Source organism: Pontibacillus yanchengensis Y32 (genome assembly GCF_000770635.1).
Lineage (GTDB): Bacteria > Bacillota > Bacilli > Bacillales > BH030062 > Pontibacillus > Pontibacillus yanchengensis.
The window spans coordinates 57,672-115,342 of record NZ_AVBF01000004.1; the positions used below are offsets into that span (position 1 = coordinate 57,672).

The 57,671-nt window shown below is 39.5% G+C and carries 49 protein-coding genes (1 of these 49 only partly in view); 16 read left to right on the top strand and 33 right to left on the bottom strand.

Annotated features, from left to right (window positions below):
* A protein-coding gene (locus tag N782_RS02660) for a LysR family transcriptional regulator (RefSeq protein WP_036815809.1) crosses the window boundary here: on the bottom strand, window positions 1-624 show its 5' portion. The gene continues 216 nt to the left of window position 1, outside the view; the window shows 624 of its 840 coding nt (coding positions 1-624); it begins with the start codon at window positions 622-624; its stop codon lies off the left edge, out of view.
* Between the two features lie 44 nt (window positions 625-668).
* On the opposite strand from N782_RS02660, the gene N782_RS02665 reads away from it, so the two are divergent.
* From N782_RS02665 to N782_RS02680, 3 genes are all read left to right on the top strand, one after another.
* On the top strand, window positions 669-1,289 hold the full coding sequence (locus tag N782_RS02665; RefSeq protein WP_036815903.1) for a YczE/YyaS/YitT family protein: 621 nt from the start codon (window positions 669-671) through the stop codon (window positions 1,287-1,289).
* A gap of 300 nt (window positions 1,290-1,589) precedes the next feature.
* On the top strand, window positions 1,590-2,351 hold the full coding sequence (locus N782_RS02675) for a YwaF family protein (protein WP_052111126.1): 762 nt from the start codon (window positions 1,590-1,592) through the stop codon (window positions 2,349-2,351).
* 221 nt (window positions 2,352-2,572) lie between these two features.
* Window positions 2,573-2,824, top strand: coding sequence for a hypothetical protein (locus N782_RS02680; protein ID WP_036815812.1), 252 nt, complete (start codon window positions 2,573-2,575; stop codon window positions 2,822-2,824).
* Window positions 2,825-3,109: 285 nt separating this feature from the next.
* Here N782_RS02680 and N782_RS02685 read toward each other — a convergent pair whose 3' ends face one another.
* A complete protein-coding gene (locus N782_RS02685) occupies window positions 3,110-4,546 on the bottom strand; it encodes a Na+/H+ antiporter NhaC family protein (RefSeq protein ID WP_036815911.1) in 1,437 nt (478 codons plus the stop codon).
* 251 nt (window positions 4,547-4,797) lie between these two features.
* Here N782_RS02685 and N782_RS22055 point away from each other — a divergent pair, with 251 nt between their 5' ends.
* Complete coding sequence (locus tag N782_RS22055; RefSeq protein ID WP_272913636.1) at window positions 4,798-4,920, top strand: hypothetical protein; 123 nt, start codon at window positions 4,798-4,800, stop codon at window positions 4,918-4,920.
* A 713-nt stretch (window positions 4,921-5,633) separates the two neighbouring features.
* Window positions 5,634-6,122, top strand: coding sequence for a hypothetical protein (locus N782_RS02690; protein WP_036815813.1), 489 nt, complete (start codon window positions 5,634-5,636; stop codon window positions 6,120-6,122).
* A 118-nt stretch (window positions 6,123-6,240) separates the two neighbouring features.
* On the opposite strand, the gene N782_RS02695 is transcribed toward N782_RS02690, so the two are convergent.
* The 4 genes from N782_RS02695 to coxB all read right to left on the bottom strand — a co-directional run bounded on the left by N782_RS02695 (window position 6,241) and on the right by coxB (window position 9,828).
* The gene (locus tag N782_RS02695) at window positions 6,241-6,441 is read right to left on the bottom strand and encodes a hypothetical protein (protein ID WP_036815814.1); all 201 of its coding nucleotides are present in this window, start codon (window positions 6,439-6,441) and stop codon (window positions 6,241-6,243) included.
* A gap of 185 nt (window positions 6,442-6,626) precedes the next feature.
* On the bottom strand, window positions 6,627-7,196 hold the full coding sequence (locus tag N782_RS02700) for a cytochrome c oxidase subunit 3 (protein ID WP_036815820.1): 570 nt from the start codon (window positions 7,194-7,196) through the stop codon (window positions 6,627-6,629).
* Entirely contained in the window at window positions 7,183-9,111 is a 1,929-nt protein-coding gene (gene ctaD / locus N782_RS02705; RefSeq protein WP_084102956.1) for a cytochrome c oxidase subunit I, read from the bottom strand. Before ctaD ends, N782_RS02700 begins: the two co-directional genes overlap by 14 nt.
* A 12-nt stretch (window positions 9,112-9,123) precedes the next feature.
* Window positions 9,124-9,828 (bottom strand): cytochrome c oxidase subunit II, encoded by a 705-nt coding sequence (coxB, locus tag N782_RS02710; RefSeq protein WP_052111127.1) that lies wholly within the window; start codon window positions 9,826-9,828, stop codon window positions 9,124-9,126.
* Between the two features lie 481 nt (window positions 9,829-10,309).
* On the opposite strand from coxB, the gene N782_RS02715 reads away from it, so the two are divergent.
* The gene (locus N782_RS02715; protein WP_036815822.1) at window positions 10,310-11,158 is read left to right on the top strand and encodes an STAS domain-containing protein; all 849 of its coding nucleotides are present in this window, start codon (window positions 10,310-10,312) and stop codon (window positions 11,156-11,158) included.
* Window positions 11,159-11,243: 85 nt separating this feature from the next.
* On the opposite strand, the gene N782_RS02720 is transcribed toward N782_RS02715, so the two are convergent.
* On the bottom strand, window positions 11,244-11,546 hold the full coding sequence (locus N782_RS02720; RefSeq protein ID WP_036815833.1) for a phasin family protein: 303 nt from the start codon (window positions 11,544-11,546) through the stop codon (window positions 11,244-11,246).
* On the bottom strand, window positions 11,539-13,152 hold the full coding sequence (locus N782_RS02725; RefSeq protein WP_237582493.1) for an ABC1 kinase family protein: 1,614 nt from the start codon (window positions 13,150-13,152) through the stop codon (window positions 11,539-11,541). The genes N782_RS02720 and N782_RS02725 overlap by 8 nt, the downstream gene beginning before the upstream one ends.
* Window positions 13,153-13,409: 257 nt before the next feature.
* Between N782_RS02725 and N782_RS02730 the strand changes: the two genes are divergently transcribed.
* Window positions 13,410-14,285 (top strand): GNAT family N-acetyltransferase, encoded by an 876-nt coding sequence (locus N782_RS02730; protein ID WP_036815835.1) that lies wholly within the window; start codon window positions 13,410-13,412, stop codon window positions 14,283-14,285.
* 468 nt (window positions 14,286-14,753) lie between these two features.
* Here the strand turns inward: N782_RS02730 and N782_RS02740 are convergent, their stop codons facing one another.
* The 4 genes from N782_RS02740 to N782_RS02755 all read right to left on the bottom strand — a co-directional run bounded on the left by N782_RS02740 (window position 14,754) and on the right by N782_RS02755 (window position 20,600).
* Window positions 14,754-17,048, bottom strand: a complete 2,295-nt coding sequence (locus N782_RS02740; RefSeq protein ID WP_036815838.1) for a glycoside hydrolase family 65 protein — start codon at window positions 17,046-17,048, stop codon at window positions 14,754-14,756.
* A gap of 48 nt (window positions 17,049-17,096) precedes the next feature.
* Window positions 17,097-17,945, bottom strand: coding sequence for a carbohydrate ABC transporter permease (locus N782_RS02745; RefSeq protein ID WP_052111129.1), 849 nt, complete (start codon window positions 17,943-17,945; stop codon window positions 17,097-17,099).
* A 13-nt stretch (window positions 17,946-17,958) separates the two neighbouring features.
* Window positions 17,959-19,167: a carbohydrate ABC transporter permease gene (locus tag N782_RS02750; protein WP_036815842.1), complete on the bottom strand. Its 1,209-nt coding sequence runs from the start codon at window positions 19,165-19,167 to the stop codon at window positions 17,959-17,961.
* 125 nt (window positions 19,168-19,292) lie between these two features.
* Entirely contained in the window at window positions 19,293-20,600 is a 1,308-nt protein-coding gene (locus tag N782_RS02755) for an extracellular solute-binding protein (RefSeq protein WP_036815844.1), read from the bottom strand.
* 121 nt (window positions 20,601-20,721) lie between these two features.
* On the opposite strand from N782_RS02755, the gene N782_RS02760 reads away from it, so the two are divergent.
* The 3 genes from N782_RS02760 to N782_RS02770 all read left to right on the top strand — a co-directional run bounded on the left by N782_RS02760 (window position 20,722) and on the right by N782_RS02770 (window position 23,907).
* Window positions 20,722-21,471, top strand: a complete 750-nt coding sequence (locus tag N782_RS02760; RefSeq protein WP_036815847.1) for an AraC family transcriptional regulator — start codon at window positions 20,722-20,724, stop codon at window positions 21,469-21,471.
* 100 nt (window positions 21,472-21,571) lie between these two features.
* The gene (locus N782_RS02765; RefSeq protein WP_036815849.1) at window positions 21,572-22,444 is read left to right on the top strand and encodes a fructosamine kinase family protein; all 873 of its coding nucleotides are present in this window, start codon (window positions 21,572-21,574) and stop codon (window positions 22,442-22,444) included.
* 266 nt (window positions 22,445-22,710) lie between these two features.
* Complete coding sequence (locus N782_RS02770; protein WP_036815850.1) at window positions 22,711-23,907, top strand: S8 family peptidase; 1,197 nt, start codon at window positions 22,711-22,713, stop codon at window positions 23,905-23,907.
* Between the two features lie 39 nt (window positions 23,908-23,946).
* Here N782_RS02770 and N782_RS02775 read toward each other — a convergent pair whose 3' ends face one another.
* The 3 genes from N782_RS02775 to N782_RS02785 all read right to left on the bottom strand — a co-directional run bounded on the left by N782_RS02775 (window position 23,947) and on the right by N782_RS02785 (window position 28,221).
* Window positions 23,947-25,434 carry a methyl-accepting chemotaxis protein gene (locus N782_RS02775; RefSeq protein WP_036815852.1) on the bottom strand — a complete coding sequence of 496 codons (1,488 nt, stop codon included), beginning with the start codon at window positions 25,432-25,434 and terminating at the stop codon, window positions 23,947-23,949.
* Between the two features lie 183 nt (window positions 25,435-25,617).
* The gene (locus tag N782_RS02780; protein WP_036815854.1) at window positions 25,618-26,811 is read right to left on the bottom strand and encodes an MFS transporter; all 1,194 of its coding nucleotides are present in this window, start codon (window positions 26,809-26,811) and stop codon (window positions 25,618-25,620) included.
* 438 nt (window positions 26,812-27,249) lie between these two features.
* The gene (locus N782_RS02785) at window positions 27,250-28,221 is read right to left on the bottom strand and encodes a YbgA family protein (RefSeq protein WP_036815857.1); all 972 of its coding nucleotides are present in this window, start codon (window positions 28,219-28,221) and stop codon (window positions 27,250-27,252) included.
* A gap of 166 nt (window positions 28,222-28,387) precedes the next feature.
* Here N782_RS02785 and N782_RS02790 point away from each other — a divergent pair, with 166 nt between their 5' ends.
* Both N782_RS02790 and N782_RS02795 read left to right on the top strand, forming a co-directional pair.
* Window positions 28,388-29,986, top strand: a complete 1,599-nt coding sequence (locus N782_RS02790; protein ID WP_052111130.1) for an HsdM family class I SAM-dependent methyltransferase — start codon at window positions 28,388-28,390, stop codon at window positions 29,984-29,986.
* A 148-nt stretch (window positions 29,987-30,134) separates the two neighbouring features.
* Window positions 30,135-31,505: a YjiH family protein gene (locus N782_RS02795; RefSeq protein ID WP_036815858.1), complete on the top strand. Its 1,371-nt coding sequence runs from the start codon at window positions 30,135-30,137 to the stop codon at window positions 31,503-31,505.
* Between the two features lie 126 nt (window positions 31,506-31,631).
* Here the strand turns inward: N782_RS02795 and N782_RS02800 are convergent, their stop codons facing one another.
* The 4 genes from N782_RS02800 to N782_RS02815 all read right to left on the bottom strand — a co-directional run bounded on the left by N782_RS02800 (window position 31,632) and on the right by N782_RS02815 (window position 33,235).
* Window positions 31,632-31,904, bottom strand: coding sequence for a hypothetical protein (locus N782_RS02800; protein WP_036815859.1), 273 nt, complete (start codon window positions 31,902-31,904; stop codon window positions 31,632-31,634).
* 84 nt (window positions 31,905-31,988) lie between these two features.
* Window positions 31,989-32,174, bottom strand: a complete 186-nt coding sequence (locus tag N782_RS02805) for a hypothetical protein (protein ID WP_036815860.1) — start codon at window positions 32,172-32,174, stop codon at window positions 31,989-31,991.
* Between the two features lie 196 nt (window positions 32,175-32,370).
* Window positions 32,371-32,961: an ATPase gene (locus tag N782_RS02810; protein WP_036815863.1), complete on the bottom strand. Its 591-nt coding sequence runs from the start codon at window positions 32,959-32,961 to the stop codon at window positions 32,371-32,373.
* Window positions 32,951-33,235, bottom strand: coding sequence for a hypothetical protein (locus N782_RS02815; protein WP_237582501.1), 285 nt, complete (start codon window positions 33,233-33,235; stop codon window positions 32,951-32,953). The genes N782_RS02810 and N782_RS02815 overlap by 11 nt, the downstream gene beginning before the upstream one ends.
* Before the next feature lie 283 nt (window positions 33,236-33,518).
* Between N782_RS02815 and N782_RS02820 the strand changes: the two genes are divergently transcribed.
* Window positions 33,519-34,085: a Uma2 family endonuclease gene (locus N782_RS02820; protein WP_036815865.1), complete on the top strand. Its 567-nt coding sequence runs from the start codon at window positions 33,519-33,521 to the stop codon at window positions 34,083-34,085.
* Between the two features lie 171 nt (window positions 34,086-34,256).
* On the opposite strand, the gene N782_RS02825 is transcribed toward N782_RS02820, so the two are convergent.
* The 9 genes from N782_RS02825 to N782_RS02865 form a co-directional block, all read right to left on the bottom strand.
* The gene (locus N782_RS02825; RefSeq protein WP_036815867.1) at window positions 34,257-35,180 is read right to left on the bottom strand and encodes a hypothetical protein; all 924 of its coding nucleotides are present in this window, start codon (window positions 35,178-35,180) and stop codon (window positions 34,257-34,259) included.
* A 41-nt stretch (window positions 35,181-35,221) separates the two neighbouring features.
* Window positions 35,222-36,205, bottom strand: coding sequence for a bifunctional UDP-N-acetylglucosamine diphosphorylase/glucosamine-1-phosphate N-acetyltransferase GlmU (gene glmU / locus N782_RS02830; protein ID WP_052111131.1), 984 nt, complete (start codon window positions 36,203-36,205; stop codon window positions 35,222-35,224).
* 66 nt (window positions 36,206-36,271) lie between these two features.
* Window positions 36,272-36,445, bottom strand: a complete 174-nt coding sequence (locus tag N782_RS21430) for a hypothetical protein (RefSeq protein ID WP_161783067.1) — start codon at window positions 36,443-36,445, stop codon at window positions 36,272-36,274.
* Between the two features lie 37 nt (window positions 36,446-36,482).
* Window positions 36,483-38,315 carry a glutamine--fructose-6-phosphate transaminase (isomerizing) gene (gene glmS / locus N782_RS02840; protein WP_036815870.1) on the bottom strand — a complete coding sequence of 611 codons (1,833 nt, stop codon included), beginning with the start codon at window positions 38,313-38,315 and terminating at the stop codon, window positions 36,483-36,485.
* An 82-nt stretch (window positions 38,316-38,397) separates the two neighbouring features.
* Window positions 38,398-39,753 carry a nucleotide sugar dehydrogenase gene (locus N782_RS02845; RefSeq protein WP_036815871.1) on the bottom strand — a complete coding sequence of 452 codons (1,356 nt, stop codon included), beginning with the start codon at window positions 39,751-39,753 and terminating at the stop codon, window positions 38,398-38,400.
* An 80-nt stretch (window positions 39,754-39,833) separates the two neighbouring features.
* Complete coding sequence (locus tag N782_RS02850; RefSeq protein WP_052111132.1) at window positions 39,834-40,643, bottom strand: response regulator transcription factor; 810 nt, start codon at window positions 40,641-40,643, stop codon at window positions 39,834-39,836.
* Window positions 40,644-40,859: 216 nt separating this feature from the next.
* Window positions 40,860-42,281, bottom strand: coding sequence for a glycosyltransferase family 2 protein (locus N782_RS02855; RefSeq protein ID WP_036815873.1), 1,422 nt, complete (start codon window positions 42,279-42,281; stop codon window positions 40,860-40,862).
* A 17-nt stretch (window positions 42,282-42,298) separates the two neighbouring features.
* The gene (locus N782_RS02860) at window positions 42,299-43,465 is read right to left on the bottom strand and encodes a HEAT repeat domain-containing protein (RefSeq protein ID WP_036815874.1); all 1,167 of its coding nucleotides are present in this window, start codon (window positions 43,463-43,465) and stop codon (window positions 42,299-42,301) included.
* 12 nt (window positions 43,466-43,477) lie between these two features.
* Window positions 43,478-45,637, bottom strand: a complete 2,160-nt coding sequence (locus N782_RS02865) for a hypothetical protein (RefSeq protein ID WP_237582496.1) — start codon at window positions 45,635-45,637, stop codon at window positions 43,478-43,480.
* 636 nt (window positions 45,638-46,273) lie between these two features.
* On the opposite strand from N782_RS02865, the gene N782_RS02870 reads away from it, so the two are divergent.
* Together N782_RS02870 and N782_RS20590 are read left to right on the top strand one after the other, a co-directional pair.
* Window positions 46,274-48,010, top strand: a complete 1,737-nt coding sequence (locus tag N782_RS02870; protein ID WP_036815877.1) for a hypothetical protein — start codon at window positions 46,274-46,276, stop codon at window positions 48,008-48,010.
* A 211-nt stretch (window positions 48,011-48,221) separates the two neighbouring features.
* Window positions 48,222-49,688, top strand: a complete 1,467-nt coding sequence (locus N782_RS20590) for an S-layer homology domain-containing protein (RefSeq protein ID WP_052111133.1) — start codon at window positions 48,222-48,224, stop codon at window positions 49,686-49,688.
* Between the two features lie 885 nt (window positions 49,689-50,573).
* On the opposite strand, the gene N782_RS02880 is transcribed toward N782_RS20590, so the two are convergent.
* The 4 genes from N782_RS02880 to N782_RS02895 all read right to left on the bottom strand — a co-directional run bounded on the left by N782_RS02880 (window position 50,574) and on the right by N782_RS02895 (window position 55,219).
* Complete coding sequence (locus tag N782_RS02880) at window positions 50,574-51,260, bottom strand: response regulator transcription factor (RefSeq protein WP_036815884.1); 687 nt, start codon at window positions 51,258-51,260, stop codon at window positions 50,574-50,576.
* A 231-nt stretch (window positions 51,261-51,491) separates the two neighbouring features.
* On the bottom strand, window positions 51,492-53,834 hold the full coding sequence (locus N782_RS02885) for a sensor histidine kinase (protein ID WP_052111134.1): 2,343 nt from the start codon (window positions 53,832-53,834) through the stop codon (window positions 51,492-51,494).
* A gap of 185 nt (window positions 53,835-54,019) precedes the next feature.
* On the bottom strand, window positions 54,020-54,190 hold the full coding sequence (gene comX, locus N782_RS21230; protein WP_152600700.1) for a competence pheromone ComX: 171 nt from the start codon (window positions 54,188-54,190) through the stop codon (window positions 54,020-54,022).
* Window positions 54,191-54,280: 90 nt separating this feature from the next.
* On the bottom strand, window positions 54,281-55,219 hold the full coding sequence (locus tag N782_RS02895; RefSeq protein WP_036815954.1) for a polyprenyl synthetase family protein: 939 nt from the start codon (window positions 55,217-55,219) through the stop codon (window positions 54,281-54,283).
* A gap of 765 nt (window positions 55,220-55,984) precedes the next feature.
* Here N782_RS02895 and N782_RS02900 point away from each other — a divergent pair.
* Window positions 55,985-56,719 carry a C40 family peptidase gene (locus N782_RS02900; RefSeq protein ID WP_052111136.1) on the top strand — a complete coding sequence of 245 codons (735 nt, stop codon included), beginning with the start codon at window positions 55,985-55,987 and terminating at the stop codon, window positions 56,717-56,719.
* Window positions 56,720-56,956: 237 nt separating this feature from the next.
* Here the strand turns inward: N782_RS02900 and N782_RS02905 are convergent, their stop codons facing one another.
* Window positions 56,957-57,619, bottom strand: coding sequence for a type 1 glutamine amidotransferase domain-containing protein (locus N782_RS02905; protein ID WP_036815885.1), 663 nt, complete (start codon window positions 57,617-57,619; stop codon window positions 56,957-56,959).
* Window positions 57,620-57,671 lie beyond the last annotated feature (52 nt).

Below are 57,671 nucleotides of genomic sequence, written 5' to 3' on the forward strand. Positions count from 1 at the left end.
TGGGGATTGGTCAGCTTGTTTCATCAGCTGGAAAACTTGTTGATACAGAAGTGTTGAGGATGGTGTGAGTAGCTGAGGGTATTGAAAACATTCCTCCATCGTAATGCTTTCCTTTTCCGCTAATGGATGAGAAGTAGATACGGCCACATAAATCTCATCATGAAATAGGAAACGGGAATAGAGACCGTCTACTTCAGGTGGATCAGGCAAGATAGCTGCATCGATTTTCTGCTTCTGAAGCAGTGGCAACAAGTCTTTGCTGTAATCCTTTACGATGGTCACTTCTACAGATAACTTCTTTAATCGATCTAAGTATTTGGGCAACAAATACGTACTAATAGAGGGGATGGATCCAAATCGTATCTGTTGATCTAGATTATTTTGTTCCACCTTGTGAGCAATGGCCGTGAAATGAGGCTCCAGATCCTCATACAGCTTTTGACCCTTTTCGGTTAATTCAATCCCTTTATGTGTACGATGAAATAAAGCAAAACCAAGTTGCTCCTCCAGTAACTTCATTTGCTTACTCAAAGCTGTCTGGGAGATAAATAGAGCTTCAGCTGCCTTGGTCAGACTATTTTGTTTACACACTTCGATGAAGTAATTTAATGATTCTAAGTTCAATTATGCTCATCCTCAAAAATCTTTTTATTATGGTTGGTGAAACAATGTTTTATGTTAAATCGATTGCTTATTTACTCGGAATGAATATTTGTTTTATTGGTGCAGCGCTCATGGTCAAAGCCAACTTAGGCACCGGAACATGGACAGCTTTCTTTGCGGGACTTGAACATCAATTCGGTCTTACGATTGGATTCTGGTATGGATTTATCCAATTTATCTTAATCTTTGTAAATGCGTGGCTATTTAAACGTAAGCCGTCCTTATCCCCTGTACTTCCTTTAGTATTAGAAGCACTCCTGTTTGATTTTTGGTTAGAGATTGTGTTCCAATCCTTCACAATGGGAGGTCACTTGTTTATCGAAAAAGTTGCTGTGTTCGTACTCGGCCTTGCCTTAACGAGCCTTGGTGTTGCCATCTATATGACAGTAGGGTTCCCAAATGCACCACGAGATGACTTGTTCTTGGCCATCAGTCAGCGATTTCATAAAAGTATCCGTTTCGCACAAACTTCGATATCTTTTGTAGCCACAAGCTCTGCTTTATTACTTGGAGGACCTGTGTTTATCGGAACGTTTATTTCGTTATGTTTTTATGGCCAACTGATTCAATTTTGGACACTTCTCTCTTCTAAGACTTGGCGAAAACTCAGCCATACCCTTGCATAAACACCTATCTTTTCACATCAAATGTAGAAAGGCTAGTAGGTTTTTGAGAAGTTGGTTTCTTTTTTGATTCAAAATGAAAGCAAGGAGATCCTGAGACCTTCAACACATAGGCTGATGGGATTTCCTTGGTTTTAAATCCGTATGCTTTACACCCTCTTGGAAATTCGGGATTCCACGTTGTGTAAAAATGTTTACATTGAAAGCAGTTTCTTTTTGTCATGCTGCCCTCCTCCAAAATCGTTCTCTAGGATAGTGCGTTGTGCTACAATGAATGGAATATTACTTAAAAGGACTGGTCGTATGAAGCACTGGTTCGCACCTGAGGTAACGAATCCTTTTCATATATTTTCTGCAAGCCATTTTTCAATGATTAGCCTTTACTTCATCGTACTTCTCTTCTTTTTCATAGCCTATAAACCTTTGCGGCAACAAAAAAGGCTTTACACATTTACAAAATGGACACTATTTACACTTTTGCTCGTATGTGAAGTTGGTTACACCACCTGGGCGTTATCCACAAACACGTGGAATATGCGAGAACACGCTCCGCTCCATTTATGCGGTATAGCAGGTATTATTGGGATGATTGCCATCCTATCCAACAGCAAAAAGCTAATGCAAATCCTGTATTTTATTGGTATTATACCAGCTTTTATAGCAATCCTAACACCAGAATTAATTTATGGATTCCCGCATTTTCGATTTTGGAAGTTTTTCGTCCATCACATGACGATATCGTTAACAGGAGTATTTCTTATTCTCACATCCCAAGTTAGCATCACCTTCCGCTCTATGGTCGAGACGTATGCCTACTTGAACGTATATGCCGTATTTGCGTTTTTCTTGAACATGACAATTGGAGCCAACTATTTGTACCTCTCTGACACCCCAACGGTTAACTCACCACTTGATTTACTAGGAAGTGGTGTCTGGTATTATATCAACCTGGAATTGCTATGTATTGGCGTGTTTCTAGGTATGTATCTCTTGTATAAGATGGTGGAGCGCTTATTCAGTAGTAATTCGCCAACCTATTCTCATGGTAAAAAGACCAGCTCGTGATGTGTAATTCGGTTCAGAGCATAAACTTATTTGCAATAATTTTTCTGTTTAAAATAAAGATTGATAGAGCACCAAAAGCAGTACGATTTATTAGGACCTAAAACTTTATCTTTTTTCAAGGTATAGTGGAATTTAATGGTAAAATAGTGGTGAAGTGATTGGTCTGTTTATTCAACATGTGATTTAGTTGAATAAGAAAATATCATTGGAGGTGCCACCTTTTGGAACAAAAATATGGCAAGCTCTCTGTTACATTATTATTAGTGACCGCTATATTCTATCCATTAATGGTAATGACTCAAATTGGCACAGCTGGACTTGTTAATGGATTACTAGTTGTGGGTGTTATTGGTGCTTTCATAACAGCACTCATTAGCAAAAAAGGAACATGGAAGACAATTGGTTTAGTGGTTTCTTCTTTAATCATCGCCATTTATTTAGCGTTGATAGTTATGTATTGGTTTGCTTTTTAACAGGTTAGGTATGCTGGTTATAATAGATAATACAGTTCCAAAGTATGTGATATGCTTTACTAGGTTTTGCAAATTTGGAAAACACAACTAGTTCACATCATATTATACTAACTGATAAAAACGCAGAAGATACTCAACCTCTGCGTTTTTGTGTGTTATTTTGTTATCTGACTTTTAGCGATTTATTATTTTTCTTCTCAAAACCGAACAAATAACGTGATGGGTGTTGTTTTTTCTAGGTAAGAAAGACGTCTTCTTTACTTCCGTCAAATCACCCCTAGTTCCTCACGAAAGAAAAAACGGAAGAACTAAATACAGAACGGCTGCCACTCCTGCTGAAATAAGCGCGGGCTTCAGTTTGAACTTGGCATAGCGCACAGCATTAAGGTTCAGAATACCTGCTGTTGTGTTGTTATTGTCGCTTAGTGGGGATGAAAATGCGCCAAATGTTCCACTGGCAAACACCGCACCTATTACAATTGGTAACGAACTACCGGAAACACTTGCGATCGATACGCCTACTGGCATTAATATCCCCCATGTCCCCCATGAGGATCCGATGAAATAGGAGAGACTGCAACCAATGATAAATACTAGCACTGCTACAAAGGAAGCCGGAATCCACTTTAGGGATTCCGAAATCGTATCTGCGAAATTCAGTGCCTCTGATCCTTTACTTAATCCCCAAACCATCGCCAGCAGTAAAATAACGCTCATCATTTCGTTTCCACCTGTTACGAGTTCATTCATTTGCTTACGCAATGGATGAGACGTAATTTTCAGGTACACCACAAACCAAACAATTGATAAAACAACGGCTATAACCATTGCATCCAGCACACGTGAATTAATGAGTGCTTGCCATCCTTCTTTTCCTTCTTTAATGCCAAATACGTACATCAATACAAACGTTAGTAAAATCACACTAGCCAACGGCAAAATAAGATTCCACGGTTTTGACGGAAGATCTTTCGCTACAGATGGATGACAGTCCTCCCATTGATCATCGTCATCATCTTCTTGCTCCTTTTTCGCATCTTCTTCAGGAGTATTTTCCGCTTCAACAGCTTGTTTCTTGGAACTATGAAAAAAGCTAAGATAAAAGCCAATTAAGAGCATGGCAATCGCAAAAAAATTAAACGGAATACTCTGCAAGAAAAGCGTATAACCATCCCCTTCTAATTTTGTTTGATCAAGGGATAGCTCAATCACAGAGGACATGTACCCAACGAATGCTGTGGCAATAGGAATCAGGACAATAAACGGAGCAGCAGTCGTTTCAATGACAAAGCCTAATTCCTGCTTACTCATCGGTATTTTTTTAATCATTGCTTTCATGACAGGCGCAATCGTAACAATACGGAAACTAGGAGCACTAAAGGTACCTAAAGCAGAAATCCACGTTAATGTAAACGCACCCTTTTTCCCCTCAATCCGTTCGGTCGCAGCCTGCACAAACCCTTTGATGCCTCCAGATATTCGAATAAGTCCAATTAACGCAGCAAACGCATATAAAAAGATAATAATTTTCAGGTTAGCCTCATCGGTGAGTCCTCCAATCACGAACTCCAACGCCTTCGTCATCCCACCCAACACTTCCGGCTGAACTAGGTAACCAGCAACAACCACCCCCAAAAATAAACTAGGAATCACTTGTTTTGTTGAAATGGCAGCTATAACGACAATAATAAATGGAATTACCGATAACCAATTCATGTACATTTTCCTCATTTCTGAAATACTCTTGTTAGCTTGTGATAAATGAGTGGATTTATGCTTGAATGGATAGGGAGATATAATTTGTAAGTGCGATCATGTAAAATGAGAAAAAAACATTGTTATAATCTACAAATTGGCGAAATTCTTCACTCTTACAGAAGAATTTAATTAGCAAAACAAAATGATATATAGGTTATTTTTCCATAGTAGACTATACTGAAAGAGGGTTATTATTTATTGCGGAGGTGGATGAAATGGGGTTAGTTTATATTGGGATCTTTTTTGCTGGTCTAGGTGTCTTCTTCGTTGGACTCGCTGCATTATGGGGAGTTACGGTGTACAATAAGAAAGAAGAAAGTTCCTCGGAAAATAAATAATATGCTACGCGATCCATCCTTCCAGTTGGGAGCCAGCAAACTCCCCATAAGAAAATGCTAAGATATAATCTTAGCATTTTCTTCTTTTATGTACTTAGGTGAAGCTAACTGGGAGCTAGTAGTCATTTAGGTGTTTAAGATAGATCCAGCGAGCGAATTTCCATTCAGATTCTGTTAGTTTTCGAAACAGCTTCATTTCAAATTGCCTAACAAATTCCTCAAAGCTTATGTACATCCTTTAGAACCTCTTTCCTGAGCTAGCTCTTTTTGTTCCAATTAAGACAATATGACTATATTATTGCTTTAATTTTATAAAAAGTCAATTTCACTACGAAAACGTTAACAATTTTTACAAGAGCTACATATGTACCTAATACTTCTTTATAAAGCACCATATGAAAAAGCTGGTTCAACAATGTAAGTATCTTATCTTCTAAAAATTCTTGTTCCTTTGAATGAGAATATGTCCTCTTTTTCTCATCTTATATTATTATGCACTCCTCCTAAAAAATTTATTCACTATGCTATAAACCTATTTTATTATACGATCTCAACACTATACGCGAGAAGAATATCGTCTATTATTCTATGTTATAGTCCAAAAGAATTATTTTTAATACAAAAAATAACAAAAATGACTATTATATCCATCTATACACGATAGATTTACGAGAATATAGTAATAGTACATCAAGAAGAAGGGAGGGAATTTTATGGCGAACAATTGCATTAACCCTTGTACTTGTTCTGATGGAAATGGTCCAATTCCTTTTGAAGTGTCAACACAGGTAAACAACTGTGTTAGCGGAATTAGAGAAGAAGGTATTATCGTTAATCCTTGTTTACTAAATAATTGTAAAGCTGGCTACTGTATTAAAGAAGACGTACCAGTTGAAATCTGCCCTGATGAAACGCTGAGATGTAATCTGAAATTCTATACTCTTACGTTTAGTGGCGATGGTGAAGTGACGTTCTCAGTCCCTGTTACAAATGGCGAAACTTGTGAAGTGCCTGAGGCTTATACACTTTACGATCGCTTCGATATTGGTCAGCACGTTTTCCACTACTGCAGTGAAGTATGCTGTCCGGAAAATGGCTGTGATTTAATTGAAGTAGAGATTACAGAAGCAATACTTGATCAGGAGACAATGCAAATTATTCTTAGAGGATTCTATCGTTTTAATAGACCTAATCTAGGATAATAACTCCACCCCCTTTTGGAGAGAACAAGAAATCCTTCTCCCCTAGGGGGTTACATAATGGCTTATAATAAAAATAAATGGAAGAGACTTGAGCACTTTACTCAGTCTCTTCCTTCTTCTATTTCTCCAACCGAAAGAATTCTACTATCTTTTTTATATATCTGGAAATAAACGATTTTTTTGGATGAGGTACTTTTTTGGTAGGCTGGTCATTGTTAATACTTGTTACTGTTACATAGTTTGTGTTTTCTGTATCCATTACTTTCACTTTATTTCCACAACCACATCCACTTTTAGTTACTACCTTTTTCTTTTCCATGAAAAAACCTCCTTTTCTATTATCATATTTCAAAAATTTGGATATGTATGGTTGATGAACTAGAATGGTTAATTTTGCTAAATATGCGGAAAGAGCAACAGGAGGGGATGTTTTAGTTACTGATATAAAAAATAGACTCCCACCTGAGTGGAGAGTCTATTTTTTATACTTATAGTCATTCCGCGTTAAACTAAATAAGGAGCATACACAAACACAATAATAAAGATCCAAATCACATCGACAAAGTGCCAATAGTAGCTAAATATCTTTTGCTTATCTCCATAGATAGAGGATGGAATTCGATTAAGCTGAATGGCTAAGAGAAGCATCCAGCCGATTCCGAAAAGTACGTGCGCGGCATGTAGGCCTACTAAAATATAAAACGATGACAAAAAGATATTCTGCGTGAGGGTGAATCCTTCATGATAATAGGTTCTAAACTCATGAATCTCCACTCCCATAAACGCAAGTGCAAGTAACACGGTGGCAGCTAACCAAATAGCAATGCCTTTTGTATTCTGTTTTTCTGCTGCTTTTTCTGCAAAGTGAATTGTTCCACTGCTAGATAATAGAAAGACAGAAGAAATAATCAACGTACGTGCTTTAAATACTTCTGTTGGTGTTGGATTGACTGCGTCTTGCACAAAGATGAAATACGTAGCAAAAAGCGTAGCAAACATGACCAGCTCACCAACTAAGTACAAAACAAAACCCAGCTTTTTGTCTCCTGTTAAATCGCTATTATACGTTGTCATGAGCCTGGTCCTCCTTTGCTTTTTTCGTATGTTCATCAGTTAGTGCACGCAGAACGAAGAAGCCAAGGATAGCAATACCTAATAGAACTTGTAACCACGTCACATGGTAGATAAAGGCTAGCGAGAAGAATAGCATGAAGCTTCCCAACATGACCGGCTGCCATGATACGACGTCAATTGGTGCAGTTCTTGTTTTACTAGCTTTTGGCAATACTCCAGCGCGATGTAGCTTGGCCTCCCACACTGGATCGTGCGAAACTACTTGAGGTGTCGTTTCAAATGGATGCTCTGGAGCTGGTGATGGAACGCTCCATTCTAATGTGCGTCCATTCCAAGGATCATCTCCTGCTTTTTGTGGTTTTTTAAAGCTTTTATAAAGATTCCATACAAACACAGCCGTTCCAATTCCCATCAGGAAGGCACCCAATGTACTGACAAAGTTAAAAACAAACACATTGTCTTCTGCCGTGTACGTGTACACCCTTCTCGGCATACCGTTTAATCCAGCGAAGTGCTGCGGGAAGAATGTGATATGAAATCCTATTAGGAACAACCAAAAGTGCAGCTTCCCTAATGTTTCATCCAACGTAATGCCAAACATTTTCGGGAACCAATAGTAAATACCTGCAAATGCTCCTAATATCGTTCCGCCGATAATAACGTAGTGAAAGTGTGCCACAACAAAGTACGTATCATGATACTGCAGGTCGGCTGCAGCTGCTGATAACATAACCCCTGTCACGCCACCCATTACGAAAGTTGGAATGAACCCAGCCGCAAATAGCATCGGTGTGGAGAAACGGATGACACCTTTTCGCATCGTAAACAACCAGTTAAAGATTTTAATACCTGTTGGCACTGCAATAAGCATGGTGGTGACGGCAAAGAAGGTATTCACAAGAGCGCCTAATCCAACCGTAAACATATGGTGCACCCAGACCATGAAGCCGAGCAACCCAATAATCGCAAGAGCTACTACCATAGAGCCGTAGCCAAATACACGCTTTTTCGAGAAGGTTGAAATGATATCAGAAAAGATACCAAACGCCGGTAATATGATGATATACACCTCTGGGTGACCAAATATCCAGAACAAGTGCTGCCAATAGATTGGATCTCCTTCTGGTCCTGAGAAAAAGGATGTTCCAAAGAAACGGTCAAACATTAAAATGTACAGCGCAATCGTTAGTACGGGAAAAGCAATCAAGATTAAGAACGATGTAATCAAGGTAGACCATGGAAATAATGGCATTTTCATTAAGGTCATGCCAGGTGCGCGATGACGAACAATCGTCACAATCATATTAATTGCAGCTAGAATCGTCCCTATTCCTGACACCTGAATACCGAATATATAATAATCATTTCCAGCTGAAGGAGTATATGTATCTGTCGATAAAGGAGCATATAACGTCCAGCCTGCATTTGGTGAGGCTGTCATAAAGAAGCTCATGTTAACGAGTAATGCCCCAGCTAAAAACAACCAGAAGCTTACCGCGTTCAAATAAGGAAACGCCATATCCTGTGCCCCAATTTGTAACGGCACAGCTACGTTCATTAATCCAATAAGCAACGGCATGGCCACAAAAAAGATCATAATGGTGCCATGGGTCGTGAACGCCTCATTAAACTTCTCGCCTTGAAAAACCCAGAAATTATTATCTGGAAACGCCAACTGTACTCGAATGATTAACGCCTCAATACCAGCCCTCATAAAAAATAAGGTAGCAGATAGTAAATAAAGTACACCAATTTTACGATGATGGGTTGTCGTCGCATACTCTCGAATAATTGGCCATTTCTTAGCTCGAGTGATGAGAATAATACCCAAAATGGCCGATAGAATGAGCATCACCCAAGCACCGATGGTATCTGATGCCATATAAAACTTCCGTCCAAATAAATCAGCTATCATGAAAATCCCCCTCTACTCCAAATTCTCCTTTTCGTTGTTTAACCATTGCTGATAGGCCTCTTGTGTTTTAACTTCTGTCGTAAATCGCATTTTTGCATGATCGACTCCACAGAATTCAGCACATTTTCCTTGATAGGTGCCTGTTTTTTCGGGAGTTAAGATGAGACGTCGATCCTCTCCAGGAACTACATCTCGTTTCCCTCCCAATCTCGGAATCCAAAAGGAATGAATGACATCCTTCGAGTTCAAGTGAAAGACTACAGGACGGTCTTTAGGAAGAACGAGATTATCAACGGTTTGAACCTCTCCCTCGTATGTAAACGTCCAACTAAATTGTTGAGCAGTTACTTCAACATGTACGGCATTAGCAGGATTTGACTTAACTTCAGCTGACATGTCATATGTCATTCGTACAGTTGGAACCGCCAACACGATAAGTAAGATAATCGGTAATACGGTCCACGTTATCTCAAATGCCTTATTTCCTTTCTCATCTTCCGGAATGGTATGTTTGTTTTCTTCTGTTTCCCTGTACTTCCACATGAATCTAGCAAACATAACGAAAACAACTACAAGGACTATCATCATGAGAAAAAAGCTAAATAGGATTAAAAACGACTGATCTCGAGCCGTTTCACTTATAGGGTTAAAAACACGCATGCTACACCCAGACAGGAACAGCACCATACTTGAAAATAGAAACGACAACTTTTTCATTGATTCCCCTCATTTCTACTTAATTCGTTTTCACATATGTTGGTCTATTACCTCTTAATTTCCAAGCTGAAACATATGCAAAATTATAGGACAAAAGTACAGGCGGCCGTTTAGCGACGTACAAACTGTTTTGGGGGAAATGGAAGTTCTGGACCGGGGAGGTTTGATTAAGACCGCTGCATCGTGCAGCAACATCGAACTGACCTACCTCCTGTAGGCCCGCATCATGCAGCAACATTGAACCAACCTGCGTCATGTAGCCCGAAAGAAAACCCGAGGTGCTCAAGCGTTCAGTGTTGACTTATCGTAAGGAGGTACTGGAAATTTACTAGTCGCTGGGCTATAGAGCTAGATGTGTGAGTGCAAAAATGAAAACTTTTTACTCTTATATAAATCAAGTAAAAATTGTATTTTACTTTAGAATTGATAATTAATATAATAATTGATAGATTTATTCCCTAAACCGAGGTGTGTAGTTTTTATGGTGCAATTAAGTCATTTTCACTACTATCAAAAGCAAATCCAAACCAATTCTAAGCAAGTTTCGAGTGAAATGTATCAGCTTCTGCAGGAACGGTTTTCCAACTATCTAAAGCCTCAGTCCGATCAGGAAGAACATGATACCATCCGATTCCTCGACAACCTTGTTCAATCCATTGTGGATCATCTTTTTGCAACATCGGAGGATCTTCAAGAAGTGAGTGATTGGGGAGAAAAAGTTGGGGAAGAAGCAACGAAGTATAGTTATCATCAGAGTTTATCTGATTACTTAACCAAATTCAGCGTATATAAAGAAGCGTTGTGGACCTTCATCGAAAAGCAAACCTCAGGTACGCATGCTTCTTTTCAAAACATTATTCAAGTAATTACGCAAATCGACACGATTTTCAACCATTTCATTCATGGGTTTAGCCAAGCCTATACGAAAGCGGAGAAACAACGTATTGAGAATTATGAAGAAAAATACTTAAAGCTATCTACCCCAATCGTCCCTATTATGGATCATGTAGCCATTCTCCCTGTTATTGGAGAGATCGATGAAAAACGCGCAAACGTACTTATTGATGAGACGCTCCGAGAGGCGAATAATTTAGATATTGAGTATCTAGTCATTGATTTATCAGGCGTCTATAATGTTGATGAGTTATTTATGAATCACTTGCAACGCCTGCTAGATTCATTGAAAATCTTAGGTCTACACCCTATATTAACGGGCATGCGACCTGATTTAAGTATGCGCGCCGTTCAATCAGGACTGAATTCAGGGCAGAATAATGATGTCCTAACAAAATCAAGCCTGAAGCAAGCCGTTCAAATGTTGAGTGAGTAGAGAGAAAACACTGCCAGGCTTAAGCTTGCAAGTTTTAAACATTAAACGTAAAAGGCATGTGATACTGAAATCACATGCCTTTTTGCTATTCTTCACCCTTATGAAGTTCTTCAAGCTTTTTCACTCGTAATTCAAGCTGTTCATATTCTTCTTTCGTGACGAATCCTAATTCCTTAATCGTATCACGGAAATAGTCTTGTGATTTAGAGTTCCATTGTTTGTTTTGTTCCTCGCCTTTTTCTTTAAAGGAATTGAGCATATCTCTCGCTTCACCCGGAGAAATCTGTCCTTTCTCAATCAATTCATCCAGCATCTTGCTCGCCTTCTCTTTGCCATTCACTGCTGCACCTAGCCCAATAAAGAATCCTTTTTTCAATAAGTCACTCACTTTTATTCCTCCTATCTTTTGTTATGGTTTGAATGGTTCGAAAATGAATAATCGCAAATAAAATCATCCCTAAAAAGCCTACGCCACTAACACTAAAGCCCATATATACTGTTACATCTGGTAAATCAGGATAGTTTACTAAGAGATATCCACCACCACTTGCAAAAATCACAAATGATAGAAACGCATAAAACAAATAGTACTGATGAAAGAGCCGATGCTGTTGCTGGCGTTCTTCAAAGGCTCGCTGATGTTCGCCATCGGTTAAGTATTGATGGAGGGCCTTTGGTAAAGATAGTAATGGTTTGGCTGAGTCCTTCAACACCTCTTTATAGATAGATGCGTCTGAGTCATTGCCTGATACCCATTCTTTAATGACAGGTTTTCCCCACTTCATTAAATCAATGGATGGATGAATAGAAGTTAATACGCCTATTACAATTGATGCCGCTCTTCCTAAGAAGGCGTAGTCAGCTGGTAGTTGAATTGGTTGGTCTTTCACAAATTTTTGTAGATCATCTAGAATTTGATTCAGCACATCTTGGTCGAACTTTTCAAAGTTCCCTTGGAAGTACATGTCGGACATCTCTCGTAAAAGCCGCTTCACTTTTTGTTTATTGGCGTGAGGAAGCAAGAAGTTCATATCCTCAAGCGCATGTATGACCTTATCGTAATCGTCTAAGATAAAGCCTTGTATCATCATGCGAATATAGCTTGCATCTTCCTTGTTAATCTCCCCGACCATGCCGTAATCAATCATGACAATTGTTCCATCTGAACGAAGCATCAAATTACCAGAGTGGGGATCAGCATGAAACATTCCATCAGAGACGAGCTGTTCTACAAATAGATCAAACACTTTTTTGGCAATATGTTCTCGATTTAGTTGATGCTCTTGGATGAAGGCCTCATCGGTCACTTTTACCCCTTCGATCCATTCCATGACTAATACTCTTCTTGTTGACAGATAATCATAGTAGTTAGGAATATATACACCTTCAAAGTCTTTAAAACGTTCCTTGAAATAAAGGGAATGCTTCAACTCCTTTTTAAAATCAAGTTCTTTACTGACAACTTGCACCAGCTCTCTATAAAGTTCACCTAAGTCAGCCTTTTTTCCAATGGATGACACACGAGAAAGGATCCAAAACACAATCCGCATCGCTTTAAAATCGGTATGAAAAATCTGACCAACCCGGTAACGCTGAATTTTGATTGCTACTGTTTTCCCATCTTTCAAGGTTGCCTTATAGACTTCCCCAATCGATGCAGAAGCTACAGGCTCTTCGTCGATCTCCTCTATGTATTCATATAAATCGTCTCCCCAATCCTCTTCCACAATTTCTCTCGATTTATCAAAAGGGACAGGCTCAACACGATCGACCAGACCTTCTAATTCTTTAAGAAATACGGGTGGAAGAAGGTCGGCACGTGTACTTAAAAATTGCCCAACTTTGATGAGTAAGCCTTCGAGCTGCAACGCTTTTTGGCGATACTCTTTTGCTTGCTTTACGAGTAGGGACTCCCATTTCTGCCTCGTTTTCTCGTCCCATATTCGATTTGTTTTTTGAAACCAGAAAATTTGCCATAAAAATTTTACAGCCATGGATACTATAATAGTTATGCGATAAAGTGCTGTATATTTCAAAAGTTGAGCTTCCCCCCTCTTCATTGCTATATGTTATTTGTACCCGAATTTTCGCCTCGCAATCCTATCGATTTACGTCGTCACTTTTTTGTAACGATTTGTTCCTGTATGCTTGTGTATAACTATTAAAAAATGAAGGGGCCGCGTCCAGCTCCAGCGACTAGAGCTTTTGTTATGTTACAGTTAGCTCAGTACATTAAGTGAGGAGATAGAAGATGGAGATTAAACCATTAACACGAGAAGAGCTTACCGATGTTAGTTATTGGTTAGCTTCTTTAAACCAAACCGATCATCATTTCATAGCTTGGCTCGAATCTGAACAAGCTGCTATAGAAGAACAGCTTTCGCAACTCCTAAGCATTGATATTCCTCTTGCCTGGGTATCGAAACAAGATGGAGAGATTAACGGGTTTATCGGTGTGCTACCTTTTATGGATCAATGTCTAGCTCGATTGCTAGGACCATTCACTACTTGCTCTGATGCAGAACAATGCTTAGAAGCGCTGTGGGAAGCCTGCCTTCCAACGATTAAGTCTCATGTATCTGCTGTAAAAGTTGCTTTTTACAAGAAAAACGAGAAGCTTACTCACTTCGCAGAAGCACATAATTTCCATTGCTATAATATAGAGAAAACACTACTGCTACATAAGGACAATTGGGAAATTGGAGAGGCATCTACTTCTGGTGTTGAACCTTTTAATGCTGGAGATTATCGGGAGGTACATGCACTTCACCCTTCTGCAGCCTTCTACACATTGGATGAAATGATCTATCTTCATCAGCACGACTCACATTTTCACCTTTGGGTTTATAAAGATGAGCAACGTGTCAGTGGCTATGTGTTTTTGGAAGAGATTGAAGGAACCGTTGAGGCTGAGATTTGTTTTATGAATGTAGCCAAGCAGGAGCAAAGCCAAGGAATTGGTTTCAACCTGCTAACCTATGCTTGTGAACATGCCTTTACGAACAGTAACGTCGAACTGGTTACCATCTCCGTCCGAAACGAAAACTCCGGGGCCGAACGATTATATAAATCATATGGATTTGAAGAAGGTCCGACGATTTATGCTTATGAGAAGGTTTTTTCGTAGGTAGATTGCTTGATGTGTGGGGGGGCATGCGATATGCGTGGGTCGCCTCTCGATATGGGTGACTCTCTTCTCGGTATGCGCGGGTTTCCTCCCGATATGCGTGGCTTTCCTCTCGATATGCGTGGGTTTCCTTCCGATATGCGTGACTTTCCTCTCGATATGCGTGGGTTTCCTCTCGATATGCGTGACTCTCCTCCCGATATGCGTGACTTCCTCCACGTTATGCGTGACTTCCTCCACGTTATGCGTGACTCTCCTCCCGATATGCGTGACTCTCCTCCCGATATGCGTGACTCTCCTCCCGATATGCGTGACTCTCCTCCCAATATGCGTGGCTTTCCTCCCGATATGCGTGACTTCCTCCACGTTATGCGTGACTTTTCCCTCATTATCCGCTCCAACTCCGCCCCCTAATCCATAAAAATAAAAAAATCGCATGGGCTCTCCCATGCGATTCACATCCGCCTATCACTTACTCATCCCAACTTCTACCGCCTTCTCCACAGAAAGCGTGTACCCTTCCTCATTCACATAAATCGGTACATCTTCCCCTTCTTGCAATGTTAGCTTTACCTTGTCATTTTGTACTTCTACAAAGATAGGTTGCTTTCGATATTGAATATGGAAGGCGTAGCGATTCCAGTCTGATGGCATTTTTGGATTGAGATGGAGGCCGTCTTCTTTGATGCGTAAGCCTGCAAAGCCAAAGACAATCGACATCCACGTTCCACCCATATTGGCCATATGTAAGCCATCTTTTGTGTTGCCGTGGGTGTTATCCAAGTCAAGGCGTGCTGTTTCGATAAAGTAGTTATATGCTTTGTCCATTTCTCCTAGCTTAGCTGCCATAATACTGAAAATACACGTTGATAAGGAAGAATCATGAGTGGTGATTCCTTCATAGTATTTGTATGACTGTCTGATTGTCTCCAAGGATTGGTCGTCCTCTAATAAAAAGTGAGCCAGGACGGTATCTGCTTGTTTACATACTTGATAGCGATATAACGTCAATGGATGATAATTCAACAACAATGGGAAGTTTTCCTTCGGTGTGCTCTCAAGATCCCAGACTTCCTTTTGAAGAAAGGAGTCGTCCTGAGGGTTGATGCCTAACGCTTCATCATATGGTAACAATACTGCCTCAGCAGCTTGTTCCCATTGCTGTATTTCCTCATCCTTCAGTCCAATTTTCTTGGCTAGCTGCTGGTACACTCGTTGATCGTCATCTTGTAGACGATGCGCTAGTTTAGCAACCCACGCTAAGTTATGCTTCACCATCGCATTGGTGTAGTAATTATTATTGATGACACATGTGTACTCATCAGGTCCTGTCACATTGTTGATCAGAAACTGGCCATCCTTCGTGAAATGGCCCATGTCCATCCATAGACGTGCTGTTTCTACTAGTACTTCGAGTCCATATTCTTTTACAAAGTGCATGTCCTCTGTTGCATGAACATATTGAATGTAGCTATACGCGATGTCAGCGCTAATATGATACTGTGCGGTACCTGCTGGGAAAAAGGATGAACATTCATCACCGCTAATCGTTCTCCATGGGAATAGTGCTCCTTGTTTATGGCCCATTTCACGCGCTCTTGCTTTTGCATTATCTAAAATGGAGTAGCGGTAGATCAGCAGTTGTTTGGCAAGCTCTGGATTGGTCATTAAAAACACAGGGAACATATAAATTTCCGTATCCCAAAAATAATGGCCTTCGTAGCCTTCCCCGGATAATCCTTTTGCCGAGATATTGCTATGTTTGTCTCTCCCTACGGATTGCAGGAGATGGAATAGGTTAAAACGGATGCCTTCTTGTAAATAGGTATCCCCATCAATCTCGACGTCACTTTTACGCCAAAAGGTATCCATGTAGTTTTTCTGAGATTGCTGTAACTCTTCAAATGTAATGGACCTAAATCGTTCCCGTAATGTGGTTGCTTCTCCTACTAAGGACTCCCCATGTCTGAGTGTATCCACATATATATTCCATTTTGAAAAGGTAAGAGGCTCCCCAGCTTTTCCTTCAAAATGATGTATATACTCGATGCAGCTTCCCTTTTCATTTACGGTGGTGTTCGAGGATTGGTCAGCTTGATGATAGCTTAAGCAAGCGGTTTTAAGCTTAGACGTTTCCGCTTCGTTGATGACATATCCATAATCCTCATTTGCAGACGACTCGACTGTGTGGAGGCGCTTGCCCTCTCCCCCAGCTACACGTGGGTCATTGGCGTCTGAGAAGTTTGTCACGTCTCCATCAATCGTTGATACAATCGTAATCGAGTCCGTAAAATTGACTGGTTCCACTATTACGCGCGTAGCGAATAGCTCCCGATGAACAAACGAGACCACTCGTTCAAAACGAAGCTTCACCTCTCTTCCTCGAGGAGATTTCCAGTGAACCACTCGTTCAGATGTGCCTTTGTCCATATGGAGATGTCGTTCATAGCTTAGAAGTTCTCCCTCTGTAATGGTGAACTTTTCTTGATCTTCTCCTACTAACACGACGATTGTTTGACTATCTATAACATTTAACATTTTTTGTTGTGTGGAAGGAAACCCATACAATTTTTCTCCATATGGGATGTCGATTATATCGTGAAAGGCATTCAAGTACGTGCCTCGTATGGTAGGATAGGATGGCCCATATGATTCCTCAAAATTTCCTCGAACGCCTATATAGCCATTACCGACGAAGAATAAGCTTTCCTCATTCAGTAAGTCGGTATCTTTTACAGATTGACTGCTTACTTTCCAAGACACGTATGATCTCTCCTTTTTCATGCTATTACATTGCTTTTGCATTCGCTATTATTCCTTTACTCCTCCGCTCGTTAAACCAGACACAATTTGACGCTGGAAGAAGAGTACGATGAGTAACGTCGGGATGGTAACAATGACGGTTGCAGCTGCAACTTCACCCCATAGAATTTCAAATTGTGTTCGTAAAAAGGATATCGCTACCGGAACGGTGTGATATTCAGACTGTGAGTTGATGGTGATGGTCAGTACGAATTCGTTCCAGGCGATAATGAAGACAATAATCGCTGTAGTAAATACCCCTGGTGCTGCTAGTGGAAACACAATTCTAAATAACGTTTGAAATGGTGTTGCCCCATCCATGCGCGCTGATTCCTCTAATGCTAATGGAATTTGATTAAAGTGTGTTACCAAGATCCATACTGCCATTGGTAAGGTGATAGAGGAATACGGTAATACAATCCAGTAACTGTTTGCCCATCCTAAATCAATAAACAAATTGTAAATCGGACCAATGACGATCATTTGCGGGAACATTGATACAGCTAGGACGAGGCCTAGAAGTACGCTTTTCCCTTTGAATTCAAAGCGGGATATCGCATAAGCCGCAAATGTGGCAACTAAGATAATGTAGACCGTTGTTGTAAAAGATACGATCAAGCTGTTCCAAACAGCTCTTAAGATTCCTTTATCTAATATGACGCTCGCATAGTGTTCAAGCGTCGGGTTTTCAGGTACGACACCAAACGCATTATCGCCAAATATTTCTCCTGAACTTTTAAAGGAGGTAACTAATATCCAAAAGAACGGGAAGACCACAACGACTAAGTAAAACGTCAGCAGGAGTAAAAAAGGCCATTTGCTTTTCGGTGCATCTGGATGATTAGGTTGTTGAGCCATGATAAAACCTCCTTTAATTTTTCTCCATTAAGTTTGTGCCTAGGACACGGACAAATATGATGGCTATAATCGCTACACAAACAAACATAATCATAACGATGACGGATCCATATCCGAAATTGGTCTGTCCAAACATAGCCTTATAGGAGTAAATGGACAACGTCTCGGTTGATCCACCTGGTCCTCCGTTCGTTAATACATAAATCAAGTCGAAAACTCGGAAGGCATCCAACGTACGGAACAATAGTGCCACCAGAATAGATGGTTTCAGTAACGGAAGTGTGATACGGAAGAACTGCTGAAATTTACTTGCCCCGTCAATGGAACCTGCTTCATATAATGATTTCGGAATCGTTTGTAATCCTGCTAATAAAAGGATTGCCATATAAGGTGTTGTCTTCCAAATATCCGCTAAAATTGCAGCTGACATGGCACCTGTTGCGGTTTGCATGAGGTCATTGGCTTCTGCAATCAAGCCTATATCGGCGAATATTTTGGCGACAATACCATAGCCTCCATCATATAGGTAACTCCACATTAATGCTCCAACGGCTGTTGGGAGAGCCCATGGTATTAACGACGCCGTTCGGATGAATCCTTGGCCCCTCATCCCTTTATTCATAATTAACGCCATACCTAAGCCAAGTACGAGCTCAAATGCGACAGATACAATGGTAAATACAAACGTATTGATAAATGCTGTATGAACCCTATCGTCGTTAAAGGCTTTAATGTAGCCTTGGAATCCTATAAAATTAGACTCTATTAAACTATTATCAAGGTCTTTTACAAGCGCAGGTAGCTCTTGCTCTCGTTGTAATTCGTATTTTTCGGATAACGTTTCAATTGCTTTGCTGGTTGTGGTGTAGCTTTCCTGTATATCAGTTTTAAGTTCGTTATCAATTTCAATAACGCCTTCTTTTCCTTCTAACTGGGACGTTACGTTATTCAGCTTTTCCACAACCTGCTCAACGGTTTGCTTATCCTCTTCTGCTGTAATGTCACTTCTATCTAAAAATCGTTCTACGTAAAATGCCGTCTCATTGTACACGTCTACATTAAAGCGTTCATTTAAATAAAGGCCGGATTTCGTTTGATCATTCAACTGATAATCAAAAAACGTGTACGTAAAGGATTGAACAACGGGCCAAAGGGAAAAGACGCCAATTAACAGGAGAATCGGAAGGATAAAGAGAAACTCCCTTAGTCCCATTTTCTTCATGGCAATGCCTCCTTTTTTAATGAGTAAGGTATCGATTTCATAATGTATGAGTTGACTAGAACACCCTAAAATAAAAGGGCTCTACTATGAATAGAGCCCTACTGTTTCTTTGTCACGGTGTACGCTTATTCTTCTACAGCGCCATCAATTTTGTTCACGGCATCCTCTAATCCTTCACCAGAGCTCAAGTATTTGTGCGTGGATACTTGGATGGTATCCGATACTTTTGCGTAATCCGGAGAAACAGGACGAGAAATAGTTGATTTTAATGCTTTTTGGAAAGGATCCAGTGTTAATAGTTCGTTGGAATTCAATACATCTTCATCTTCTAGAAGCGGGTTATACCCTGGAAGATATCCACCCTCTGTGGACATAATTTTCTGTCCTTTAGGTCCAGCCATAAACTGAATGAATTCCCATGCGCCCTCTTTCTTTTCAGAGTTAGCATTGATACCTAGTAACCAACCACCAACAGAACCTCCGTTTGGAAGTGGTGCAATGCCTACATTCTCCATCTTCACTTTCGCGCCGCTATCCTCAGGGTTCTTCAGACGGCCGAACATATAAGGCCAGTTACGAGCGAATACCGCATTTCCGTTTTCGAAAGCAGTATGTGTTTCCCCTTCTGTGTAGTTCAAGATATCGTCTGGAGTCCAAGAAGCTTCTGTAAATTCGTACATTTTTTCAAGGCCTTGCTTGGTATTTTCAAATTGATTTGTAAATTCCGTTACATTTACCGTCAAACCTTCGTATTGCTTGGATTGATACACAAATCCAGTTTTTGTTTCATTTTTACCAGCATATTGCTCTGCCATTTTCGCAAGATCATCGTAGCTATAATCGCCGGATTGAAGTGTCTTCGCATCTTCTTCTGAAACGATGTCCTTACGGAAGAACATAAGCCCTAAGTCTGGGAAGAAAGGTAATGTATATTGTTTCGCTTTATAGTTTCCTGCTGTCATAGAACCAGAGTTGAAGTTATCGTATTCAAGCCCCGCTTCATCCATTTTCATGTCGATTGTTTCCAGGTAGCCAGCACCTGCGAATTCACCAGCCCATACAACGTCCATAGAAAGAACATCGTATTCACCTGAACCACTAGATAAAGAGGTTAATAGTTGATCGTGCATTTGTTGAGAGTCGTTCGTCATTTGCACCCATTCAACTTTGTACTTATCCTGACTGTTATTAAATTCTTCAATTGCCATCTTCGTTGCAGGAGTATTATCATTTTGCGCTGCGAATTTAATCGTTGTTGTCTCTCCAGAAGAATCGTTAGCGCTTTCATCATTGCCTTCACTAGTGTTATCTGTTTCCTCTTCTGTACCTTCATCTGTCGATTGACCGGAATCTTCTGCGCCATCGCCACCACAAGCTACTAGAATACTAGCCGCAAAAGAAAGCGTTAACAAAAACATGAACCATTTTTTCATGCCATTGACCTCCTTGATAAGAATTTTTTATCTTGATTGACTTGATTTTATTGCGAAATCGCTTACAATTATACTAAAATCTTTTAATAATTAGTAAAAATTTATGTTTGTGGGTGACTTTATGAGTACGAGTATTAAACAATCGATGATTGATCAATTTATGCAAACACGCATAAATAATCGCGAAAATAACTATCTCCACCCTTCTTATTTGCTTGAAAAGCAATTACTAGGTTCCATCTCTCAAGGGGATGACGAGAAAGCATTAAAAATTTTAACTAGCATTAATCATGACCAACGACCAAAATTAGCCGATATTCCCATAAGATCTTTGAAAAACTCGCTAATTTGTTCCTGCACACTTTTTACTAGAGCCATTATTCAAGGTGGGGTTCAACCAGAAACCGCGTTTACGTTAAGTGATGCTTACATTCGTGAAATTGAAAACGTACATGACCAATCACAATTAGAAAAAATGGAATACGACATGCTCAAGCATTTTATTATTGTCCTTAATGAGGAAGAAACACTACCTTACAGTAAAATTGTCAATCAAGCTATTACGTTTATTCATGACAACATACTAGAGGACCTAACATTAGACATGATTGCGGAGAATAGTTATGTGAGTCCTAGTTATTTATCTCATCTATTCAAAAAAGAAGTCGGTATTTCTATTGTGCAATTCATTAACAAAAAACGAATTGAAGAATCCAAATACTTTCTCCTACATACCTCTACTTCCATCTCAGATATCGCTTCTTTGTTTTGTTTTTGCAACCAAAGCTACTACACATCCTTGTTCAAAAAATACATCGATTTAACTCCGAAAGAATTTCGTGAACAGCATATGCAGCCCGTTATGGGTTAAGAAAATCTTCCTGCTATTCAAGATTGGTAGCAGGTTTTTTTATGGTGATAGAATGGAAATAGATAACTAGACAAATAGAAATGTTAAGTGAGGTGCCAAAATGAAGAAACACATTCAACACGCATTGGAACACATAGGAGACACGTCCAATATCGATACCATCAAACAAGTGGGTGGTGGCGATATCAACCAAGCCTACTACGTCCGTACGAAGCAACAGGAATATTTTATAAAAGGCAATCAAGGTATTCCCCCTCACTTCTTTCGTGTCGAAGCAAAGGGCCTTCAGCTTATGAAGGATACACAGACCGTTCGAGTACCTGAAGTGTATTACTATGATGAGCCTGCCTCTAAACAAGAACAAGGTGTGTTAGCTCTTGAGTGGATTGAAGGAAATAAAGAGCGGGATACAGAAGAACTTCTTGGCCGGCAGTTAGCTAACATGCACAAACACTTTGGTAAGGCGCATGGATTTGAGGAAGATACGTTTATCGGTTCATTGCCTCAACCAAATGGCTGGTATGATAACTGGGTGGATTACTACCACGATAGTAGATTAGTATCGCAATATAACATCGCAGCGGAAAAAGGAGTCCTACACGGAGGACGGAAGCAGCGGTTACAGAAAGTCATGGAGCGTCTCCCGCAATGGGTCGATACACAAGCCAAACCTTCCCTGCTCCACGGAGACCTTTGGGGTGGCAATTGGATGACAGGCCCAGAAGGAGAACCAGTACTAATAGACCCTTCTATCTTTTACGGGGACCATGCATTTGAGATTGCATTTACAGAGTTATTCGGCGGCTACTCTGATACCTTTTATCGAGCATACAAGGAACAGTTTCCACTTCCCGCTCACTACGAAGACAGCAAGGATCTCTATCAGCTCTACTACCTTCTCGTTCACTTGAATCTATTCGGAGAGATGTACGGTGGATCAGTAGATCGGATATTAAAGCGTTATGTAGATTAATAGAAGCAGTGGGTGTCCGTCTTTTTGGGACACCCTTTTTCATGCTCCCCTCCTTCACCTTACATTTTAACCAGGAAAATCCAATCTGAATTGTAGAAAAATATTCCATGTATGAATCTTCCTAACTAGTGAACGTTTGTGTTCACGCAGGCATTATGATTTATATTTATACACTTCTATTAATTCTTCCTTATTTGTTACGAAAAAAGGGTTAAGAAGAGGCACTACTCTTCAAATAATTTAACCCTTTAAAGGAGGAATGTATGATGAACGTAAAAAAGATTACTAGTTTTGCTTTAGCTGCAAGCATTGCGATTTCCCCCGTCTCTTTTGTCGATGCTGCTTCCAATGATCAAATAGTGGATTTGAAAAAGGTAAGGGAACAGAACACGGAAAAAGAGGATTTCGTAAAAGGGGAAGTCATTGTAAAGTTTAAAGACAATGCAAAAGATAGCTCTGCGAATCAATTAAATGTAAATGGGAAAATCAAAGAAGATACGGATGAGGTGGATTCGAACTTTCGCGTTTTAGATGTAGAAAACGTTGAAGCGGTCGTGAAGGCTTTAAATAAAAATCCAAATGTGGCATATGCGGAGCCAAACTACAAGTTCCAATCTACATTTACTCCTAACGACTCCTTATACCAACAATACCAATACGAACCTCAAAGTACATACACAGATGATGCTTGGAACGTTGCCAAAGGGACAAGTTCTCAAGAAATTGCAGTCATTGATTCCGGTGTTGATTACAATCATCCAGATTTGGACGGAAAAACGATTAAAGGGTATGATTTTGTAGATAACGATAATAATCCAATGGACGAGAGTAATCATGGGACTCACGTAGCAGGAACTGCAGCTGCTGAGACCGATAATGCAACTGGCATTGCTGGCATGGCTCCTAATACCTCCATCCTAGCTGTACGTGCATTGGATGCTCAAGGTAATGGCTCGCTTGCTGATATTGCAGACGCTATTGTGTACGCTGCTGATCAGGGAGCTGAGGTAATCAACCTATCACTTGGCTGTAATTGTGATACGACTACATTAGAAAACGCTGTAAACTATGCTTGGGATAAAGGGTCTGTTGTTGTAGCTGCTGCCGGTAATGATGGTGTTTCGACGACGTTTGAACCAGCATCTTACGATAATGTTATCGCAGTAGGTGCTATTGACCAGAACAATCAAAAAGCCTCCTTCTCTAACTATGGGACTTGGGTTGATGTAGTCGCTCCTGGCGTAAGCATCGCCGCAACCGTTCCTAACAATGGCTACGCGTATATGTCTGGTACTTCCATGGCTGCCCCGCACGTTTCCGGGCTGGCTGGAATTCTAGCAAGTCAGGGACGTAGCAATACTGAAATCAGACAAGCCATTGAACAAACGACCGATCAATTATCTGGTACTGGTGTTTATTCTAAATATGGGAAAATTGACTCGCTAGAAGCTGTGAATTACTAAGAAAAGCCCAGCACCTACATTCGGTGCTGGGCTTTCAATTTATTCCTTGTCCTGACTAGTAGCCAGATTATCAGCGCTTGCCGCAATCTCATTCATATAGTTACTGATTTTTTGATTATCTTCATTTAAATTTTCGATAGTAGCACTTACCTCTTCCATGCTTGCTGTAGATTGTTCAATGATCGAGGCTAATTCATTCGTAGAAGCTTCCACATCTTCTGAGTGAGATTTCACATCAACGAAAACCGTTTGAAAGCCCTCAATACGTTCCTTGAGTTGTTGAAGCACTTGTCCAACTTCCACAAATGTCTCTACTACTTCACTCGTTGAGGTAACACTGGTATCAATTTTTTCAATACTATTTGTTAATTTGTTAGAAGCTTCCTGACTACGCGCATTCAAACTATGAAGATTATCTGTAATTTTTACGGTTGCATTGGCTGTAACGTCAGCTAGTTTACGTATTTCATCTGCCACAACCGCAAATCCTTTACCAGCTTCACCAGCTCTGGCCGCTTCGATGGAAGCATTTAATGACAGTAGGTTCGTTTGTTCGGTAATATCTTTTATATCTTCTGTCAGGGAATTAGTGTCTGCTAATTTATTGGTCAGTTCTTCGTAAGTAGATTGAAGTTCATGTACGAATGTTTTTAAATCCTTCATTTCTTTCTCTAACGTTTGAAGCTTATGTTGGCCTTGGTCAGATGATGCTGAAATGGCATTGATTTCATCCTGTAGTTGACCCAAGGTTTGACTCATTTCGTTAATGGCTTCCATCGTACCGTTTGCATTAGATGAAATTGATGTAATTTGCTCACTTTGACTTTGACTACCTGCAGCCATTTCTTGAACCGCTGTTTTCATCTCCGTTTGCGATCCTAGATTCTGTTGAACTTGTTCGTTAATCTCTTGAATTCTTGATGAAATAACATTTAGGTCCTTCTCCATTGCTTGATTCTGAGCTTCTTTTTGTTCGCTCTCTTCTTTTGCTAGATTGATGTATTGCTTCACCACGGCAAATTGTTTGTTATACATAAAAATAAGTACGGATAATAAAACCCCGACAAGTAAGTACACTAGCAGGTACGAACTAGCCATCTGTTCTAGCAATTGCGCTTCCTGCCCAGTAGCAGTTCGGATGCTCGCAATGGTTAGAAGTAACCCTAGCGTATAGCCCAGTGCAAATGTTTTCCCTTTTAAAGGGACCGCAGAATAAACAGCTAAAAAGAAGAAAATCATTAATGCACCTACACTACCGCCCTGCGTGAAAATGGCAACGGCACCTGCTAAGTATGGTAGTGGAATGGCAAGGTATTGGAATAAGGTCTCTTTTTTCCATAAATAATGAAACACAATAAAGAGAACCGTTATGATGATCGCTTGTCCTCCATTGATAGCGACCTGGAACATGTCACCTGTTTGTAGGTAATAAGCTACCCCTACAACCATCGCTATCAAAAATGTAATCAGCATTAGCTTATTTTTCGCTACGCTATCCGCTCTTTTCATATCCTCGATCGATTTCAAGTCAAACTCCCCTCTCTATGAAGCTATACCATCTAGCATTTATATCGACTACACATACAATCGAGTTTATGTTTGAGTAAGAAAATAATATATTTTTTACAATTGAAATGGAGGTCATGCAATTATCCTTCGCAGCCCTAGGCAAAAGAAAAAGCACATGAACGCTGTCCATGTGCTACATATTTACGAGGAAACCCCATGTGTTTCTTCTACTTGTTGATTTGATTTTTTTGAATTCATAAAGAACGACGTAATCAACATTAGAGCTAAGAAGATAATGACGACACTAAAGCCACCAACTTTACCAAATATTTCAGAGGCAAGTCCGACAATATAACCTGCAATACCGCCGCCAATACCTGCGGCAATGTATATTAGGCCCAGTGCAGAGCCACCTGTTTTTGATAATTTCGTTCCAAAGGCTGTAGCTGTTGGGAAAAGGGTAGAGAAGAAGAAGCCTGCACCTGCAAATAGATAAGGGAAGCTATTTGCAACGAGGAAACTTAGTCCTACCATTAATAAAGAACCTGCAGAAAAGATAATCAGGATCTTCCGTTCATTCACCCATCTTGTTAGATAAGCAACTCCTAACCGACCAGCCATAAAGAAGATAGAGAATACAGACAGAATCGTCGCAACCATGTCCTCTTTATTTGCCGTAGAGATGCCACCTAAATCAAGAGATTTCAAATAGGTTGGGAAAAAGTTCATGAAAGACACTTCAGCTGAAACTTCAAACATTAAGAAAAACAGTAGAAACACAAACTGCGCATCCTTCAACATCGGAATAAATGATTTCAAATTAATCTTCTCAACCTTCCCACTTGGAAACGCTACAGATGTAATATAGATGATAACCGCCACAAGAGATGCAGCAATTCCTATATAAAAATAACGCCAAGACGCAAATTGGAACATAAAGTTAAGGAATTGTGGAAAGATTACCATTCCTAAACCATATACCCCCATCGCGAAATTAAACATTTGATTTTGTTTCTCAGGATAAGCTGCTGGAACAATCGCATTCGAGGCGACCCCAAGCGATCCTAATCCAAAACCTACAATCATATAGAATCCTAGGAAGAAGAGAATGTTCGGTGCCAACCCTGTACCTAAGAAGCCAAGCCCCATAATAATCGAGCCAATAATCGTCATCAGACGTAAACCTTTTTTATCAGTATAATATCCGATCAGTACACTTGCTAACGTGAAACCTAGCTGGAATATAAAAACGACAAGCCCAAATTGGCTCATATCAAGACCAAGGTCCTTCTCCACCTGGTCTAAAACGATTCCTTTTGTATTTGTAACGCCACCTGATATGAACTGCGTGAACATCAGGATGATTAAGGCATGAATACTCTTTCCTCTCGACATAATTAATTCCTCCAAAAATTTTAATACTATTCAACGATGATATGTGTCATTTGAAGGGATTCCCAGCTATTATTTTACTAAAACGATAAAATCCAATGTAAGCGTTATTTTATTAATATAATATTGAAAATGAGTGGTTATGCCTATACCTGGCTGGAGTCTCGTCTTCCACTGCCACCTCCTGCGATGTTGGGAGGGCCGGAAACATAGTCAAGAAAGAGAATTGGGGCTGGTCGCTCCTATTTTGGAAAAGTTGCTCGGAAAATGAACGAAGTCGCTCCAAAAATGAGAAAGTTGCTCCTATATTCAGAAAGTCGCTCCTGATTTCGAAAACTCGCTCGCAAAGGCCCACCAGTGAATTCGAGCACACGTGCGACAAAGCCAAACATAAAAAAAGAACCTACCACAGGCAGGCTCTCTTCTCTCATGTTAATCTTATTACGCGTAAGCGCGTCCTTTTCCTGAGTCGCTAATTTCTATCAGGTCTTCCGGGTAAGGCTCAAAGTACGTTTGTTGCATTAAGTAGTCATTTTGGAAGCGTATCACCCATGACTTTAATATGCTCAACACAGCGCTCAATGGTATTTTTTCATCATAGAATTTATTGAGTTCCTCCATAAAATAATCTTTCTCCCCTTTTGTCAGATCGTTTTTAAAGTACCCCATAATATGCTGACAAACGTTTACGTTCGATTTCCTACTCGGGAGCTGACGGAACATCCATTGCAGGTGCTCTTCGTATTCTGTAAACACTTCTTCTACTGGCTTCTTATCCGCATTGGCTGTAACTCTTCCCATCGCCTTTAACGTTTTTTGATTATAGGCCATGAAGAGGTATTTGTTTTTGGAATGGAACTCGACAAGAGTTTTCATGGAAGGTTCTTGCTTTCGCTCTCGAAATTCAGCTAACGTGAACAGTTTCGTAAAGAAATGCTCTCGTATTCGATAGTTTTTCAATCTTCCTTCTTCTTCGATAGCGAGCCCTGGGAAGTACTCATATACATTTTGGGCAAATAATCCTTTTGTCTTTCCAACTACCGGAGATTTCTCTAGTTTATCGTACACCTTCACATCTTGCGTTCCACATGTTGGCGAACGATTTTTTAGTAAGAACCCATCTACATCAGACAGTGCTTCCAGGAATCCTTTTGAGAAAGCGTTCATGTCTTCCGTAAGGTCTTTCTCTGTTGAAGGCTGGACGAGTCTCTCTTCATCCCCTTGTCTAACAATACGAATGATATCTCTTGGCACTCCTAATCCTATCTCCATTTCCGGACACACAGGCATGAACGTGACGTGAGGTTTCAAACGCTGCACGACTTTATCTGGAATTAACTCCCCGTTGTACCGAACATGATCAAATTCTAAGCATTTACTAACGACTACCTTTGGTGTTGCAAACGAACGCATACAATAATCCCTCATTTATAAACAAGTTTCTTTCATTGTAGAACCTTTTCCCTATTCCTTCTAATTTCAATAGTCTCAGCTTTCCCAATTATGTTTTTTTTAATGAGATTGCTTAATTGATTCGTTACAATAGATATAAGCGAATAACCTGAGGAGAGCGTTTACAATGGCGGCAATGACACCCGAACAACACTATAGGAAACAAACGAGCACCACGCATCGAAAAAAATGGGGACAATACTTCACACCACCGAATATTGCTAGTCTCATGATCAGTTGGATTGCTGGGTGTAATCCTTCATCTGTGCTGGATCCTGCTGTAGGATTGGGGATTTTCCCTAGCATGTATCATTCTGTAGATGAGGTGGCACATACAAGTTGGGACGTCTACGATATTGATGAGGCTATGGTGCAGTGTACAAAAGATAGACTAGATTCATCTGAAACCATCCACTTTCATCAGGCAGATTTTTTAGAAGAAGATTGGGAGCAAATGTATGATGCGGTTATCGCCAATCCTCCTTATTTAAAAATGTCCACTCACCAACATAAACAAGCTATTCTAAGCAACTTTGAAGAGCAACTTGGACTTCGCTTGCCCGGAAATACGAATATGTATAATCTGTTTTTATTAAAAGGGCTTCATCAATTAGAAAAAGGAGGGCGAGCTGCATTCATCGTTCCATCCGAATTTTTGAATGCGGATTATGGAAAGAAAATAAAGCAGTATCTACTCGATCAAAAATTACTAAAGTATGTCGTGATTACGGATTTCCAGCAAAATTGGTTCGAAGATGCTATCACAACATCGGTTATTTTATTATGTGAACGGAACTCCTCAAATGACCCGGTGGAGTTTATTAGTATGTACTCACAAGAAGATTTACCCAACGTTCATACATACATAGCTGCTCAAATGGACACTACTCAGCCTTTAGGAAAGCGTTATTCCTTGGATACATTAGATGCTACGAAGAAGTGGCGGAGCTATTATCAGCCTTCCATCCTTCGTGGTCTGCAACATGTAAAACCATTCACTGAATTCGGTTATGCAACCAGGGGCATTGCAACAGGAGCGAATGATTTCTTTTGCTTGAGAAAGAGTGATATTCAAGGTCGACATCTTTCTTCTTCCTATTGGATACCGTGTATCACAAAGGCCCAACAAGTAAAAACACCCTTTTTCACGAATGAACATTGGCAGGGATTGTTTGAACAACATGCACCTGTCACGTTGCTCAATCTTCAGCCTGATAAGATGCTTGATGATTCCATTATTAACTATATTCAGTACGGAGAAACACATCAGTTTCATCTGCGATACTTAACGAAGCACCGCTCTCCATGGTATAAAGCTGAAGTTCGGGATCCAGCTCCAATTTGGTTTCGGACGTTCAATCGAACGAAATTACAGTTTGTCCGTAATGAGGCAGGAATTGTCCATCTAACCCCTTTTCATAGTATTTATATCCATGAAAAGTACCAACAAGACATACCGATTATCATGGCCTACTTCCTCACAGATATTGCGGAAGAAATTCTAAAAGAAAGTCGTCGCGAATACGGACAAGGCTTAGTGAAATTCGAACCGAATGACCTTAATCAATCCTATGTATTTGATTTCGATATCCTAACGAAACGTGAAAAAAACGATATTCGTCATCTTTATGACCAACTAAGAGAATGCCCATACCTTTCAGAAGAATGGGAAATCTATCAATCTAAATTGAACGACTATTTCAAGCATCTCTTAGCTACAGAATGAGACGGAGGGACTGGGATGGGGGGACAGGTCCCTCATCCCATGTATAACTATTCATTACCATAAATTTTTATTAGATTTTTGTGCGTGTGTGTATTAAAATGAATAGCGTTGCATACTTATGATGCCCTTATTTAGGAGGTACTTCAACATGAATCAAAAGAGCAAATTCCCGTTTAAAACGACTGATCATATTAAATTTATTGTTCCTTCTTTACTTGGAATTCTACTATTTATGGTGCCATTTCAAGTAGAAATAGAAGGAGAAGAAAGCTTTACGATACCTGTTGCGTATTTTGCTGAGTTACTTCAGGTACGTTTAGCGGACGAGCTTTCTGCTATTATGACAATTATTATCACGATTACAGCGATAGCCACCATCGTTGTCAAAGCAATGGGCGGGGATCGCTTAGCGAAGTTTCCATTTTTCCAAGGCTTATTCGATGTGTCTGCCATATGGACATTGGTCCGTATTTTAGGTGCTATCTTTGCTATTCTTACCTTATTTAAAACCGGTCCTGAGTTTATTTATTCAGGTGCTACTGGTGGTTTGTTATTAGATAGTTTATTACACGTGTTATTTACTGTATTTCTATTTGCAGGATTATTCTTACCGTTATTACTAAATTTCGGTTTACTAGAGTTTTTTGGCACGATGTTAACCGTGATTATGAGACCGGTTTTCAAGCTACCTGGAAGGTCCTCTATTGACTCCCTGGCATCCTGGCTAGGCGATGGAACGATTGGTGTTCTTTTAACAAGCAAGCAATATCAGGGAGGACATTATACGAAAAGAGAAGCAGCGATTATAGGTACAACCTTCTCCGTCGTGTCGATTACGTTTACGCTTGTAGTGATTGATGAGGTTGATCTCTCCCATATGTTCCCTGCCTTTTATGGAACGGTATTATTATCCGGGGTGATTGCTGCGATTATTATGCCGCGTATCCCGCCGCTTTCCAAAAAGGAAAACACGTATATTACAGGCGAACAAGGCGAGCCAGAACCGAAATCCCCACAGGGCTATAACGTCCTCACCTGGGGTTATTATAAAGCACTAGAAAGATCGAAAACCCAAACAAGTGTGAAGGATTTCTTCAAAAACGGCGCGCAAAATATTTTAGATATGTGGATGGGTGTCGCTCCAATTGTCATGGCATTAGGGACTATAGCCCTTGTGATTGCAGAATATACACCTGTTTTCAGCTGGCTAGGCATGCCATTTATTCCATTGCTTGAACTGATGCAAATTCCAGAAGCAAGCGCCGCTTCGGAAACCATTCTAGTAGGCTTTGCAGATATGTTCCTACCAGCACTGATTGGCTCTTCTATTGAAAGCGAGATGACCCGCTTTATTATCGCAGCCCTATCTGTAACGCAGTTGATCTATATGTCAGAAGTCGGTGGCCTATTGCTAGGTTCAAACATTCCAATCAATTTAAGAGAATTATTTATCATTTTCCTAGAACGTACGATTATTACGCTACCGATTATCACGCTCATTGCGCATATGATTTTTTAGTAGATTATATTATAAAAAGCTCAGAGAATATTCTCTGAGCTTTTTATTTATCTCGCCGTTTTGTATAAAACATTGCATATTTTATGGCCTTTTATTTTACTGTTTATTTTAGATTCGTGCTCTTTATTAGAAGAATGGAGTGTAAATGCTTAATAAATAGAATATTAAAATCAGTAACAAAACAATCAAAGAAACTTTCAGAGACTCAATATATCTTTTTTCTTTTCTCCTTGATTCAACTAAGAAATCGAGAGCTACTTTAAGTATTAAAACACCTAGTGCTAAAGGCAACATGTACATTTTTGTTTCTGTAGCCACAGTAACTACTCCAATACAAATAAGTATTATTCCCACAATGTTATCTTCGGTTTTTGTCGACAAACTTTTCGTTTTATTCATGTAAATCATTTCCTATTTTATATTTATATGTTATGTTTGATCTTATTCTTCAACCTACAACGCATTCTATAGTCGAAGAAATAATTAGTTGTTGTCATTTTCAAGTTCATAAACTCTCTTTTTAAGGTTTGTAATTTCAGCATTTAAATCATCTGTTGGATTTTTGCTTCTTTGTGTTACTCTTTTAATAATCAATATTCCTAGGCCAATAAATACTGCGAGTATTAAAAGTGCCAATATTAATCCCGGAATTCCGATACTGGTAATCATAAAATGCCCCCCATATTTAACACATTTTCAGATTAACATAAATATCCATTCTATTTTAGTATTATTTTTCTACTTTAGTTCTTAAATAAAAGAGCGCAACCTCTGTTATTACAGATTTGCGCCCCTAATCATGAATCTTTGATTTCAAGATATTATAAAACTGCCTTATTATGAGACAGTTTTATGAAGTTCAATACTAACCTCTCAATTTTTCCTTAATTGGAAGAACCCATTCAGGTAGCTCATTGCTTTCATATGCAATGAAGTTATCATAAGCCTCTAAGACAATTTCACCGTTAAAATTACTATTGTCCATCACTACTAGATTATCTATTAAAGGCAAGTTTTTAATTAGGTTTTCTTTTGACTTCACATGTCTATTAAGGATGTCTTCCGTGGGAATATGATGTCCTCCATTTTGAACTCGCAAAGCAACTCGTTTAATATTCTGTTGAACATCTTCTAATCCAAGATAAAACATCGTTATTTCGAAACCATTTTCTCGAGCCATCTTGATTCTTTGTAAAAATGTTTTTCCTGAAAGTGTCGTTTCTACAGAGAAACTCCTCTTATTTTTGATACAATCTTTGGCTAATTTGATGGCTGACCGACCAGCTTCTGCCCTCTTCGACTCAGGGTTAGATTGATCTAAATGTCTCGCAATTCCGTCTGGATCTATATTCGTCTCAATACCAATCTTGTCTATAATTAGATTTCGTATTGTGCTTTTCCCGCTTCCGTTGTTCCCTGCAAAAACATACATTATGGGTTTGTCACTAGAGCTCATTTGATTCTTCCTGTCCCTCTCCTGTATATGGCTTCACTTCACCATTAGGGAATTCTTTGACTAAACCATCTTTTGTAGCATAAACAATGTAGGTATTGTTTACTTTAGCATCTATTTTAGCTCTTTCTCCCGTCATTTTAGCCCATTGATCAACCCAACCATACTTTCTTTTACTTGAATTTTCGTTGTGTACAAGCATAATTAATTCACCACCTAAAACATCGTTATTCTTAATTTTAATTATATCATATGATAAAAACCATGCCATTTTCATACAATTATCTCAAATTCAAGTCTTCCAGATTATGGCCCTTATCTGGAATAAAGCCTCTTAATAAAAACGAATAAATATACCTTCTCATTCATTTACTCTCGTATATACTCTAATCCAAGTCATAAATGGGACTGATAAGAAACCTTTTAAATCTTTTGTATGATTTCCATTAAATAGTTACAACTAAATCTTAAATAAAAACCCCAATTTGAGGTCTGTGATAGTTCATCGTATAATAAAATCAACCATGAATTTCAAGTTTCAAAAAAGGGGGTACCTTGATATGAGTTTAGCAAATGACGATGTAGTTACAAAAAAGGAGTTCTTTCAGATGAGAGAACAAACAGAAGAATTGTTAGAATATATACATGGACTTGTATTTATGAGTCCATCTCCTTCAACCATTCATCAACGAATTTCAAGTCGTTTACATGCAACATTATTCAATGCTTTGGATGGCTCAGAGTGCGAAGTGTTTCCTGCTCCTTTTGATATTGAATTAAAGAATGATGAAAAAGACACTTCTCAGATCATCATCCCTGATTTATCAGTAATTTGTGATAAAACGGGACTTAATGAACAACGTTTTGTAGGTGTTCCTGATGTCATTATCGAAATTATTAGCCCCTCAAATCAATCACATGACTTAGTAATAAAGCTAAACTTATATATGGATTATGGAGTAAAAGAATATTGGATTGTAAACCCCCTATTGAACACAATACAACTCTATATACTGGACGAAGAGGGAAATTATCAGCAACAAAATGTGGTTAAAGATTACGGAGTGGTTCAATCAGAGGTCATTAAGAATTTCAATGTCCAAGCTGAAGAACTGTTTTCATACTAAGAAGTAGCCTTGAACGGAAATCATTTGGGCGTTTTGCTCCTTATTTATAAGGAAAAACATTTTATCAAATTTCATAAGCATACCCCAATAACAAAAAACCACCCTTCCAGTATGAACTATCCATACCTTCAGGGTGGTTTTTATTTATAAAAGGGGGAGGGAGAAAAAAGATTAATGTACATTGGTCTTCCAATGTTTATAATCATGGATGGCTATTCCAGCGTAGCCACCATGGTCGTTAAACTGGTTTTCCAGCTTGTCTAGCTCGGTTGCCATTTGACCTGGTTCGTTTCCATGGAAGGTCGTATGGCTTCCTTCTGACGTATCGATCACGTTCACTCCAACAATGACGGATTTGTTGTGTTGGTGAGCTTGATCGACTAATGGTGTGACGATGCTTTTAATTCCGTTGGTTCCTTCTGTATAATCGCGATAAGCCATAATCGTGATTGAGTCTAATTTATTCAACATCCATTCACTGACTTTCTGCGAGCTACCAGGAACGTTCAACTTATGAACCCAAAATGGAAAATCACCACTTACCGCTAACTCTGTGTTAGCCTTTGCTTGGTCCACTACAGATGCGGTATTCATCAGCCATTGTTCGATGACTTCATTCTGATCTTTTTTCCATTCAGGAAGAAGGTACGGTTCTACATCTAAATGAATACCTTCAAACTTCTGTTCTTCCGGAACAACACGGTTGTAGTTTTTTACTTGGGATACAAACTTGTCCAAGCTATCTTGATTCTTTGTTAATGCCCAAGTAGGATCTCCTCCGAGGGCATAAACGTTGATGTCTTGTTTACTAGCTTCTTTAATAAACGAACGATACAGCTTAGGTGAAAACTCGTTAATGCTTACATGAACGTAAATAAGGTTCACATTTTGCTGTTTCGCAAACGAAATTGTTTTTTCGGGGTTTTCCTGTATTTGTTCTACATCCCATATCCATGTCGCTTTCACTTCTTCTTTTCCACCACCCATAAATGTAGTTGTGGTAAGAATACCTAGACTAATGAGTAGTACCATGATGATGGTTATTTTCCTTCGATGTTGAAGGGTGTTTAGGAGTGCTTGTTTTCGATCGTTCATAGAAAAGCCCTCTCCTTTGAACGGGAAGTATAGCTACTGCATCATTCATTCCCAATCGGCATTTTGCATAAGTCATTGGTCATAGAGAAATTAGAAATCTTTGTTTTGTCTTCCGCTTCAAAGTCAATTAGATCTACGTCTGGACCAATAACACAGCTAGAGCCAATTTTCGTTTTACCACGAAGGTGGACTCTTGGTTCGATTGTCGTATCTTGCCCAATGGTCACATCGGCTTCGATATAAGCAGTAGTTGGGTCTGTAATGGTTACTCCGTTTTTCATATGAAAATCTAGAATTCGATTACGAAGGATTTGCTCAGCATTGGATAACTGTAGGCGATCATTCACGCCTAGTCCTTCCTCTACATCATCTGTACTACTAGCCGAGATAATATTTCCTTCATTTTTCAAGATTTCAATTACATCTGGTAGGTAGTACTCACTTTGATTATTGTTCGTACTCACCTTCTGCAAGGAAGTGAATAACTGCTTGTTATCAAAACAGAAGATACCAGAATTGACTTCTTTGATAGCTAGTTCTTCCTCTGAAGCATCTTTTTGCTCAACAATACGTTCCACTTGGCCTTGCTCGTTGCGAATAATACGTCCGTATCCAGATGGATCTTCTGTATTCATCGTCAAAATAGTAGCTGATGCATTGGTTTCTTGGTGATGCTTCAGGAGTTCCTCTAGTGTTTCTTCCGTCACTAGAGGTGTATCTCCTGTAATAATTAAGGTTGTTCCTTCTTTTTCTGCTAGTTGTCTTTCTGCCATCTTTACAGCATGAGCTGTTCCTAGCTGTTCATTTTGCATGGCATAGCTAACCGTGTCACCTAGTTGCTTCTTGACCATGTCACTTTTATGACCTACAACCGTTACGATTTGGTTGAAGTTTAGATTCGTTAATTTATCTGTGATATGCTGCACCATTGGTTTGCCACATACAGGATGCAACACCTTTGGCAGGTCTGATTTCATACGAGAACCTTTTCCTGCAGCTAACACGACGGCAAATGTTTGTGTCATCGTATCCCCCCGATAGGTTTGTCATTCTGTTCTACACTAAATCTATACTGATTGCCTTCATAGCCTCTACTGATTTGAGCGGCCGTATAAGGGCTTTAGTGAATCAATTACTTCATCGATAAGCTGTGCATCCTGGACGATTTCTTGATTTTCGACTTTTTGGTTAATTCCTTGCATGATTCCTAGTAATAAACCTTCATCTAACATCTCTTCGCGTCTTCTTTCCAACGTCTTCGTCATGCCATGCACTCGCTTTCTATCCTAGTATTGGGGTTGATTATTCTACCGTTACACTCTTAGCAAGGTTTCTTGGCTTATCAATATCCTTACCAAGTGCTAGAGCTGTGTAATAAGAGATGATCTGCAATGGAACTACGGATAGTAGCGGTGTTAATAGAGATAACGTTGCTGGAATATAGCACGTTTCATCTACATATTGATAAATCTTCATGTTGCCTTCTGTTGCTACACCCATAACCTGTGCACCACGTGCTTTTACTTCTTCAATGTTACCTAGCATTTTCTCGTACACTTCGTCTTGCGTTGCAAGAGCGATTACTGGAGTTCCTTCCTCAATAAGCGCTAACGTTCCGTGCTTAAGTTCGCCTGCAGCATACGCTTCAGAGTGGATATAAGAGATTTCTTTTAGCTTTAAGGAACCTTCTAAAGCTACAGCATGATCTAATCCACGACCTAAGAAGAATACGCTCTTGGAATCTTTAATAGATTCTGCATACCATTGAAGTCCTTTTGTATGCTCAAGTCCTTCTTCGATTTGAGATGGAATCGCCTGAATTCCTTTTACAAGTTGTTCACGATACTCATCAGAAATCATTTCTTTCATTTGTGCAACATAAGCACCTAGTAGATAGAAAGATAGAACCTGAGTTGTATATGCTTTCGTAGAAGCTACCGCAATTTCTGGTCCAGCCATAGTTAGGATGACGTTATCCGCTTCACGGGCAATGGAGCTTCCTACAACGTTTGTAATACCAAGTACTTCTGCGCCTACTTTTTGACTTTGACGAAGAGCAGCTAATGTGTCAGCTGTCTCACCAGATTGGCTCACAACGATTACTAGTGTGTTCTCATCAATGATTGGACGACGGTAACGGAATTCCGAAGCAATCTCTACAGATACTGGAATGCGCGTTAATTCTTCAATCGCGTTTTGACCGATTAGTCCCGCATGATAAGCTGTACCGCAAGCTACAATATAGATTTTGTTCCAATTGTTTACTTTGTCAGCTGTCCAATCAAGCTCTTGGAAGTCTACTTTATTGCTTTCTTCATCAAAACGACCAGTCATTGTTTTTTGAAGCGCGTTTGGTTGTTCAAAGATTTCTTTCAGCATGAAGTGATCGAAGCCATTCTTCTCCGCTTGCTCCATGTCCCAATCCACTTTGAATACGTCACGCTCAATTGGATTAGCTGTTTCTAAGTCTAATAGAGAAACGCCTTCTCTTTTTAGAACCGCAATCTCGCCATCTTCAAGGATTAGCATATCGCGTGTATGCTCAAGAAGTGCTGGAATGTCAGAGCTAATGAAGTTCTCGTCTTCCCCAACACCTACGATTAGCGGGCTTGCTTGGCGTACAGCATAAAGTGTGTCTGGATCATTTTTTGTAACAACGCCTAGGGCATAAGCACCTTTTAGCTTTTGAACGACTTTTTGGATAGTAGAAATCATTTCACCGTCGTATAGTTTAGAGAATAAGTGAGCGATAACTTCAGAATCTGTTTCCGATGTGAATGTTACGCCATCTGCGATTAGCTCTTCTTTTACATCTAGATAATTTTCAATGATGCCGTTGTGAACGACTGCGAATTCTGTTTCTTCATCCGTATGAGGATGAGAGTTTTCGTTAGATGGACGACCGTGTGTTGCCCATCTGGTATGACCAATACCTAGTGAACCTTGCTTCGGAGATTCAATCAGTTTTTCTTGTAAATTATCTAGACGTCCAACTGTTTTTTCCGTTTGGATGCACTCTCCATCACATACTGCGATTCCAGCAGAATCATAACCTCTATATTCAAGTTTACCTAATCCGTTTGCTAGTATATTCTGTGATTCTCTTGCTCCAATGTAACCAATGATTCCGCACATAATGATTCATCCTTCCTTGTTTTATAAAATAGTAGTTTTGGTTAACCCTCTTTTTTCACAATGCTTCTATAAAACTATTATCTTACAGCGCTACTGAATCCTGACGATCAAATACCTTTGAAGACGTACCAAGTTTATGAATATGCTGTTGATCATAGTCTTTAAAGGCATTACGAGTGTCCACAATTGGTACACCTAGATTCGCTAGCTGATCATAATCGAAATCACCATGATTTGTTACAAGTACCATGCAATCATATTGCTTCAGTTGATCTTCGATATACGGTACGGAATGAACAACATCTCCACTATCATCAATGAAGCTTTGAGCGTGAGGATCTAAATACTGCACATTCGCTCCATTTTCTTTGTACAATTCGTATAGATATAGACCTGGAGATTCACGTAAATCTGCCACATTTGGTTTATAAGCCATACCAAGAATTAAGATGTTCGCACGGTTGATGGATTTGCCATCAAGGTTTAACACCTGAGATGTCTTGCTTACGACAACATCTGGCATGTTATTGTTGATCGATTGTGCTAGATCGATAAACTTACTATAGAAACGGTATCCTTTTGCCTTCCAAGATAGATACATAGGATCTAACGGGATGCAATGACCGCCGATTCCTGGTCCTGGCTGGAACTTCATGAATCCGAATGGCTTCGTTGCTGCTGCATCGATTACTTCCCAAACGTCGATATCCATACGTTCACACATCATTGCAATTTCGTTCACGAAAGCAATGTTGATACTACGGAAGGTGTTTTCTAGTAACTTAGACATCTCGGCTACTTTTGGAGAAGAAACAGGTACTACGTTGCCAACATAATGGCTATATAGTTTAACGCCTAACTCCGTACATTTTTCTGTTGTTCCACCGATGACTTTAGGCATGTTCTGCGTATTATACTTTTCGTTACCTGGGTCTACACGCTCAGGAGAGTAGCATAGGAAGAAGTCTTTCCCAGCTTCGTAACCCATTTTCGTAAATTCGTTTAGAATTAATTCTTCTGTTGTGCCAGGATACGTTGTGCTCTCAAGTGTAATCAGCGTACCTTTTTTCATGTGTGGCTTAATGCTGTTGATGACACCAGTGATATAGGAAGTATCTGGATCTTGGTTTTCGCTTAGTGGTGTTGGCACACAGATACTAATTGCGTCTAATTCTTTAACTGCCTCATAGTCTGTTGTAGGAAGAAAGCGATTGGAAGAAATCACTTCTTCCATTTCTTCATGGGAAACGTCCTGAATGTAAGAATGACCTTTCTTTAATTGGTTAATCTTATCTTCAGAAAGATCAATCCCGCATACTGTGAATCCTGATTTCACCATTTCCACTGCTAGCGGCAGGCCTACATAACCCATCCCTACTACTCCAATATTTGCTTTCTTCTCATCGATTTTTTGAATTAATTGACTATAAAAATTCATTCTAAATCCCTCTCTTTACTATGAATTATAGTTAACAGAATCAAACGAACGGTACATATTGCTAAAGAACCAAACTAGCTTTACATAGAATGTTCTAATAATTTTTTCATACGAGTTTCAATTTCGATTAAGGAAAATGGCTTCGTCATATACTCGGAAACGCCAAATTCAAATGTTCGCTTCATGTCTTCTTCTAAATGCTTATTCGTTAATACCATAATCTGCGTGGCAGCTTCGGAATCGCGAACCTGATTGATAAATTGATATCCGCCTAAAGCAGATAGGTTAATTTCGGTGATGACTAGTTCAGGTACGATTTTTTCGAATTGATTTAATCCCTCTTTTCCATCCTGAGCAGTGTGCACATCATATCCTTTCCCTCGTAAAAAGGAGGATAGAATTTCAAGTACACTTTCATCACTATCTACCAGTAGGATGGAACGGTTGCATTGCTTGCTGGGACGGTCATATTGAAATAGTTCAATCGTGTGTTGATCTTGAGGCTTGTCCATCATTTCCCAAATCATACTGAACAGCATCTGCTCCGCGTGATCACTACTTTCTGGGAAACTCCCTACTAGAAGGGAGCCCTTTAGACAACCTTGTTGCTCTAGATAATCTTTAATGAATAGGGAATAAAAATGCGTGTAGCCAATGTTGCAATCATCTAAAAGAATCCCAAGTAGACCTTCTGATTGATCATAACTAAACTGAGCTCCTACTTTTGGTTCCTCTTGCTCCATATAGCTTTGAAGATTTTCTAATTCCTTTTCATTCAAATCAGCGCGAACGATAATAACACCACAAGCTAATTTGCTTTCTTGATAATAATGAAGAAAATGGTTAAATGTTTTTACGATACGTGAACCGACATGTTGACTTTGTGCCATGATTACAAACTCCTCCTCATTTTTCTTATAAAGAAAAGCGTAAGCGCCTTGGTTACCTCCGACAGGCTTAAGGCAAGCCTCGAAGTGGCGTTTTTTGCCACAGCGAGGATTGACTTAAGACCCCGAGGAGGTAGGCGCTGGAGCTAGACAAATAAGCGCCAAAAACTTCTACTCTCATCCTCTAAAAGCTGTACAAAGTGTGTTAGCTACAATCCATTACGCTGATTTGTTATCCTCTGCGTTCCAGCTCGTTCTTGTCATCGTGCCCCAGGTGTTATTCTTACGGAAGTAATCAATTTGACCAAGGAATCTCCATAGGATACCTAGTTGGCGATATCCGAAGAACATTAACACGGTGTATCCAAGCATCTTGAAGAAATCTCTTACCTTAGGGAAACGCTGGAAGGCAATCTCTTCTATTAATAGAGAGCCTAATCCTAACAATGTTCCGTAGGCGATGTTGACTAAGCTAAATGCTAAGAGAATCTTCCAACCTGTCATGTCCATCATCGTGTACCCGATTAAAGCCAATAATCCTGTTATGCGGAAATACGGACTTAGCGTTTCAAATATAATGTTGTATGGAATCGTTAATAGTCCCATAATCTTGTATCTTGGTCGCATGAACATGTGGCGTCCTTCATCAATCATATTCTTTAAGTTACCGCGTCCCCATCTTTTACGTTGACTACCGAGGATCTTGAAGCTATCTGGAGCTTGTGTCCAGCACACGGCGTCAGGGACAAATTCGACTTTGTAAGGAAGCTTGTTGTCTAGCATGTGGCGGTGAAGCTTGATAATGATGTTCATATCTTCGCCAGGATAACCCCCGCGATAGCCTCCTACTTCCACAACGTAATCTTTTCGGAATACTCCGAATGCACCGGAAACGATGATTAAGCCATTCACTTTACTCCAGCCAATACGGCCACCAAGGAATGCTTTCATATACTCCACGGTTTGAAGCATCGGAAGTAGTTTCTTCGGCAAGTTCACGTCTTTTACAACGCCATTTTCGATTTTGCAACCATTAGCTATGCGGACATTTCCGCCAATAGCCACGTTTTGTTCTGGGTTTTCCATATACTTTCTAGCCATACGAATTAGAGCATCTTTTTCTAGTAGAGAGTCTGCGTCGATTGATGCAATGAGTGGGTAGTTTGATAAGTTAATTCCAGCATTTAAGGAATCTGCCTTACCTCCATTTTCCTTATCCACTACATATAAATTTGGGTAGTTTGGATTGTAATAAATGCCTCTTACTTCAGCGGTTTCTACTTTCTTCTCGATGGAAGACGGAGCGAAGTATTTCAAGTTAAATTCCTTTGTTATTACTTCGACTGTTTTATCACTTGAACCGTCGTTCACAACGATGACTTCATATTTTGGATAGTGTAATGCAAGTAGTGATCTGACGTTTTCTATAATGGTTAATTCTTCATTAAATGCTGGGACTAGTACGGAAATTGGTGGTACGTTTTTTGATCCTGATAAGGATTGATATTTTGAATAAAGGGTTCCCTTTAAGATGGAGGAAACTTTATTAAAGGAAAATAGAATGATTGTTAAATAAATTGTGTTAATGGCGATTACGTAATACATTGCGAATATCCCGTAACCAAATAGTATCTCTCTCATTTTCCTCTCCTTCCTGCTTATATCGCTTGTGTTAAGCCTTCATCTTTACCAAAGTATTTTTGATACAAGTACAATTTCTGATTGTAGCTTGTAACATGTTCGATGTTTCCTGTTTGAACAGAGCTTTCTTTCAGGTCTTCTTGAATACATTCTAAAGCGAGGTCGGCAACGGGCTGACCTTCGTTCTGAACCGTTACGTCACATAGTTTGATAAAGCCTGTTTCGCCAAGCTTCAATAGACTCTTAGCACAGGTACGGGCTACAATCTTATCCGAATCCTTAACCCCCTCTCGCAACTGATCAGCAAATTGAACAACTCCAGAGTCTCCAATCCATTGCGCTACAAATGCCCGAACGTCTGAATCGTTAAAATGAAGCATCTTCTTTATATCATTTGATGTCCAAGCACCAGATGTAATCAGGAGTTGCACAGCGTTCATACGAATTTCTTTGTCTTTGGCATATACATAGTTTCGAACGTTGGAATCCATTCCAGAATCAGTTTGATTAGATAATCCTAATAGAGCTAACTTCACAAGTTCTTTATTTTCACTAGTTAATAGTTGTTTGTATTGCACTCTTAAATCTAGTGTAGATTCGCCTGCGATATCTGCTAGTAAGTGGTAATTGTTTCGTTCTTCTTTAGCCAAGTAGGTCAGCATTTCTTTAACATCTTTTGGCTCATCAGCAGCTTGAGCAATAGAGCGACCAATAATAAAGGCTTCAGAACCTTCTTTGTTCTTCTTTAACATTTTGAATAAATGTGGAATTGCTTTTGAGCTTCGCATACTGCCAAGATAGTAGGCTGCATCTAAACGCTTAAATTCAGAGAAGCTTTTGATTCGTTTTAAGTTGAAATCAATTAATCCTAAATCATGACATAGTGTGATTAACTTATCTCGGTGCACACCAGATAGACGCTGAATCCAATCGATTAGTACTTTTTGAAGTACTTTTTTGTCGAAGTCTCCTACTTTTTGATTGGGTGTCCGTAGTCGATCTTCTTCATCAAGTTGTGATTGGACATAGTCCAGATAACTCTGAAAATTTTGCAGAGACTCTTCTGTTTTTTTCTGATTTCTGGCATTTCTAAATTTAATTCCCATGATGACTATGGTTAAGATCCCCATGATTGCCAGCAAACCATAAACAACCCAATAGGCCATTTGTAGGTTAAAAAACATTGGTTCCCCTCCCTATTTTTTGATTTCTTCTAATTGCTCAAAGGCTTCTTGCATTTCGTAATAACTCTCTTTCTTTCGTTCAGCGTACTGAACCTTAGTCCATGGCTCCCATTTGTATAACGGAAGCTCTGTAACAGGGAAAGGTTCTTCGCTCAGGCCAGTTGCTTTACTTGAACCTTCTTGTACTGTCCAAGGCACGAACTGAATTCCTTCTGTCTTCTTCGTTTTCAATTCATCCGTTTCTTGCTTGTGTGTTTCATAGCTTACAACGTTTCGTTTACTAGGATCTGAAAATCCAAGCAAAGCCCACGGAATTTTTGCCTCGATTACGTTGCCTTTTGATTGCCATAGCGCTTGAGGTTGATAATCTTTACTATCAAACTCCCCTGCCGTTCCTTTTGGCAGCTTGCCTACCTCGACTTCTTGAAAAGGTACAGAGTACTTAGCGTGTGGAGGCTCCAGTTTCAAACTTACTGGTAGCTGCCAAGGCTGGAATGTGCCGGTATCAGTCGACATCTCGACTTTTCCTTTTTCTCCTTCATATAGCTGATTATGGTAATCATAGTCAGAAGAAATGAGTACCTTGCTTTCTTTTTCCTTACCAAATCGGATGAGTGTTTCTAATCCTTCATTAAGCTTGGAGTCTTGTAGTGGCCCACCTTGCTTAATGCCACCTGAAATGGTGTTCACACCTAGATATAGATTTTCATCGTTTGGGTTAAAGTCGTCTTCTAGTTTGGCTGTAATGTACATATATCCTTCATCGTGAGTAGCAGTGATTGACTTCCAACCGTCCATATTAGGCGTAAGGTCTTGCTTTTCTTTATCCTTAAGCTTTTGCCAATCTTCTTGCTTTCCATCAATTTGAATGTCGTCCTCTTTCCCTGGATACATTCCTAATAGTCCATATGACATTTCATTTGATAGATAGTTATACCAATCAGGTCTACTGTGAGCTTCTTCAAACGACATCGTGTTCCAAGTCTTCTTGAACCATTCGTCTTGCCATTCAAAAACTAACGCTCCAGCATAATCCTCTTGATAGATGGTGTTTAACAAGTCTGTATTGATCTTGCCTTGTTGTTTCTCGGTATGACCTCCCTGGTCTCTTCCTAACGCTCCAATGTGAGCGTTACCGAGTGAGGACGGCACCCCAAATTCCGTAATCATAATCGGCATGCCCTCGTGGTAATCCTTCAACTCTCGAAGGTAGCCTTTGTAAGGGTCAACTTTTCCTTCTGCATTCTTAATGTCATTGTATTTATCAGTTAAACGGAGAAAATCTGGGTAATACGGATATGCGTGATAAGAGGCGAAATAGCCTGCTTTCCAGTTTTCGGTCTCGATATTTGTCGCATCAACGCTTGCTAAATCTTCTGTTGGTAAAGGTTCCTTTGGATGCTCTAATGGATCTGTGGTAACCCAATTCGTAAAGGTCATTGGGTGTTCCCAACCATGCTTCTTCTCTAATTCAGCTGTGTAATTCAGTAATTCAGCCAGCCATTTATCAAAAGCAGCAGCATCCGGTTTGGATTTAAAATGGTCGCCCTCTACAGGTGCAGCATCCGCATGCTGTTCGTTCGTGTTCTGAACTGTTTTTGGCCCCCACTCTGTTCCGAGGTGCCAAGCTAGTAAATACTGACCAGCATTTGCGGTATATTTTCCACTTGCTTTACCATCCTTTTCTGGAATGGTGATGTCTCCATAAACAGCACCAACTGCCCTTTTAATTTCTTCTTTGAAAGCTTTTGTTACTTCAGGTGATTGTGCATCCTGTTGCTCTTTTAGTAGATTTACTGGCGACCACACTCCCTGCATAAAGTAGAGAGGATCTTCTCCATGACGTTGATTAAATTCAACTAGGGCTTCATAAAAGACTGGTTTATGAATGGTATAAATCCGAATTGTGTTAACACCCATATCTTTTATCATGCCAAACCAACGTAAGTAATCATCCTTGGTAATTGGTAACGAGCCAGGAAACTCACCAGGTAACGTTGCGCCTAGATTTACACCTTTAATAAAAAGAGGTGACCATGAATCATTCTTATAGACTTCAATATCATTATTCGTCGTTCGAAATTTTATTTGAGTACCATCTTCTAATTCTTTCCTTTCAATACTCTCCATAGCGAACACTTTGAAATAAGCTGTACCGCCAATGGTGAGCAATAGGAGAAGAATCAGGATGCTTTTTCCTCTCTTCCAAACGATGGTTCATGCCTCCCTTATTACACATGAAAAAGTAAAGAAGATTTCCTATTACAATAGAAAGTTATGAAGGAAAAACATAACTCATTGTAATTTCCATATTTTAGAAAGAAAAATGTTGCAAAAATATGTCGAAACATTTACCTTTAAGGTGCATTATTTTCAAGTACGTTTTAACCCTAACACGGCCTTTCATGGCTTCTCATCGAAAACCGTAGTTCGGAGTTACGAATTTTCATTTCGGCGTGAATGAAATCTACCGAAAATCGCTCAAAGAAAGGGGTGTAGATGTTCAGCAGAGAAGTCACATTAGTTATGCGCTTACATTAGCACCAGTCCATTATTGCGTTCGTTTGTGAAAGCATTCACCCAGGGTACCGAAATCGAATTTCGGTACCTCCGAAAAACACGAAGTAAAATAATGTAGAAAAAATATAGTATTTTTGTCTAAAAAATACTTGATATTGAAGATTTCGGAGACTAATAACTCCCCCTTGGGGTAGTGAGGGAGCAAAACCAAAAACGTATTCTCTCTTTTTTTCATTAAAAGAGGTAAAGGTACGACGGTTTCATCTATTAAAAAAGTGGGGGAAAACTATGAACAAAAAACCGATATATCTCATGCTATTGATTAGCATTTCAATATTTTTAACAGGTTGGTCAAATCCTGAAGAAAAAAAGAATGCATTGTGGGTAGAGGAAGCCGATCTTAAAACCGAAGCAGAAGATATTATTAAAAGAAGTAAGCAGAATGGGATTAATACCATTTATCTCAAAGTCGACACCAAGAAATCCCCTTCCGCATACAAAGACTTCATCCACCAAGCATCAGAAGCAAACATTGATGTGCACGCATTAGGAGGTAAACCCTCTTGGGCTCTTTCATCCAATAAGCAGGCATTGCTTGACTTTTCTAGTTGGGTTGAGAACTACAACAATGAGGTGAACCAGAACGAACAATTCACAGGTATTCATCTTAAGATCCAACCGCAGCTTCTAGAAGAATGGTACACGAATGCTAAAACCATTCTTAAGGAATGGAAAGGCAATATACGTTTATTCAATGAAGATGTGAAGGAATCCAATACGTTAGAAACCAGTGCCTCCATTCCTTTTTGGTTAGATGAAGTGAAGACCCCAAACCAACCAGACACCACTTTTAACAGGTGGTTGATTAGCCAATTTGACCACACTACCATATTAGCTTTTCGTGATACGCTTGAAGGTCAAAACGGAGTCGTTTCCTTAATAGAAGATGAACTAGAAATTGCTAATGAGCTCGATAAAAAAATCGTAGTCGGCATCACGCTGGAAAACACAGGGCAAGATTATGTTTCCTTCTATGAAGAAGGTATTGGAAACATGAACATGCATCTAAATATATTAGAACACCACCTAAAAGAAGAACCCTCCTATGTCGGTTTCGCTATAGACCGTTACAGTCATTGGACTTCTCTTGAGGACAACACAGAAGAACATGCTGATGATCCTGAAGAAACTGATGAATCTAACGAGTCTACTAACGAAAAGCCAGAATCCGTTAAAGGGACTTATATCTGGCATGCTAGTAATCTAATTGAATCTCCTGACGAAATCCTAGAATTTGCGAAAGAAAAGAACCTTAATTTTCTTTACACCCGTTTAGATCGCAGAAAAGACTTCTCGGCTTATAAGAGCTTTGTAGAGAGAGCACATGAAGCTGGAATTGAAGTACATGCTATGGGCGGTCATCCAAATTGGGCTCTAGCAAAAGGCGAAGAACGATTAAGAATGTTTATTGACTACGTCACAACCTACAATAATACCGTAGCAGAAGAGCAGAAATTCGATGGCATCCACCTCGACATTGAACCTTACGTATTACCTGAGTGGTCTGAGAATAAAAACGGAGTATTACGTACTTGGAAAGAGAATATTGAGTTGTTTGTAGACGAGGTGAAGAAGAATTCCAAACTAGAAACAAGTGTTGATTTAGCTATGTGGCTAGACGATCATGAAGTCCCTGGCGAAGAGAACTCTTCTTTTAGTCGGTGGATGATAAACCAATTAGACCACACCACTATCATGGCCTTTAGAGACTATGCGAAAGGTGCTGGTGGAATTTTAGACGTTTCGAAAGAAGAGATGGAATTTGCGACGAACCTAGATAAACGTATCGTCATTTCTGTTGAAATGAAACAAAATGAAGCCGTAGAGCATATATCCTTCCACGAAGAAGGAGAAGAAAAAATGGAAGAGGCTCTCGAGCAAACAGAGGAACAACTTCAGAAAAAATCATCCTATAAAGGGTATGTAATACATGCTTATGATTACTGGCTGAATGCTAAGGATTAATTAGATAGAAGTCACTAGGTTACTAGAAAAGGATACAAAATACGAGATTAAAGAGCACAGTCATCTCTGTGCTCTTTAACGGTTCTACAGGTTCAGTAAAATAATGTATGTACTTCCAACCCCATTATATAAAGTAAACTGTTCGAAGATTCTAACGGAGTGATGCCATTAAAAAGTGGCGGCACTTAACGATTTGAGAGGAGGAACACAAGTGAGTGGATTAACAAAGAAAATTACAGCAAGTCTTTTAACAAGCTTATTTGTTGCAACAGCTTGGAGTGCACCATTCGCTCATGGTGAGACAAACTATCCCGATGTTTCCGAAGAGATAACAGGAAACGAAGAAATTCAGTATCTCGAAGATCAAGGGATTATTAAGGGGTATCCGGATGGTACGTTCCGCCCAGGGAATGATGTTTCTCGAATGGAAGCTGCGATTATGCTAACGAGAGAATTAGGGTTATCAACCGACAATCGCCCCAACCCTAATTTTGACGATATTTCCAAAGAACATCCCCATTATAAATATGTTGCTACATTAGTAGATGAGGGCATCATTCAAGGTACCGATTCGAATGAATTTCAACCTGACCGAAATATTAAACGAATCGAAATGGCTGCTGTTTTAACAAGAGCCTATAATCTAGAAAATGAACCCATCTCTAAAGATTTCGATGATGTAAATGGTAACCGCAAGTATGTCAGTGAAGTTGTGTCTAACCGTATATCAGTAGGCTTCCCTGACAATACGTTCCGCCCCAACGCTTCAACTACTCGAGCACAATTTTCTATCTTTTTAGCTCGAACTATGGATAATCAATTTAAGAATTACTTATCCAACGCAAAAGAAGACCCTAATTTTGAAGAAGTAGACAATGAAAACATTCGTGGTACCTACATATGGCATGCTGAAAATGCTATTGAGGAACCAGATAAAATCCTAGAGTTCGCTAAAGAAAAAGACATCAACTTGCTTTACACTCGATTAGACCGTACGCAAGACTATGAAGTGTATAACGAGTTCGTTGAGAAAGCTCACGAAGCAGGCATTGAGGTTCACGCTATGGGAGGCCACCCAAACTGGGCTCTTGAAAAAGGCGAAGAGCGCCTTAATATGTTTGTTGACTATGTAACAAGCTATCAAAAAGCCGTACCTCCAAGGCAGCAATTTGATGGTATTCACCTTGATATCGAGCCTTATGTTCTGAAGAACTGGGAAGGAAATACAGATGACGTTCTGAAGACTTGGAAGACGAACGTTCAAACATTCGTTGACGAAGTAGAAAAGAATTCCGATTTAGAGACGAGTGCAGACCTAGCAATATGGCTAGACGATCACAAAGCACCAGGCGAGGAAGACACTTCTTTCAGTAAGTGGTTCATCGATACGTTAGACCACACAACTCTAATGGCTTTTCGAGATACAGCCGAAGGGTCTAACGGTATTATTGATGTAGCGAAGAAAGAAATGGAATTTGCAGAAGAGCTTGATAAGGAGATTATCCTATCTGTTGAAATGCAAGAAATCGACAAAAACAAGCACATTTCCTTCTATGAAGAAGGGAAGCAAGTAATGGAAGAAGAGTTAGATGAAACAACAAGTCACTTCATCGACAATCATTCCTACCATGGTAACGCTGTCCATGCATATGAATATTGGAAAGTGGCAAAGGAATAATTGAGGGGTAATGAAACGTCTAGGGGACTCCCCCTGGGCGTTTTTTTTGTGGTTTTGTTGGATAATAGCTCCATTATGTTGAAGATTTGGGATCGAGATATTCTGAAAAGTATTGGTCCGATAATTGAAAAGTGGAGGGGGGGTTACGGTGAAACAACTCGCTTTCCTGCGGGCGAGCTGGTGAGCCTTCTCACTCGCTTCGCTCCCTCCGGGGTCTCACCAACCTCTTTCACCCGCGGGAGTCTCGCAGTTTCCCCTTCACCCCATCCGGGTAATGGCTATCGGACCCGCGGCTAAATGTAGTACCTCTCTCACCGAACAAGATGTTCATATCTTTAGTGAACACCTTCATTTGGCACACCAGACGTACGAGTTGTAGACTTTAACTCAGAAAAATACCTCATATACTCATAACTGGCCTTGTTTCCGTTCCTCCCAACAATAGCAAAGGTGGACAGTTTAGAATGGGGGGGTTTTTTGAATGGTGGTATTCACGAAGCGGGGGATGGATGATGACACAAGGTGATGCTGTGCTAGCGGACATATAGTCTCTTATTCTTCGATTTGGAGGCTATTTTGCATTCGGAACGGACATACAGTACGCTATTCAGCCTAAATCACCTTCATGTAGTGTGTTTTTTCACAAATAAGGTACCATATGTCCGTCAGCCTCTCCAAAAGAGGGTTTTCGCAGTAAATAAGAGATCATATGTCCGTCAAAAAAGGTTTCCTACTTATTGCCGATTCCGATCGCAACATATCGGCCCCTCCTCGACTCCAAGTCCTCAAAATTATACCTTTAAAACGGAAGCCCCCCTCCCTATCTCAACATTTCACTAAAAACATAAAAAGGACCAAACCCATAAGGTTTAGCCCTCCCCCTCTTTATTCATCGATATCTTCTGCAATAATCCCCCACTGTTTGGATTTCAGTACTGCTTCTGCGCGGGATTTCACTTGTAGTTTTCGGAAGATTTCGGTTAAGTTGTATTCGATGGTGCGCTGACTTTGGTAAAACTTTTTAGCGATTTCTTTGTTACTTTTCCCCTTAGCAACTTCTTGCAGGATTTCTTGTTCTTTCGGATTGATAGATACATCTGTTGCTTCTTCTACTACTTCCGCTTCTTGAGAGGAAGTAACGGGTTCTGATTCTCCAACTTGTACCTCTACTCGTCTAAGTTGCTTAAATAGAGAAAGTGGTAGAATCACCTTCCCAGCAATTACACATCTGATATACATAATTAATTGGTCACGTGGTTCTGTCTTACTAATAAAGCCGGAAACTCCAGCTTCGACTAATGTATTAAAATGAGGTCCAATATCGTAACCAGAATAGATTAGTATAGGTGTTTTGATTCCTAATGCACGAACTTTTTTGATGAGTTCAATTCCATTCATGCCAGGCATGCGCAGGTCAAATAACATAAGCTCGTATTCGTGTTGTGGGACAAGCTCTAAAGCTTTTCCTGCTGAATCTACTACCGTCACTTCCATATCCTCTTCTTTTTCAATCATTAGTTTGGTTCCTTCACCAACTGAAGGGTGATCATCTACTAGCAATATTCGTATCATAAAGGTCCCTCCACCTACATTACTTTTCGTTTACCTAGATGTCTTTTTTAAAAGTAAAGAAAGTATAAGTTTCTGGCGCATACATGTCTAGCTCCAGCGCCCAGCGACTAGCAAACTTCCTGCCCCTCCTTACGATAAGTCAACATCGAATCGCTACCGCTCTTCGTGTTTCCTTTATCTCATACGGAGCCGTCCAGTTTGTACGTCGCTAGCAGGGCGCTTGCGCTTTTCTCATGAGAATGCAAAATAAGAATTTGAATTAGAAGTAGTCTGAAGAACAATGGCCATTTCAAATCCACCCTCTTCTGGTGAATAAAACTCCACATTCCCTTGCAGACTCTTAACACGTTGCCTAATGCCATCTAATCCCATACTCTCTGAATGACGTTTTTTCAATTCTTCTCTCGGAATACCAACTCCATCATCTTTATAGTTCAACACAACCATGCCCCCTTCGCTTTTCAAATCAAATTCAACCGTTGTTGCTTGCGAGTGCTTGGTCGCATTGTTAAGCAATTCTTGTACAATACGGTATATTGCCAGGGATTGCTCATGCTCTAATTCGACGCTAAATTGTTGGGCATTAAACTCTACACTGAAATCACAACGCAAACGATAATGATCAATTAAATAGTTTAGTGCTTCGACAATGCCGGATTCCTTAAGAAAAGGTGGACGTAAGAAGGTACATGTCTCTCTAATTTGCTGAACGACGTCCAACAACCCTTCTTTCACCTCTGTTAGTTCTCCAGTCACATGATTAGGTATTTCTCGCTCCTCTAACAGTTCCTCTACTTTTCGATACCATACGAGTTGTTCTTGAAGAGCAGCATCATGTAAATCGGAAGCTAATCGCGCACGTTCTTTCTCTGACAAATTGAACAATAATCGCAGTAACCAAAAAGGTGCTTCACTATTTTGATACATAGATCGCTTCAGTTCTTCCGTAACTCCTTCAATCAGTTGGAAATTTTCATAGACTATACTAGTGTAATGGACAAGTGTCTTCAGCCATCTATGCTCGTCTTTATTAAATGGGGTATGATTCATTTTCTTATCAATCCAAAGAAGATGTAAGGAGTCATTCATCTCACTAATCACATAACATAGCCCTTTATCTACTTTGAAAAATTCACCCGTTGTTTTCACATTTGCCTTCTCCACACAGTGATGACTAATTTCCTCTTCAGGATATTGGTGGTCTCCTTTTACTAAATGAATGACAGAGTGACCTTTTTGACATTCTAATAAGGAGACACCATTGACGGGAAGCACCGTTTTCACTTCACGTATTAAGCGTTCGTCCAACTCTTCTCTTTTTAATATTTTCGAAATATCCTTCGAAAATTGGTCTAAACTCAATTGGTAGTTAACCTTTTCACCAAACACTCTCGGTCTTATATTCAGTCGTTCTTCAAAGTAGAAGAAGGCAATAAACGTGACAAAAAAGATAATAACCAAACGGATCCATTGGACAATCGAAAAGCTCGTCAATATTGTAAGTAAGCTAACAATGATTACCGTTAAGATGCTAGCAATAAAGGAATAATAGCGTAATCTACTATTTATGAAATCAATATCAAATAGTCGGTTTGTTAATACTTGATAGACAAAGAACATTGGTAAGAAGATAATGCAAGCAGCCGTTACAGCTGGCGGTAGTAGATTCACTCCAAAGAATGTACTAGGAATGGCAGTAAACACAATGAATGGAAGAAACGAGACTACTATTGCAAATATCGTATTTTGGAAAACTGGTTTGTGTATTGTATTTCGAAATCGGAAATAAAAGATTACTAAAATGGATAAGCATAATACAATTTCGTAACTGAATAAAATTAATTGTCCATGACGGATATAGGTGTAAAACCCACTTATAGGTAAATACAAATAAACCGTTTCGATAACGACAATCGCTGTATTGATGCTATATAGAAAATAAAGAATGTTAGGTTGAAGCAATTTAATATGGTACTTGGAGAAATACACATAATAAAAATGGAGCAAAAGTACCGGAATCATTAATAACGAAATTCCATTCACAAATCTTGCAAGTAAGTCCGTTCTAGCCGAGGCAGCAGCACTTAAATACCCAAATCCTACAGCCAGGAAGAAGGCAATCAACAATAAAGCTGTGGAGTCCTCTTTTTTTCTGGCGTAAATCAATGCAGAAAACGAAAATAACACAGAGAAAGCCAAGAATGGGATGATGCTATGGTAAATAAGCGTTTCTGAGTAGATGCTATTTTTCACTGTGAAATGTTTAATCTCTTGATCACGTTTAATAACCAACTCCTGTAAATCCCCTAACACACCGAACCGTTTGAGGGGCTTATGAGAACTAGGAGGTTGATCGTTGACTCGAAGTATCACGTCCCCCTTTTGTATATCGTTGATACTCCCCCATCCCATTTCCTCGACATTTGCCACAACCCACTGCCCTTCACTACTTTGCTTGGCACTGATGCCTGTATATGACTTCGTAAAAGTAACAAGTAATAAATACAATGCTAATAAGATGATAATGGAGGTGAAAAGAGTTGTGAGTATTTTCTTATTACGTATAATTTCCATTTCAATACCCTTTCCGTCCTATAAATATAAGTACATAGTGTAACCGTACTACTTCATGCAGTGCATGAAACACCCGAACATGGTCTATATTCATTGTTTTGTCATAGGTCAAAGGAAACTCTTATAAAGTGAAAAAAATAGCCAGAAAGCTTCTGGCTATTCGTTCATTGCTATAAGGTTCCGCCTTATTTCCAGTAAGTCATGCCTTTAGAATGATCTTGACTCCCTGTGGTAAATACATCTTTAATTGCCGCTTCTTCTGTTTCTGAAACCCCGATTAAGCTAAGTTTCCCTTCTTGAAGCTTCTCAACAAGATTTGGGTTGTTCGTTAGACTTTCAACAATTTTCTGTAGCATGTAAACTACCTCCATTAATAATAGTTTTATAACCTTCGTTAAAACCTGTACATCACTGAATCTGTGTTTGTCTTTTCCTTATTAAAAAACCTAGATTTCTTCAATCAAGTCTTGGAGTTTCTTTTTCAATCGCTCCTGAGCAGAGATTTCTTGGATTTTATTACTTGCTTTTCGTTGATAGACACGTTTAATCACTTCAGCATATTTCAGTGCAGGTGATTGTTGTATCCAAGTGAATATCTCCTGTTTGTGATCAAGGATGAACTCCTTATCAAGCAACCCCTGATAGTAGTCATGTAACCATGTGTTTTCGAGCTCTGTTTGCTGTAAAAGCTTTAGGATAGGGAGTGTCTTCTTTTTGAAAAGCAAATCATTTTTTGTATCCCATCTAGATACATCTTCTAGATCATTTGCAAGCTGTGCAGCTACCCCAAAGCTTGTACTATATTCTTCTACAATGTGATGTTGTTGGTTCGTAGCAAGAGAAGTCCCCACCAAACACGCACAAGCCATTAACGCTCCAGACTTCGATTCAACCATTTGCAAATACTGCTCATCTGTCTCAATTGCATCCTTTAAATCTACATGCTGTCCACTAACGGCTTTTAACACTTGAGAATAAAGGTATTGAATAGCTTGATGTTTTTTTTCTGGCTCGTATTCTGCTTCTTCTAATGTCTTCATGCTTAACATCAAGAGCCCTGATGATATATTCATCGCCATTGCATGAGGGACTTGGCACCAAGGTTTCTCACTTGCATCCTGGTCCTGTAAATCATCAAATATATCCAAAGACAAAATCAACAGCTCCACAGCAGCTGAAGGATAAAGGACTAGCGCCTCTTCTTCCTCACTAAACATATGAAAGTGTAACTGAGTTAGCTTCGCAAAGGAAAAACCCTCTTCTTTTTTATAACGTATAAAGCTACGTGCCATTTCTGTTATTTCAGATCCACTTAAACCACGACTAACTACACCTTCCATCACTTCTGCAATTCTCTGATCTACATTAGATGAACCTTTTTCCATTTTCCACTTCCCTTTACATAAATCCGCCACTTTCCTAAACCCTACTTCTAAAATAGAAGAAAACGTACATCTTGCGCTTACCATGTCTAACCCCAGCGACTAGCAAACTTCCTACTCTTGATATGGAAGGTTAGTACGCCACTAAACACGGTCGCTTGCGCTTTTCTATATTTTTTAATAGGGAAAAAACAACACTCGTTCATTACGAGATTTATATGAGTATAAAAATGTACGCAAGCAATCACCATAATTGGTGGTATTGATACCATTCGTAATCTTTACACAAAATTAGACTATCACACTGAAAAAATGAAGAATAGGTATTAAAGTAACAAGAGCAACATACGTAACAAACTTGTAATATAAGGCTTTTGACTTTATAAGTGACTATTCCCCATCCATTTATTTCATATTGAGGTTATGATTATTCGATTTAGTAGGACAACTTTCCTTATCTGAATCAGGTACTTTGTACGGATACGCCGTGCTAAAAATGTCGAAATTTACAGAGATTTAATATTTTAAGCAATAAGTAGGTTGTATTGTTACAAACTTTAAATCGTAAGCGGAAAGTAGGAGACATTATAGGGATAAAGCGGGAGGCTAGTTGTTATAAGGGGGAAATTAACATGTTTTACTTTGTTCTCCTTTTGCTCCAGCAATTACTAGCAATAAAAGGGTTTAACCTTTGTTACGATAAACATTGTGCAAATATTTCACTCTTACTATTGTTTACAGCATGACTTAAGGAGGTTGCTACATAACATGTTTACATCAAAAGCATTTGTAAAGAAAATCACACTTGCCACTTCGATTTTTAGCCTTTCAGCCTTTACTACCGCACATGCAGAAACCATACAGGTCAACCAAGGGGATTCCTTATGGAAAATTTCACAGGAACATAACACAACGATTGCTCGCTTGAAACAAACTAATCAATTAGCTTCACCTCACATTTATCCTGGACAGGCATTAACCATACCTTCCACTACACCTGAAACCTACACGGTTCAGCCTGGGGATTCTTTATGGACTATTAGTCAGACATTTAATCAATCCATACAGGACATCAAGGAAACCAATAACCTTCATTCAAACATCATTTATACCGGCCAAACGTTATCCCTACAAGAAAAGAGCGATGTAATACAGGGGTTAGTTGCTACTGCCAAGCAATATATAGGTGTTCCCTATCAATGGGGTGGGGAATCGCCTGATGGATTTGATTGTAGCGGCTTTTTACAGTTTGTATTTCAAAAACAAGGGATCTCCATTCCTCGTACTATATCCACCATCTATCCTGCCGGAACGGAAATACACACCCCACAACGAGGCGACCTTGTCTTTTTTGAGACTTATAAAGAAGGTCCTTCGCATGCAGGAATCTATCTAGGGGATGATCGTTTTATTCATGCAAGCTCCTCACAAGGAGTTACGATTAGTTCCATGAATAATGTTTATTGGGAACCAAGGTATATTGGTGCTAAAAAGTATGAGTAGCGTTCGAGGTATTGTGCTTTAACCTTTTAAAAGTGAGAGGGGATCAGTGGGATGCTGGGTTATGAGCGAGTTTTTGCATTTATGATCAAGACTCTCAATTTATGAGCGGGATTTGATTTTTATGATCGGGATTCTCGATTTATGAGCGGGATTTCAATTTTATGAGCGACCCCCTATTCAAAAGCCCCACACCAAGCTAAAACAAGCAGGATGAGTGCACTCATCCTGCTTGTTTGCTTATGCTTCTAATTTTTGTAGAAATTTACGGGCTGTTTCCAGACTGGATTGAGGATTCTGTCCTGTCACTAAGTTTCCATCTGCTTCAACGTGTACGGTATAATTCGGCTCCGCCATAAATCTTGCACCTAGTTCTGTTAGTCGACTTTCCAGCATAAATGGCACTAGAGAATCTAGTTGTGTATCTTTTTCTTCTTCATCTGTAAAGGCTGTTAGACGCTTTCCATTAACAAAAGCAGTGCCATCCTTTTCTGTGATTCCAACAAAACCTGCTGGTCCATGGCAAACAGACCCAATTAGTTTATCATCATACACAAATGGCTGTAGTACCTTTTTCATGGTTTCATTATCAGGGAAGTCCACCATTGTACCGTGTCCGCCTGGTAAGAATACGCCTACATATTCCTCAGGATTAACTTCATCAAGGGATGTAGTCGATTTTAACGGCTCCATTACACCTTCCCAATCCTCAGGGATGTCACCTGAAATACTGTTAGGGTCAATTGGGATTTCTCCCCCAGCTACACTAGCTACTGTTACATCATATCCAGCTTGAGTGAATTCCATATACGGTTCTGCAAATTCAGATAACCAAAGACCGGTTTTATGATCATCACCTAACCAGCCTGCACTTGTTACAATCATTAAAACTTTATTCGCCACGTTTTACACTCTCCTTTGATGAAACGTGTTATGTGCTACACGGTTAAATTAT

Coding starts and splice junctions, on each gene's coding strand:
- N782_RS02900 (WP_052111136.1), top strand. CDS start 55,985: ATGTTTACATCAAAAGCATTTGTAAAGAAAATCACACTTGCCACTTCG.
- N782_RS02760 (WP_036815847.1), top strand. CDS start 20,722: ATGAGTACGAGTATTAAACAATCGATGATTGATCAATTTATGCAAACA.
- ctaD (WP_084102956.1), bottom strand. CDS start 9,111: ATGATAGCTGATTTATTTGGACGGAAGTTTTATATGGCATCAGATACC.
- N782_RS02755 (WP_036815844.1), bottom strand. CDS start 20,600: ATGAAAAAATGGTTCATGTTTTTGTTAACGCTTTCTTTTGCGGCTAGT.
- N782_RS02895 (WP_036815954.1), bottom strand. CDS start 55,219: ATGGAAAAAGGTTCATCTAATGTAGATCAGAGAATTGCAGAAGTGATG.
- N782_RS02795 (WP_036815858.1), top strand. CDS start 30,135: ATGAATCAAAAGAGCAAATTCCCGTTTAAAACGACTGATCATATTAAA.
- N782_RS02870 (WP_036815877.1), top strand. CDS start 46,274: ATGAACAAAAAACCGATATATCTCATGCTATTGATTAGCATTTCAATA.
- N782_RS02750 (WP_036815842.1), bottom strand. CDS start 19,167: ATGAAGAAAATGGGACTAAGGGAGTTTCTCTTTATCCTTCCGATTCTC.
- N782_RS02885 (WP_052111134.1), bottom strand. CDS start 53,834: ATGGAAATTATACGTAATAAGAAAATACTCACAACTCTTTTCACCTCC.
- glmU (WP_052111131.1), bottom strand. CDS start 36,205: ATGACACAAACATTTGCCGTCGTGTTAGCTGCAGGAAAAGGTTCTCGT.
- N782_RS02745 (WP_052111129.1), bottom strand. CDS start 17,945: ATGGCTCAACAACCTAATCATCCAGATGCACCGAAAAGCAAATGGCCT.
- N782_RS02785 (WP_036815857.1), bottom strand. CDS start 28,221: ATGCGTTCGTTTGCAACACCAAAGGTAGTCGTTAGTAAATGCTTAGAA.
- N782_RS21430 (WP_161783067.1), bottom strand. CDS start 36,445: ATGACGAAGACGTTGGAAAGAAGACGCGAAGAGATGTTAGATGAAGGT.
- N782_RS22055 (WP_272913636.1), top strand. CDS start 4,798: ATGGGGTTAGTTTATATTGGGATCTTTTTTGCTGGTCTAGGTGTCTTC.
- N782_RS02730 (WP_036815835.1), top strand. CDS start 13,410: ATGGAGATTAAACCATTAACACGAGAAGAGCTTACCGATGTTAGTTAT.
- N782_RS02770 (WP_036815850.1), top strand. CDS start 22,711: ATGAACGTAAAAAAGATTACTAGTTTTGCTTTAGCTGCAAGCATTGCG.
- N782_RS02800 (WP_036815859.1), bottom strand. CDS start 31,904: ATGAATAAAACGAAAAGTTTGTCGACAAAAACCGAAGATAACATTGTG.
- N782_RS02820 (WP_036815865.1), top strand. CDS start 33,519: ATGAGTTTAGCAAATGACGATGTAGTTACAAAAAAGGAGTTCTTTCAG.
- N782_RS02715 (WP_036815822.1), top strand. CDS start 10,310: ATGGTGCAATTAAGTCATTTTCACTACTATCAAAAGCAAATCCAAACC.
- glmS (WP_036815870.1), bottom strand. CDS start 38,315: ATGTGCGGAATCATTGGTTACATTGGAGCAAGAGAATCACAGAATATA.
- N782_RS02815 (WP_237582501.1), bottom strand. CDS start 33,235: ATGAAAATGGCATGGTTTTTATCATATGATATAATTAAAATTAAGAAT.
- N782_RS02805 (WP_036815860.1), bottom strand. CDS start 32,174: ATGATTACCAGTATCGGAATTCCGGGATTAATATTGGCACTTTTAATA.
- comX (WP_152600700.1), bottom strand. CDS start 54,190: ATGCTACAGAAAATTGTTGAAAGTCTAACGAACAACCCAAATCTTGTT.
- N782_RS02860 (WP_036815874.1), bottom strand. CDS start 43,465: ATGTTTTTTAACCTACAAATGGCCTATTGGGTTGTTTATGGTTTGCTG.
- N782_RS02700 (WP_036815820.1), bottom strand. CDS start 7,196: ATGACAACGTATAATAGCGATTTAACAGGAGACAAAAAGCTGGGTTTT.
- N782_RS02790 (WP_052111130.1), top strand. CDS start 28,388: ATGGCGGCAATGACACCCGAACAACACTATAGGAAACAAACGAGCACC.
- N782_RS02845 (WP_036815871.1), bottom strand. CDS start 39,753: ATGAATTTTTATAGTCAATTAATTCAAAAAATCGATGAGAAGAAAGCA.
- N782_RS02855 (WP_036815873.1), bottom strand. CDS start 42,281: ATGAGAGAGATACTATTTGGTTACGGGATATTCGCAATGTATTACGTA.
- N782_RS02695 (WP_036815814.1), bottom strand. CDS start 6,441: ATGGAAAAGAAAAAGGTAGTAACTAAAAGTGGATGTGGTTGTGGAAAT.
- N782_RS02780 (WP_036815854.1), bottom strand. CDS start 26,811: ATGTCGAGAGGAAAGAGTATTCATGCCTTAATCATCCTGATGTTCACG.
- N782_RS02810 (WP_036815863.1), bottom strand. CDS start 32,961: ATGAGCTCTAGTGACAAACCCATAATGTATGTTTTTGCAGGGAACAAC.
- N782_RS02880 (WP_036815884.1), bottom strand. CDS start 51,260: ATGATACGAATATTGCTAGTAGATGATCACCCTTCAGTTGGTGAAGGA.
- N782_RS02685 (WP_036815911.1), bottom strand. CDS start 4,546: ATGTACATGAATTGGTTATCGGTAATTCCATTTATTATTGTCGTTATA.
- N782_RS02665 (WP_036815903.1), top strand. CDS start 669: ATGTTTTATGTTAAATCGATTGCTTATTTACTCGGAATGAATATTTGT.
- N782_RS02765 (WP_036815849.1), top strand. CDS start 21,572: ATGAAGAAACACATTCAACACGCATTGGAACACATAGGAGACACGTCC.
- N782_RS02675 (WP_052111126.1), top strand. CDS start 1,590: ATGAAGCACTGGTTCGCACCTGAGGTAACGAATCCTTTTCATATATTT.
- N782_RS02850 (WP_052111132.1), bottom strand. CDS start 40,643: ATGGCACAAAGTCAACATGTCGGTTCACGTATCGTAAAAACATTTAAC.
- coxB (WP_052111127.1), bottom strand. CDS start 9,828: ATGAAAAAGTTGTCGTTTCTATTTTCAAGTATGGTGCTGTTCCTGTCT.
- N782_RS02690 (WP_036815813.1), top strand. CDS start 5,634: ATGGCGAACAATTGCATTAACCCTTGTACTTGTTCTGATGGAAATGGT.
- N782_RS02725 (WP_237582493.1), bottom strand. CDS start 13,152: ATGGCTGTAAAATTTTTATGGCAAATTTTCTGGTTTCAAAAAACAAAT.
- N782_RS02825 (WP_036815867.1), bottom strand. CDS start 35,180: ATGAACGATCGAAAACAAGCACTCCTAAACACCCTTCAACATCGAAGG.